Here is a 57219-nt window from a genome sequence, read left to right as displayed (position 1 = left end):
CGCCTCTTCCTGCCAGGGAAAGGCCGGGTGCGCCATGATGATCGGCATGTCCGGGAAGTCCGCGGCCACGTCGTCGATCGTCATCGGATTGGAATATTTCAGCCGCATCCCCATGCCGCCCTTCATCCCCGACCCGACACCGGTCTGCCCGGTATGGAACAGAGAGATCACGCCCTCGTCCTGGATCGCCTCGTAGATCGGGTAGAACTGCGGATCGTTGGCCCAGAAGCCCTGCATCGTCGGGTGGAACTTGAAGCCCTTCACGCCAAAGTCCCGCACCAGCCGCCGGATCTCGCGGACGCCCGCTTTACCCTTCCACGGATCGACAGAGGCGAACGGGATCAGGATGTCGCTGTTCTCGGCGCAGATCTCGGCCACTTCCTCGTTGGAATAGCGGCGGAACCCGGTGTTCCGCTCCGCGTCCACCGGAAAGATCACCGCGCCGATCTTGCGCTCGCGGAAATAGGCCGCCGTCTCGGGCACCGAGGGCAGCATCCCGTCCTTGCCGGCCGGATTCTTGAAATAATTCGCCATCCCGGCCTGGAACTCGTCGTACCCGTCGTCGCGGTGGCCGCAGCACGGTTCCTCCGCATGCGTGTGGATGTCGATGGCGATCAGGTCGTCGATGTTCATAGTGCCTCCCTGCGGAACCCCGTCATCTTTCCCAGAAGCCGGGCCAGTTCCGCGCATTCCTCTTCGTTCAGCATCGAACGTTCCGCCTCGTGAAAGGTCAGGAACTCGTCGCGATGCTTCGCCACGTAGGTCTCGCCCTCGTCGGTCAACGACAGGTGGACCGAACGGCGGTCGTCCTCCGGCACCCGGCGCTGCAAATGCCCCGCCGACACCATCTTCTGCACCAGCTTGGTCATGTGCGCCGGCTTGATCCGCAGCCAGCGGGCCAGCGTGCCCTGCCGGATATCCGGGTTCAGCCGCACCACCCAAAGCATGGTGAATTCCCCGGGCTTCAGCCCCTGCGGTCCGAGGCGGTCAAAGAACATCTCGAAGCAGTGGACCTGCGCGATGCGCAGCATGAAGCCGAGCGACTCCGCCAGCACGCCGAGTTCGATGGGCTCTTCGTCCATCAAATCGGCAGACTGGCTGTTCATTTCTTGTCCTCCGGGCGCCCCACCTTCCCGGCCTTCTTCTGCAGGAAGGCCTGCAGCCGCGCCTCCGCCTCCGGCGTGGTCGCCGCGAAGGAAGCGATGAAACTTTCCACGAACAGCCCGTCATCCGACGACATGTCCTGGATCCGCGGCAGCCCGTTGATCACCGCGTAATTAGAGAATTCGGCGTTCGTCGCGGCCTTCGCGGCCAGCTCCAGCGCCTTTTCCACCGCAGCGCCTTCCTCGACGACATATTGCACGACATTCCAGCGCTCGGCGGTATCGGCGTCGATCGACCGGCCGGTCAGCATCAGGTCCGTCATCCGCGCCACACCCATCAGCCGCGCCGTCCGGACAGAAGCGCCGCCGCCCACGTAGATTCCCCGCTGCCCCTCGGGCAGCGCGAAGAACGCAGTCGAATCCGCCACGCGAACATGGGTGGAAGAGGCCAGTTCAAGCCCGCCGCCAACCACCGCACCATGCAGGGCAGAGAACCACGGCAGCTTGCCACGCTCGATCCGCGCGAACACCTCGTGCCAGCGGCGCGAGCCATGCACGCCCTCGAACGGCGTTTTCTGGACATGTTCAGCCAGGTCGAGGCCAGCGCAGAAATGCGGGCCGACTCCATGGATCACGCCAGCCTTGGCCTGCGCGTTCGCCATGGAAATTGCACCGTCCAACTCTTCAACGAAAGCATCCGAGATCGCGTTGCGTTTTTCCGGCCGGTTCAGGCCCAGCAAGGCGACATCGCCCCGCATCTCGAAAGTCAGGTACTTCATAAGCCAGCAATCCTCCCAGCGGCGATTTCGCGAGTCACCGCAATTTCACTATCCATGGAAACTATTTCGTTGTAAACAGTTTTCCAAGAGGAGATTGGGGAGGAGCCGATGAGCGAATCACGCCTGCGGAGCGTCGAACTGTGGGATGCCGAAGTCGAGTGGGAAACACGCGACGACGGATCCATTCTGGTCTGGCAGAAGGGCAAGCTGAACCCTTACCCCGACCGCATGTCAGACCGGATCACCCATTGGGCCAAAGAGGCACCCGACCGTACCTGGATGGCAGAACGCGGCCCCGACGGTGCCTGGCAACCGGTTACCTACAAGGAACTTCTGGAACATATCCGCGCCATCGGCCAGGCGCTGCTGGACCTTGGGCTCAGCGCCGAAAAGCCACTCATTATCCTCTCCGGAAACTCCATCGCCCATGCGCTCGTGGCGCTTGCCGCGCAGCATGTCGGCGTACCCTCCGCCGCCATCGCGCCGGCCTATTCGCTGGTGTCCGACGGGTACGAAAAGCTGAAATCGGTTCGCGACCAGATCACCCCCGGCGCTGTCTTCACCCAGAACACGACCAAGTTCACCCCCGCGATGGACGATGTCTTCTCCGGCCTGCCCCGCCTCGGCGTCAGCGGCGCCGGTCTGACCATCGAATGGGACGACCTCCTCGCCACCGTCCCCACCGAAGCCGTCGACATTGCTAACGCCGCCACCGGGCCCGACACGGTGGCGAAGTTCATGTTTACCTCCGGCACGACGGGCAACCCCAAGGCGGTCATCACGACGCAAAGGATGCTCTGCTCCAACCAGGAAATCGTGGCCGACTGCTTCCGTTATTTCCGCACGGAACCGCCGGTGCTTCTGGACTGGGCGCCGTGGAACCACGTGGCCAGCGGCAACAAGGTGTTCAACATGAACATCTACAACGGCGGCAGCTATTATATCGACGGCGGCAAGCCCGTCCCCGGCGCCATCGACCTGACCATCAAGAACCTCAAGGAAATCTCGCCCACCTGGTACTTCAACGTGCCCGTCGGCTACGAGATGCTGGTCCACGCGATGAAAGAGGACGCCGACCTGCGCAAGTCCTACTTCAAGGACCTCAAGCTGATGATGTATGCCGGCGCCGCCATGGCGGAACACACCTGGGCCGATCTCGACCGTCTCGCTGTCGAGACCACGGGAGAGCGCGTGTTCCTCACCACCGGCCTCGGTTCCACCGAAACCGCGCCCTTCGCCTTTTTCTGCACCGAGCCGCAGGACAAGCCCGGCAATGTCGGCATCCCGTCGCGCGAAGTTCTGCTGAAACTCGTTCCCAACGAGGGCAAGTGGGAAGCGCGCGTCAAAAGCCCTTCGGTCACACCCGGCTACTGGCGCGATGAGAAACTGACGTCCGAGCATTTCGACGAGGAAGGCTTCTACCTGCTGGGCGACGCCCTGCGCTTCGCCGATCCCGACGACCCGTCAAAGGGCTTCTTCTTCGACGGACGCGTGGCCGAGAACTTCAAGCTCGCCACCGGCACATGGGTCTCGGTCGGCACGCTGCGCGCGAAACTCACCGATGCGCTGGAGGGGCTGGCCCGCGATGTGGTGATCGTCGGCGAAGGGCACGAAAGCCTCGGTGCCATCCTGATCCCGTTCCGGCCCGCCATCGAAAAGATCGTGCCGGGCGCCGCGGGCATGGATGACGACACCCTGTTCAATCACCCCGCCCTGCGCCGCGCCATCGCCGACAAGCTCGCCGCCTATAACGAGCATGCCACCGGCAGCTCGATGCGGGTTCCCAAGGCGGTGGTGATGACCGAGCCGCTGAATCTCGACAAGGGCGAGGTGACGGACAAGGGTTCGGTCAACCAGCGTGCAGTGCTGCGCAACCACCACGCCTTCGCACTGACGCTCTATTCAGACGACGACCACGTGATCTTCTCCGGCTACCACGCCGCTTGATACCCTGCCGGACGGCTGGCGGCACGGCGCTCCGGCAGGTGCGGGCGCCGCGCCTCCGCTACTCGGCCGGACGGTCGAGGCCGTAAAGGATGTAAAGCGGCGCGCGGCGCAGTTCCGTTACCGGGATTCCGGCCTCGGTGATGTCGTCGAGGATCTGCTTGCGCACCGACAGCAGGTTCGGACAAAGCGGCACCAGCAGGTAATCCGCGCTCTCGATCCCCGGCAGGCCGCCGTAATACCACGGCGCGCCGTGCTCCGGCCGCTGCAGGTCGCCGAACAGCCAGAACGGCGTCAGCACATCCGCCACGAACAGCACGCTGCCGCCACCGAACCCGTTCGACTCCAGATCCTCGACAATGGTTTCGAACCAGGCGATGGCTCCCGACTGCAGCTCGCAATGCGGCAATGCCTGCCCCTGGAAACTCGCCCGTGTCTCCTCGCGCTCGGCCAGCGCCGCACGATCCTCCAGCCCGGACCCCGCCACGTCCAGCGCCACGCGCCCGTCGACCATATTCGCCCGTACGATCGGGATCTTCAGGTCGTGATGCTGCGGCGTCCTCACCAGCATCGGCTGGTAATCCTCGGCCTTGGCGCCCAGATGCCGGAACGGGCTGTAGGCGAGGTTCAGCATCGATGGCAGCGCGAAAGCGCCGGCAACACAGGCCGCCACCACAAGCGCCTGGCTCAGCGGCCAGCCGAAAGGGTTGCGCAGTTCCGGCCGCGGCTCGGGCACCAGCAGCAGCACCGCCAGCAGCATCAGCCACTGCGGATCGTTGCCGAAATTCTGGTAGGTGACATAGACAAAGCCCGGCGTCAGCAGCAGCAACAGCAGGCCCAGCGTCATCTCGCCCGCCTGCCGCAGCAGGATGACCGAGAAGACCAACACCAGGATGCTGCCCAGATAGGCCGGCGCCGTGATCAGGCTGCGCAGGCTCAACCCCGGCTGCGGCCGCAGGGAAGAAGCAAAAACGGTGTGCAGGTCGTTGTAATAGGCGAACCAGAAATCCAGCGTCGCAAAGACCGACACGATCAGCGCCACCGCCAGCCCGCTGACGACCGACAGCCGCAGCGACCGGATGCCGCCGTTCAGCGCCAGCCCGACCACCACCGGGATCGCGAAGGCCGCGAAATAGGTGACCTTGCACAGTGCCAGGAACGCCATCCCAAGCCCGATGATCACCCCGTCCAGTGACTCGTTGCGGAAATCCCGCGGCGGCAGGGCCGCCAGCGCGATCACGACATAGCTCACCGCCCAGGCCCAGCGGTTGTAGTGCATCGAGATAGAGACGGATCGCTCCGTCTCGCCATGCACCAGCCCGAGAACCAGAATAAAGACAGATATTCCAAACAGATAAGCCGCCCGCCGCGGCAGCCGCGACATGCCGGTCCAGAACACCGCCGGCAGCAGGATAAAGGCCAGCAGCACCTGGCTCAGCAGGATCGACTTGCCGACGCCGATGCCGATGTTCAGGAACAGCACGATTGGCGCGAACGCCATCAGCCCGATCGGCGTCATGAAGTCGATATGCGGCCACTCCCCGCTCGCCATGCGGAAAACGATCTGCAGAAGGTGCAGAGTATCGCCCTCGTGCTTGGCGATATAGAACCCGCCCTTCGCCAGCGTCACCGTGCCCAGCACCACGATAACAGCCACCAGAAATGCGATGTAGACTGCGGGATTAGGTCTGCTCATGCCCTCGCCACGTCCATTTTTTGCCACAGTAACCTGTCAGAAGACTACGCGACAGACCAAGTCAAGTGCCTCTACCAAAAGGCCGCTTGGGAAGAATCGACCGATGGAGAGCAGTAGATGAACATGGAGTCTTCGCCGGTTCTGGCGCCGCCGGCCCCGAAAAGCCTCGAGGCAACCGGCCTGCCGACCGTGGTGATGCGTGACATCCTGCTGAAGACGATGTTCCGCCGGAACCTCGACATGGTCACCGATATGGCCAGGGTCCTGGCGCTGCCGGTGCAGGTCACGCAGGAACTCGTCGATCTCTGCCGCACGCAGAAACTTGTCGAAGCGACAGGTACGCTCCACGCCAACTCCGGTGGCGAGATGGGCTTCCAGCTATCCGATGGCGGCAAGGCCCGCGCCCTCGATGCGCTGTCCCAGTCGGAATACTACGGCGCCATGCCGGTCCCGCTCGAGGATTACGGCCAGCAGGTCAAGCGCCAGTCGATCCGCAACATCCAGATCACCCGCGATCAGCTGACCGGTTCGATGGGCCACCTGATCCTGCCCGACGACCTGCTTGATCAGCTTGGCCCCGCGGTCGGCGCCGGCCGCTCGATCCTTATGTACGGCCCGCCGGGCAACGGTAAATCCTCGATCTCGAACGGTATCCGTGACGCGCTTGGCGACAATATCTTCGTCCCACGCGCGATCTTCTACTCGGGCCAGGTCATCACCGTCTACGACCCCATCGTCCACACCGTGGCCGAGGAACTGGAAGACGACCCGACCCAGCTGCGGCGGATCTCGAACCGCTACGACCGCCGCTACGTGCTGTGCGAACGTCCTACCGTGATCACCGGCGGTGAATTGTCGCTCGACATGCTCGACCTCGTCTACAACGCCACCAGCCGCACCTATCAGGCGCCGCTGCAGCTCAAATCCACCGGCGGAGTTTTCATCGTCGACGACCTTGGCCGCCAGAAGGAACCGCCGCAGGCCCTGATCAACCGCTGGATCGTCCCGCTCGAAGAATCCAAGGACATCCTCGCCCTGCAATCGGGCGAAAAGTTCGAGGTTCCCTTCGACACGCTGGTGATCTTCTCCACCAACTTCCACCCGAACGAGATCTTCGACAAAGCGGCGCTTCGCCGGATCTTCTTCAAGATCAAGATCGACGGCCCGTCGCAGCAGGACTACCTCAAGATCTTCGCCATGGTCGCCAAGAAGCGGAAGATGCCGCTGGACGAAGGCGCGCTGGTGCACCTGATCAAGAACAAGTACCCGACGATCAACAACATCTACGCGAACTACCAGCCGATCTTCCTGATCGACCAGATGATCGCGATCTGCGAGTTCGAAGGCATCCCCTACCAGATGACCCCGGAACTGATCGACCGCGCCTGGGCGAACATGTTCGTCAAGGACGAGGTGATCGTGAAGTAAGCCCGGTCCCCGAGCGGACGTATTGGCGGAGCCTACGGGCTCCGTTTCCGTTTCTGGGGCAGCCCCACCGGGCGCCATAGGCTGTCTCAGTTCTCTCCCAGCCCACGGGTCATCGCCGCGACCAGCGCGTCGACCTCTTCCTCCAGCCGATCCGCTGGAACGCCGACAAACCGGCGCTCAAGCGACAACAGCACGACACCGTGCACGGAACTGAACAAGGTCCGGGCGCGCAGCGACAGGCCCTCCTCGTCAAGATCCGGGCGCAGCGTCTTCAGCGGCTCGAATATCTGCGAGATCAGCCGTGCATGCAGGTCGTGGTACCAATCCGGCACGACGGTCGTCTCCGCCGGGTTCTGGTTGAACACCGCCCACCAGAACACTTCGTTCTCCAGCGCAAAGCGGACATAGGCGCGGGCCAGCTTCCGCATCCCGGCGCCGGGATCGTCTGCCGTCACCTCGACCGCCGCCAGCGCCGCGCCCATACGCTCCAGCGTGCGCGCGTTCGCGGCAAAGATCGCGTGGTCGAAATCCTCGAACACGGTGTAGATCGCCGCCGCCGAACACCCCGCGGCCTTCGCGACATCGCGGGCGGACAGCTGGCCGATTCCCTGCGTCTTGATACGGTCGAGAATCGCCTCGATGATCCGGTCACGCATGGCGGCGCGCTTTGGCGACAACTTTTTTTCTTCTGTTACCAACGGTTTGTCCGATTTATGTGAACGGTGTTCACAAAATTCTTGCACGAATGGGAATCAGCGTCCACAGTAAAAAAGTGAACACTGTTCACAGATTGCTGAAAGAGGACCAGATGCTGTTGAAGAGCCTGACGACCATACTGCGCGGCCACGTCGAGGATGCGGCACAAGACGTTGTGGATGCCAACACCGTACCGCTCCTGCGCCAGCAGATCCGGGACTGCGTGGCGGCGCACGAAGCCGGCCGCCGCGCCGTCGCCACCATCGCGGCGCAATGCGCCGCCGAACGCAGAACCGAGGAACGGCTTGCCGAACGCCTCGCCGACCTCGAAACCCGCGCCCTCGCCGCGCTCGACCACGGCAGCGACGATCTCGCGCACGAGGCGGCCGCCGCGATCGCCGACATAGAAACCGAACTCGACGGCGTCCACCGGACGGTCGCCATCTATTCCCGCGAACAGTCCCGGCTGCGCGCCATGGTCGCCCAGCAAAAGGCCCGCCTCAGCGAACTTCGACGGGGCGAACGGCTGGCCGTCGCCACCATCGCCGCAAGACAGGCAAGCCGCTTCACCGCCTCTGCCGGCCGATCGACCCTGTCAGAGGCCGAGGCAACCCTGACCTGTCTCCGCGAACGTCTCGAGGCCGACGAAGCCGCGGCGGCGGCCCTCGTCGAACTCGACGCCGAAAGCAATGCCGATGCGGTCCGAGACCGCCTCGCCGACCATGGCTTCGGCACGCCGGTGCGCGTCACCGCCGACGCCGTCATCGCCCGCCTCCGGGCGCGTCAGACCGCCACGACCTGCTGACACATCCCCTGTTCAAACCAGACGGACCAAAGGACTGACCCATGAGCGACCAGACCACCAAACCCCGCGCCCAGCGCAGCAACGCCTACGAACTTTTCACTTACCTGCAATTCGCAATCGCCGCCTTCATGATGGCGGCCGGCATTTACAACCTTCAGGCCACGCTCACGGCGAAAGGCTATTATGCCATGGCGGCGATCATGCTCGTCTCGACCGCCGTCACGATCACCAATTCGGTCCGCGACCGGGAAGAGACCAAACGCCTGCACAACGCCATCGAGGAAGCCCGTACCAACCGCCTCCTCCGCGAATCCGGCGACTGAGGCCGCGCAGTTCACCGGGCATCCGGCACATGAAAGCAAACGCCGCTTCGCCCGACACGGGCGAAGCGGCGCAACTCTTGGACCAACTGTTCCGAAAAACCGTCTGGCTCTACTCCGCCGGCGTCCGTGCCGCCGGCACCCGGTCCGACAGCGGAACCTCGTGCATCAGCATTGCCACAAGGCAGGCAATGGCCGCCAGGATCGCCGCAATGTAGAAACAGGGATGCAGCGCGGCCGCGATTGCGTGGGTGACCTGGCTCTGCACCGCCGGATCCATCTGTGTAATCGCCTGCGCGGTCAGCGACCGCGGGCTGGCCCCGCCCAGCGTCTCGGCCGCGTCGCCCAGTTCGCGCGCCAGCCCATGGGCAAAGATCCCGCCGAACATCGCCGTGCCCAGCGACCCGCCGATCAGGCGGAACATGTTGGCGCTCGCCGTGCCCACGCCAACCATCCGCGCCGGCACCGAGTTCTGGATCGCCGTCACGCCGACACCCATCACCGGCCCGATGCCCAGACCCGCCGCCGTCACCGCCACCGCGATCATCCAGTTCGGGGTCTCCGGCTTCAGCGTGGCAAGGAACAGCATCGCCGCGGTCAGCAGCATGGTAGAGAACACCGGCAGCATCTTGTAGCGCCCGGTCCGCGACATCACCTGACCCGCCATCGCCGACCCTCCGATCATCCCCAGCATCATCGGGAACACGAAAAGCCCCGAGGTGGACGGCTCCAGCCCCTTCACCACCTGCATGAAGGTCGGGATGAAGGTGATGGTGCCGAACATCGCCACCCCGGTAACCGCGCCCACCGTATTCGACACCACGAAGTTGTTGATCCGGAACAGCTCCAGCGGAAGGATCGGCTCCGCCGCCCGGCGCTCCGCGAAGATGAAGGCGCCAAGCGCGACGAACACCGCCGCGACAAGGGCCATCATCATCGGGCTCGTCCAGGGGACGGGGTCGCCGCCGACACTGGCGATCGTGACGGCCAGGGAGAGAGAAACCGTCAGTAGCACCGCACCCGGATAGTCGATGGAAGGCTTCCGGTCGGCGCTATGTGATTCCAGTACGGCGGCGATTACGCCGAAGGCCAGCAAGGCCAGCGGCACGTTGGCAAGGAACATCCAGCTCCAGTGAAAATGTTGCACCACGAAGCCGCCCGCCAGCGGGCCGACAACCGTGGAAAAACCGAAGACGCCGCCCAGGTAGCCCTGATACTTGCCGCGCTCCCGCGGCGAGACGACATCGGCGACAGTGGCCATGGAAACGACGATCAGCCCGCCGCCGCCCAGCCCCTGCACGAAACGGCCGACCACCAGCACCGACAGCGTCGGGGCCATGGCGCAGATCAGCGCGCCGATCAGGAACACCACGATCCCGACCTGCAGCACCTTCTTCCGACCGAACAGATCGCCCAGCTTGCCGAAGACCGGCGCCCCGACCGTCGCGGCCAGCAGGTAGGCGGTGATGACAAGCGCGATCTGATCCAGCCCGCCGAGATCACCGACGATGATCGGCAGGGCCGTCGTCACCACCGTCTGGCCCATCGAGGCCAGCAGCAGAACACAGCACACGGCGATAAAGACCAGCCGAATTCTGGCCCTGTCGACACCAATGGAATGCGTTTCGGTCAAATCCGTCAATTGGGGGCGTCCTGAGTCTTTCGTTGCCGGATCGCAGGGCCAGCAAAACTGCGGTCGCCGGCGCGTCCGTATCGTTTCTCCCTATTTGTGCCATTGGCAATTGCATGTCAATAGCATGTATTTGTCAAAGTCTCCCTTTTCGCGTAATCTGCGCCGAACGGATGGGCCGGAGGACGGGGACATAGCCTCTCAGGACAAGCAGATCGCGGATTTTCTCGAATCCGCGGGGATCGACAGGCAGGTAAGCCAGGTCGCCTTCGAGATCGACGCGGTGCTCCAGCAATGGCGCCGCCGGGTGAACAAGCGCGAGCTTGCAACGGCCGCCCTGCGCGCCTTCGGCCTCGATGACGAGCTGGACCAGGCGCAGTTCGACGTTCTCGTCGCCATCGCGGCGCCGGCGCTGGAATTCGGCGAGGAACGCGAATCCGAAACCATGGTCTCCACCGTCGCCGCCCGGCTCAGGATCGACCCCTCGCGCGCCTCGCGCCTGGTCAGCGACCTGATCGGCAAGGGCCTCGCCCGCCGCGCCGTCAGCCAGCAGGACGCCCGCCGCACCATCGTCGAACTCACCGCCCGCGGCACCGCCATCGTCGACGCGGTGCGCCGGTTCAAATTCCTGGTAATGGGCGAATTCCTGTCCGGCTGGACCGAAGTGGAACGCCAGACCTTCGTCCCCCTGATGGCCCGCTTCGTCGCCTGGGCGGACGAGGCGCAATCCGTCGGCCCGGAGCGCTTCCCTGACGAAATCGCCGCCATCGCCGAACGGCTGGCAAGGAAATGCGCGTCGTAAACCGGATGCCGCGAGGCATCCGGTAGCCGCTCCGCTCAGCCCCCGGACACCGCCCGCCGCGCGATCTGGTCCGTCGCCAGATGCGCCGAGTCCAGCGCGCCCACCTGCCAGCCCGGCCAGTAGCTGAACCAGTCGCCCGCCATGAACACCCGGTTCCCGATCGCGTCCGCCGCCGCCATCCGGGCAAAGACATCCGGCTGCGAAAATGCCGTCTCGTTGGCCCATCCGCCCGCCTGGTACGGGATCTTCGCCCAGGCAATCGACACGCCGTTGCCGGCAAAGACCTTGTCGCGATACCCGGGATGCAGCTTTTCACCTCCCGCCAGCGCCGCCTCGATCCGCTCATCTCGCGTCAGTGCCTGAAACTCCGCGGCATCCTCGCCCCGGTTATAGGCCCCGGTCAGCACGCCCGTCGGCGAGTTGAAGCTGTAATTCGGATACCAGATCTGGCTGATCGGCCCCTTGGTCCAAGAGATCCCACCATAAATGCGGTCCTCCTCTTCCCAGAACCGCGACCGTCCCTGGAACCCGACCTTGCAGGCCGGCGTGATATAGACCTCCGACAGGATCTGCCGCGTTACCCCGTCCATGAAGTTTCCGCCCAGCCGCGCCAGCAGTGGCGCCGACAGAGTCGCAACAACGAAATCTGCGCTGTGGCTCATGCCGTCGCCGGTCCGCACCGTGGCCCCACTGTCATTCAGATCGATCGCCTGTACTGGCTGTTCCAGCACGATCAGATCGCCCACGGTCTGCCCTTCTGCGACCTCCGCCTCCAGGAAACCCTTCCAGATCATGTCCATCCCGTCGACCGGCTGCATCAGCGAGGTCTGCCAGAAATACTCCAAGTCATTGAACATCTCACTGTTCCAGAAGTCCGAGGCCATGACTTCGTCCAGCGACAGCGTCGGCCAGGGGCGACCGGGCGTCCGCACATCGCCCGGGTCCACGGAATAACCGGCGCGCACGTAGTCGCTCTTTAGTTCGGCCCCCGCGTAGACAAGCTGCGCCCCGTCATAGGTGAGCTGCCCGAAATGGGTCAGCATCTGCAGGAACGCCTCGGTGTCGCCGGCGCTCAGCGGCATGTCCAGCGCGCCCTGGTCCGCGACCTTCGCCAGCATCTCGGCCAGCGCTCCGCGCAGGTCGTTCTTCAACCGCCGCACCTGTACCGGGCGCCCGCCGTTCCAGTGGTCGTTCTGCATCAGGTTCGCCTTGTCCATGTAAAGGTAAGGCTGCAGCGCGACGCCCAGTTCGCGGCAATAATCCAGCACCCGCGTATGGTGCTGCGGGATCCGCCCCGGCCCGGCGTTCAGGTAGTTGTCGGGGTCGTCCGGCGGCACGTCACCCACCTGCTCGAACACCATTGTCGTATCCGAATTCCAGTCCCACTCGCGGAAACTGTCGCCATTGCGCAGGGTCAGGCTGCGCCCGCCCGGCCGGTCGGTCGCTTCGAGGATCGTCACCTCGCCCCCGGCCCGCGCCAGCCGCATCGCGCTGCACAGCCCTGCGATCCCGGCGCCGATGACGATAACGCTCTTGCCTTGCAGGCTGCCGCTCGGCAGCGGTGCTGTGGTATTGCCTGCGGCCAGCGCACCGCGCCCCATCAGGTCAAATGCCGCAAGGGCGGAATAGGCCGCACCGGCCCCGCCAAGCGAGGCTAGGCCCCTGATAAATCCGCGGCGGGTCAATGGACGGGAACGCAAGGCCATATCAAATCCTCCCAATGGCACTCTGGAACGAAGTAACTCAACGTAAGAATTTCGACCTAAACGGTAGTCAGGCAACGCAAACACGTCCATAGGTTTTCAGGGACAGTCCTTCTTCGCAGCATTCCCTGTAGTTCTCGCGGGGTAACACGGCGTCCTGCCCCGACGGCACGCGAATGTTCGCGGAACGCACAACCGTAAGGCAGATTGCTCGTCTGACAGAGATGTCCCGACGCCGCCGCAATAGAAGAAGACCCATCTACATATTGTCAGCGACGTCATCGTTGACCCAGATGCTGATTTAAGAGAGGCTTTGTATAGTGGGATGATAGACGTAACCAGTCTACAAACGGGGCGATTAAATGGGGCAGCCAGCACGTCAGTCCGCTGGTTGGGAGGTTACTGTACGCGGGGCAGATAACGCACTCCCGGACCAGTTGGACGATGTCGTTCAGTCAACGACAAGCTTGCGCAAGATAATCTACTACGGCGAGGCACTTCGGACGGTCTCGCCCTGCTTTGGCGAGACGCCGATGGCAGGACCGGACCGGCCGACGGTGGCCTGGCTGGAAGAGACCTATGACCGGCTGCAGGCCGACCGGCCCGACGCCACGCCCGAGGAATTCACCCTCTATTTCATGTCCGTTGTGCTCGGGCGGATCGAGGATGCCGAAGCAGCGCGCCGGGTCAGACTCGACTCGATGCGTTACATCGTAAGATCCGCCGCGGTCCTGCCACCGGATTACGCGCCCATCATCAGGGACGCCCGCAAACGCCTGAAAGAGCATGCGAGGCAGGACGAGGCTGCGCCAACGCCGGTGGCCCGCTTTGTCGAGGCCGAAAAGGAACGGCTGGCAGCATACTGGAACACCGCACCGGAGCAACCGGCGCCGGAAATCGCGGCACTCCGGCCGCCGGCAAATTCGGTGGCCCGGACAGGGGCGGGCGAGATGACCGAGTGCCCCGCCGCGCCGGAACAGCCCCGCACGCGGCATCGGGGAAAACCGATCACCCGGTACAGCCGCTCTCCGAACGCGCTCCGCGATCCGAGTTCCGGCCGCGCACCGCGTCGCCTCGCCCCGCTGCTCGGCGCGATCGGCCTTGGTTCCGGCGTCCTGCTGACCTCGTTCGGCATTCTGCAACTTCTGAGCCAATAGCCGGCGGGTCCGCCCGGAAACCTGCGATCTCGGGCCCGTCCGGCCACTCGCCTGATCTTGCGCGTTGTCTCATTGCGTTCCGACGCCGGAAATACGCAAAGCGACGCATGATTTTGCTGGAGCGGACGTGCCGCTGTAAGTACGGCAATTGCTGTCCACCTGCACCCGTCCCCACACGACGTTTGCGCTAACATGCCTGAAATCAATGACTTGACCCCCCGTCCCCATGGGGACGCCCCCTTCGCCCTTCCCGTTCCCGTCCCTCTGCCCTAGCTTCTGCCCATGGCCGTCCTGCTCCCCCTCTTCGCCGACTGGTTCGCCTCCCGCGGCTGGTCCATCCACCCCCACCAGCAGGCCATGCTGGACCGGGCAGAGGACCCCGCCCTTCTCCTCATAGCCCCCACCGGCGGCGGCAAGACCCTGGCCGGTTTCCTCCCCTCCCTCGCCGAGCTGGCCCCCGGCACCCACCAGGGCCTCCACACCCTCTACGTCTCCCCCCTCAAGGCCCTCGCCGCCGACATCAGGCGCAACCTCTCCACTCCCGTCGCCGAGATGGCCCTCCCCATCCGGATCGAGGACCGCACCGGCGACACCACCGCCACCCAGAAGAAGCGCCAGCGCGCCGACCCGCCGCACATCCTGCTGACCACCCCCGAAAGCCTCGCTCTGCTCCTCTCCTACGAAGACGCCCCCCGAATGTTCGCCGGCCTGCAGCGCGTCATCGTCGACGAGATCCACGCCCTGGCCGAGTCGAAACGAGGCGACCAGCTCATGCTCGCCCTCGCCCGCCTGCAAAGCCTTTGCCCCACCCTTCGCCGCGTCGGCCTCTCTGCCACGGTCGAGGACCCGCCCGCGCTGGCCAGGCTCCTCGCGAAACACCCCGACCCCTGCGAGATCCTCCAGGCCGATCCCGGCCCCGACGCCGACATCCGCATGCTCGAAACCGAGGAGCGCCCGCCCTGGGCAGGCGGCGGTGGCGCCTATGCCATCCCCGCCGTGCTGGAGCAGGTGAAGCAGCACAGGACCACGCTGATCTTCCACAACACCCGCGCCCAGGCAGAGATCTTCTTTCACAACCTCTGGCTCGCCAACGACGATGACCTGCCCATCGGCATCCACCACGGCTCCCTCGCCCGCGAGCAGCGCCTGAAGGTCGAGGCGGCGATGGTCGCCGGAAAGCTCCGCGCCATCGTCTGCACCGGCACGCTGGACCTCGGCATCGACTGGGGCGATGTCGATCTGATCATCCAGGTCGGCGCGCCGAAGAACGTCAAGCGACTGATCCAGCGCATCGGTCGCGCCAACCACCGCTACAACGCCCCTTCCAAGGCGCTTCTCGTGCCCGCCAACCGCTTTGAGGTGGTTGAATGCGTCGCCGCGCTGGAGGCAGCGAAGGCCCACGATCTCGACGGCGATCCGCGCGGCCCCGGTCCGCGCGACGTGCTCTGCCAGCATATCCTGATCGCCGCCTGCGCCGGTCCCTTCGACGCTGATGAGCTTTATGCCGAGGTCGTCACCGCCGGGGCCTATGCCGCCCTGACTCGCGCCGAGTTCGATGCCTGCCTCGATTTCGCCGCCACCGGCGGCTATGCGCTGCGCGCCTACGACCGCTGGCAGCGCCTGAAGCAGCGCGACGACGGCCTTTGGGAACTGCGCGACCCCCGTGCTGCGCGGCAGATCCGCATGAACCTCGGCACCATCATCGACAGCGACTTGCTGAAGGTTCGCATGCGCGGCCAGGGCGTGCCACTGGGCGAGATCGAGGAAGCTTTCGCCGCGTCCCTCACCCGCGGCGACACATTCCTGATCGGCGGCAAGATCGTGCAATACGAGGGCTTGCGCGAAACCGTGGTCGAGGTCACACGCACGCCCTACCGCAAACCAAAGATCGCCGTCTTCTCCGGCACCAAGTTCGCCACCTCCACCCAGCTCTCGCACCGCATCCTGCGCATGTTCCAGCAGGAACGTTGGCCGGAACTCCCCGCGCACACCGCCGAATGGCTGGCGCACCAGCGCTACGTGTCGAAACTGCCGGAGCCTGACCGCCTGCTGGTAGAGACCTTCCCGTGGGACGGGCGCGAACATCTCTGCGTCTACGGATTTGCCGGCCGCAACGCCATGCAGACCCTGGGCCTCCTCCTCACGCAGCGAATGGAAAAGCTGGGTCTGCACCCGATGGGCTTCGTCTCCACTGACTATGCCGTCCTGATCTGGGGGCTCGACCGCCCGACTGACCCGGCGCCGCTGCTGCAGGGTGGCGATCTGCGCGAGGCATTCGAGACCTGGCTCGCGGGCAACGCCCTGATGAAGCGCACCTTCAAGAATGTCGCCGTGATCTCCGGGCTGATCGACCGAAACACCGGCGGCCAGCGCAAAACCGGCCGGCAAGCGACCTTTTCGTCGGACATACTCTACGACACCCTGCGTCGCTACGATCCGGACCACCTGCTGATGGACATCACGCGCGAGGAAGCCCTGAAGGGTCTTGTCGATTTCGGCCGCATCGAGGAAATGCTGGCCCGCACCCACGGCCGCATCGACCACGTAGCCCTGGACAGAGTAACGCCGCTCGCCGCGCCCTTGTTCCTCGAGGTCGGCAAGGTCCCGGTGGAAGGCATGGCGACGGAACGCCTGCTAGCCGAAGAGGCGGCCCGCCTGATGCAGGAGGCTGGGCTCGACGGCAGGCAACTCGCCTGATCCGGCACCCGCCATATCTTTTCGCCTGTTCCTCCCACGCCTATTGATGGGACGCGAATGGCGCTGCTATGTAGGGCCATGGACATGGAACATTATGAGAACGCCACGCGCTTCCCGCTGGCCGGATCCACGCTCGAAGCGCGCGGTTCCGGCGCGCTCTGGTGGCCGGATGCAAAGCTTCTGGCCGTGTCCGACCTGCATCTCGGCAAGTCCGAACGCATCGCCCGGAAAGGTGGCAGCCTGCTGCCGCCGTATGAAACCGACGACACACTGGCTCGCCTCGACCTTGAAATCGACCGCCTCGACCCGCGAACCGTTGTCTGCCTCGGCGACAGCTTCGACGACGATGCATCTGTCGAGGGCCTGTCCGAAGATACGCGCCTCTGGGTCAGCCGCCTGATGGCCGGTCGTCGCTGGGTCTGGATCCAGGGCAACCACGATCCCGGCCCCGTCGACCTCGGCGGCACCCATCTGGCCGAATTGCAGAAACCGCCTCTCACCTTCCGGCACATCGCCAAGACCGGCGCTAGTGGCGAAGTTTCGGGCCACTACCACCCCAAGGCGGTCCTGAACGCGCGCGGACGGCACGTGTCCCGCCCCTGTTTCCTCTATGATGCTGACCGGGTGATCCTGCCCGCGTTCGGCACCTATACCGGCGGCCTCCGGTCCTCGATGCCCGCCCTGGCCGAACTGATGCGGCCTGAGGCGTTAGCGATCCTCACCGGCCCATTCACCGTCGAGATCCCGATGCCGGGACGCGCCCAATGAATCCGCGCTTCGCCGGATACGAGGCGAAGCTGCACGACAGCTTCGACCGGCAGGCGATGATGACGCTTCTGGGCGCGCGGCTGAGCGCCGTCTCGCCGGGAGAGGTCGAGATCACCGCCCCGGTTCTCGACACCACCCGGCAGCAGCACGGCTACGCCCATGCTGCCGTCAGCTTCGCCCTTGGCGACACCGCTGCAGGCTATGCCGCGCTTAGCCTGATGGAGGAGGAAGACGAGGTCCTGACTGTCGAGATGAAGATCAACCTCCTCTCCCCGGCCACCGGCACGTCCCTGATCGCAAAAGGAAAAGTCATCCGACCTGGCAAGCGTATCGTCGTTGTCAACGCCGAGGTCTGGGCCGAAGCCGGCGGCACCAGCAAACAGGTCGCGCTCTTGCAGGGCACGATGATCCCCGTGCGCGCCTGAAAAGAAGGCACGCGCCTTTTGGCACAGCTCGGTGCGCTGACGCACAGACTTTCTCCCTCGCCAATCGCCTGCAATCGGCCTAATGGGAAATCCATGAAGCGCATCATGCCTCTCGACGACGCTCGCCACCTGCCGCTCTGGCAGCGCCCGGTGTCGCTCCTGCTGCTGATGGCCTTCGCGATGCCCATCGCCTTCGCCACATGGTCGGCGCTACTTAACAACTTCGTCATCGAGGTCGCCGGTTTCACTGGGGTAGAGATCGGCTGGCTCCACACTGTGCGAGAAATCCCCGGCTTCCTCGCCGTCGGAGTCATCGCCCTGATCATGTTCATGCGCGAACAGGTCCTTGGCACCATTGCCCTGCTGCTGCTTGGGGTCTCCACTGCCGTCACCGCCTGGTTCCCGAGCCTCGCCGGGATCCTGACCATCACGATGCTCAGTTCGATCGGCTTCCATTACTTTGAAACGGTGAACCAGTCGCTACAGCTTCAATGGATCGAGAAAAGCCGCGCTCCGCAGATCCTCGGTTGGGTCGTCGGCGTCGGCTCTGCCGCCTCGCTGCTGGCCTACGGCCTGCTGGTCGTGACATGGAAGACCTTCGATCTTTCCTACAACTTCGTCTACCTCGTCTCCGGCGGGGCCACGGCGCTGATCGCCGTCTTCTGCATGATTGCCTACCCGCAATTCGAGGCGCCGCATCCGCAGGTCCGCAAGATGATCCTGCGCCGCCGCTACTGGCTCTATTATGCGCTGCAGTTCATGTCTGGTGCCCGACGGCAGATTTTTGTCGTCTTCGCCGCCTTCATGATGGTGGAACGCTTCGGCTTCGAAGTGCACGAGGTCACCGCTCTGTTCCTGTTCAACTTCCTCGCCAACATGCTGTTCGCCCCGCTGATGGGCAAGGCGGTGGCGGTCTGGGGCGAACGCCGCGCACTGACCTTCGAATACAGCGGACTGGCCATTATCTTCCTCGCCTATGGCGGCATCTACTATTTCGGCTGGGGCATGCTGATGGCGGCCGGCCTATATATCATTGACCACATCTTCTTCACCCTCGCTTTCGCGCTGAAGACCTACTTCCAGAAGATCGCCGATCCGGGCGACATCGCCCCCACCGCCGCCGTCGCCTTTACAATCAACCACATCGCCGCTGTTTTCCTGCCGGCGCTGCTGGGATATCTCTGGATCGTCTCGCCCGGCGGCGTCTTCGTGCTGGCCGCCGCGATGGCCGTGACTTCGTTGATGCTGGCGCTGATGATCCCCCGGCACCCTGAACCCGGTCACGAGACGGTGTTTAGCGGCGGTCTGCCCACCCCGGCGGAGTAGCCAGCCAGACGCCCCGACCTTATATAAGGAACCGGACCCCAGACAGAGGGAGAGACGCGATGTTCATGCTCAAGCAGAAAAAGATGGAGATGGTCGGCGCTGGTGACGCGCTGCCCGGTCGTCCCGACCCGATCCCGACCGCCAGGACGCATTTCGTGTTCGACCGCGACCTGAAGGCGCCGATTCCGGAAGGCATGGAACAGGCGATGTTCGGCATGGGCTGTTTCTGGGGCGTGGAACGAAAGTTCTGGCAGACCGACGGCGTCTGGATGACCGCGGCGGGATATGCAGGTGGCTTCACCCCGAACCCAACCTATGAAGAGGTCTGCACTGGTCGAACCGGACACAACGAAGTGGTTCACGTGGTCTACGATCCGTCCGTAATCTCGTACGAGGAACTGCTGAAGCTGTTCTGGGAGGGCCACGACCCGACGCAGGGCATGCGCCAGGGCAACGATATGGGCACGCAGTACCGTTCCGGCATCTACTATTACAGCGAAGCACAGCGTGAAGCGGCCGAACGTACCAAGGCCGAATTCGCCCCGCGCCTGAAAAAGGCCGGCTACGGTGACGTCACCACAGAGATCATACCGGCACCCGAGTTCTACTACGGCGAAGACTACCACCAGCAGTACCTAGCCAAAAACCCGGCCGGGTATTGCGGCCTTGGCGGGACCGGCGTGACCTGCTCCATCGGGCTGGCCGTTTGACCAACGCGCTGCCGGGCGTCAGCGACGGGGAATGGTATTCCTGCCTGACGCCCGAACTCGAGGCGCTCCGCAGTGCCGCGCGGGAGGCGGTGCATGAGCACGGCTCGATGCATCCGGTTCAGCGCGGCACCTGCGGGCCGCAACTGCGCGACGTCCTCGGTTCCATTGATGATACCGCGATGATCGAAGCGCCGTTTCACTGCGCCTACGGCATCAACCTGCATATCGGCGCAGCAGCGTACCTGAACACCGGCTGCGTGATCCTCGACACCGCCCGGGTTAAAATCGGCGCGCGCACCATGCTTGGCCCCGGCGTCCACGTCTACTGCGCCGACCACCACCACGTTCCAGCCCAGCGCCGCGAGGGGCTGGAACGCGCCCTGCCTGTCACCATAGGCGAGGATGTCTGGATCGGCGGTCGCGCCGTCATCTTGCCCGGCGTGACCGTCGGCGACGGTGCTCTGATCGCCGCCGGTGCCGTCGTCACCCGCGATGTCGCCCCTGGCGCGAAGCTCGCCGGCGTACCGGCCAGACCCATCGGTTGACACGACAGGCGCTTGACGGAGGCGCGGCCCCGCAATAGCGCAACGCAATGACCACATTCACAGCACTGACGACCCTGAGGGGCAGAGACCGCGCCGAGGCGCTTGGCGAAGCGATGGAACGGCTGGAGCCGGAACCGACAGGTGTCGGCGTCTTCGAGATAGAAGACGGCTCCGGTCTCTGGGAGGTCGGCGGCTATTTCACCGACCCGCCAGACGAGGCCGCGCTCGCCCTGCTCACGGCCGCCTTCGGTGCCGCGGAATTCGTCGTTTCCGAGCTTCCCGAAACCGACTGGGTCGCCAAGGTGCGCCGGGAACTGGCGCCGGTCGTTGCCGGCCGCTTCTTCGTCTACGGCAGCCACGATGCCGACAAGGTGCCGGAAGGTTCCATTGCTCTGCTGATCGAAGCGGCGATGGCCTTCGGCACCGGCCACCACGGCACAACGCTCGGATGCCTGCGTGCCCTCGACCGCATGGTCGAGGCGGGTGACGCGCCGGAAACTGTCCTCGACCTTGGCTGCGGCACTGCCGTCCTGGCGATGGCCGCCAAGAAGATCTGGCCCGATACCACTGTGCTCGCCTCCGACATCGACCCGGTTGCGGTAGAGGTGGCCGAGGCGAACTTTGCCGCGAACGGCATGACTGGCAGCGTCGCCTGCCACGAAGCTACCGGTCTCGATCACCCGGCGCTGCAGCAGGCCGCTGCCTACGGTCTGGTCTTCGCCAACATCCTCAAGGGTCCTCTGATCGCACTGGCACCGGATATCGCGTCGGTCACGACGCCGGGCGGAAAAGCGATTCTGTCGGGGATTCTCAATCCCCAGGCCGATGAGGTTATCGAGGTTTATGCACGCTCGGGGTTCAATCTTTTGGCACGCGAAGAGATTGTCGACTGGACAACGCTCACTCTGCAGAGGGTAACCCGGAATTAACGGAGTTTACCGGAGATTGGGGCGGCCTGCCCCATTCTTGCCACATTTCACTTCAATCTTGGCATCGCTGAGACGCAACCAAGACTGGTTAATCTGTAAATGATGTTCTTCACTGTACCAATTCTCCTGGCCACCTTCGGCGTGGTGTTCATCGTCGGGCAGCGCGCGATGGCACCTGAAATGGCCCACTCTTTCGTACAAGGTTCCTAGTATAAGCTTTTCCGCGTCTTCGGACTGAATTTCAGCTACCCTTTTCTTCGTTCTAACTGGACCGCGTCGCTTGCGACGCGGTTCTTTTCTTTTCACACGCATAAATTGTGTCGTATCGAGATTCTGCCACCGGAACATTTACTTGCAGCATCGAGCCGTTACTCTCCGGAAACAATCTATAACTTGTAATGCAACTGTTTCAAGTTATTGGGGTCACTTCGTCTCTTCCCCGCAGAATGTGGCGTAAACGGGGTAAATCGCGCTCATTGCCACATTTCTGCCGCATTCCGACCCGAAAAACTCTCTCGTTCGACGCCGCCTGATCTGCCGAACGGAATTAGAATGACAAGCCTGACGACATTACCGATGACCAATTTTACGATCCGCAAGGCCCAGTCGGTCGAAAGCTTTCGGCACGACGGGATCGAGATCGCCAGGCGGCGGCAACATCGGCGGAGCCTGCCGGTCAGACAGATCGCTCTGTTCCTGCTGGCCGTGTTCGCCTTCAAGATCTTTTTGTTTCTTCAGCTTGGTCCGGTCGCCTATGGCGGCAAGATGGCCGAGCTCTCCCAGGGCGGTACCTTTGAACGCATCGCGGCAAAGGTCATGGTTCTGGATCCGGTATCCGAGCTGCTCGTGGAAGGAGTGACTCGGTCAATTCGCTAGGGTGGGGTTGCACGTGGGGGTGCAAAGAAAGGGCCGCGTTCCGTGGGGGGAACGCGGCCCTTTTGGCGTTTAGATCGTGAGCGGTGTTAGTAGTTGGTGCGACGCGTAATTGCGTCGACATCACCGCGGCTCAGACCCAGGTCGTCGAGCTCGTGGTCCGAAAGACGGGACAGGGCATTGCGGGTCACGCGCGCATCGTTCCATGCGGCGCAGATCCCGACCATTTGGCCGAAGAAACCGGTCGGACGCACAGTGCTGCGACCGTCGACCGAGGGGCGGGCGGAGTCAAAAGATGCCATTGGGATTTATCCTTCTATTGGCGTGTCAACAGCGGCGCGGTCATTGCGTCGTCGGATGCCAGCTAGAAGCGAATTCAGTCGCGAGCAAGGGACCGAATTGCATGTCATCTATGCGATTTGCGCATGTCTTGAGCAGTTTTGAAACGCCCGATTGGCAGAAGCGAGCATCCGGCTCCGAATCTGTCGCGTTCAGACTTGGAAACGCCGCGAACAAACAGGTTTCACAACTTCCGCGCGCGCCCGTCAGTAAGTGCCAGGACAAGCGCTCTTGGCGGATGTTCGCGTTTCGTGCTAAACGATTTGCAAACAAAATCGTGAGCAGGTGACATTTATGCGCGTTTTGGGGATCGACCCCGGCCTCCGGATGATGGGCTGGGGCGTGATCGAGGCTGAAAACGGTCGAATCGCGCATGTTGCGAACGGCGTCTGCCGGTCCGAGGGCGACGACCTCGCGGTCCGCCTGCTCAGCCTATTCTCGCAGCTCACCGAAATCGTCGCACAGTACGCTCCCGCCACCGCCGCCGTCGAACAGACCTTCGTCAACAAGGACGGCGCCGGGACGCTGAAACTAGGTCAGGCGCGCGGCATCGCGATGCTGGTCCCGGCACAGGCCGGGCTGAGCATTGGCGAATACGCCCCGAACACGGTCAAGAAGACCATTGTCGGTGTCGGCCACGCCGAAAAGCAGCAGATCGACCACATGGTGCGCCTGCAGCTGTCGGGCGCCAAAATCGCGGGACCGGACGCGGCCGACGCGCTGGCGATCGCGCTCTGCCACGCCCACCACGTGCAATCCGCAGGCCGCCTGAGCGCCGCGATCCGCCGGGGCGCCGCATGATCGGGCGGCTTGCCGGCCGGCTCGACTATCGCGGCGCGGATCACGTGCTGATCGACGTGGGCGGCGTCGGGTACATCGTCCACGTTTCCGATCGCACACTCGCTGCTCTCCCCGGCCCCGGCGAAGCGGTGGCACTCTACACCGACCTACTCGTACGCGAGGACCTGTTGCAGCTCTTCGGCTTCACCTCGCTGATCGAAAAGGAATGGCACCGTCTTTTGATGTCGGTCCAGGGCATCGGCGCCAAGGCGTCGATGGCGATCCTTGGCACACTCAGCGCCGATGGCGTCAGTCGGGCGATCTCGCTCGGCGACTGGAACGCGGTCAAGGCCGCGCCCGGCGTCGGCCCCAAGATCGCCCAGCGCGTCGTGAACGAACTGAAAGACAAGGCGCCCACGGTTATGGCGATGGGCAGCGCGTTTCCCACGGAGACCGCCTCGCCCGCCGAAGTCATCGAGACTGGAAGCCCGGCATCACGCCCCGCCGCGCCCCGAACCTCCGGCACCGTAGTGGCTCAGGCCGACGCTCTGAGTGCCCTCACCAACCTCGGCTACGGGCCGGGAGAAGCCGCCAGCGCTGTCGCCGAGGCGGCTCAGACGGAAACCGAAACCTCTGCCCTGATCCGCGCGGCGCTGAAGCTGCTGGCGCCTAAGGGATGACCGCATGAGCGAGCCCGATCCGACCCTGCGCCCGGAGCGCCAGCCGGAAGATTTCGACCGCGCGCTGCGACCGCAGATGCTGGACGACTTCATCGGCCAGGCCGAAGCGCGGGCAAACCTGCGCGTGTTCATCGAAAGCGCCCGGCGGCGGAGCGAGGCGATGGACCACGCGCTGTTCCACGGCCCGCCGGGGCTGGGAAAGACCACCCTTGCTCAGATCATCGCCCGCGAGCTCGGGGTGAACTTCCGGATGACCTCCGGCCCGGTGCTGGCCAAGGCGGGCGACCTTGCTGCGATCCTGACCAATCTCGAGGCGCGCGATGTCCTCTTCATCGACGAGATCCACCGCCTGAACCCGGTAGTCGAAGAGGTGCTGTATCCGGCGCTGGAGGATTTCGAGCTGGACCTTGTGATCGGCGAGGGGCCTGCCGCGCGGACGGTGCGGATCGAGCTGCAGCCCTTCACCCTTGTCGGCGCCACTACGCGGCTAGGCCTGCTGACCACTCCGCTTCGCGACCGTTTCGGGATTCCGGTGCGGCTGCAGTTCTATTCGCCCGAGGAGCTGACCGATATCGTCGCGCGGGGGGCGCGGATGCTGGGGGTGGAGGCGGAGCCGGCGGGCGTCACCGAGATCGCCAAGCGGGCGCGGGGGACGCCGCGGATCGCGGGGCGGCTGCTGCGGCGGGTGGTGGACTTCGCCGTGGTCGAGGGGGACGGGCGGCTGACGCGGGACGTGGCCGACGGGGCGCTGACGCGGCTGGGGGTGGATCACCTGGGTCTCGACGGGGCGGACCGGCGGTACCTGGGGATGATCGCCGAGAATTACGGCGGCGGGCCGGTGGGAGTGGAAACTCTGTCGGCGGCGCTGAGCGAGAGCCGGGACGGGCTGGAGGAGGTGATCGAGCCCTACCTGCTGCAGCAGGGGCTGATCCAGAGGACGCCGCGGGGGCGGATGCTGGCGGCGAAGGCGTGGCGGCACCTGGGGCTCGACGCGCCGCGGGAGCCGGGGCAGTCGGACCTTTTCGGGAAATAGAATGGCCCTGCGGGCCATGCCTCCGGCGGGGATATTTCAGACCAGAAGAAGCGGGCGGGGTGGCGCCCGGGGAGGCGGTTCGGTAGGACTGGCCGGGTCTGGAATCGAGGCGTCCCCATGGGGACGGGGGGTCAAGCCCTTGAAAATGTTCATGTTAGCGCAAACGTCTGTCTGGGGACGGTACTGGTGACGCCGGCCGAGGTGGAAGCGCTGTTCACCCGGTCGGACGGGTCCTACCTCTGCGCGCGCTGGGGGCGGCCGATCGCGCCGATCGTCTTCGGCGTCGAGGATGCGACGCTCCAGATCCTGAAAGGCGCCTGCGAGGCGGTGGTGGCGCTGGCCGGGCACCGGATGGCCGAGACCGACCCGGAACTGGGCGCCAACCTGATGGTGTTCTTCTTCCGCGACTGGGAGGAGCTGCTGGCGGTGCCCGATCTTGGCCGGATGATCCCGGACCTGGATCCGCTGGTGGAAAGACTGGTGGCGCAGGGCGCGAACCAGTACCGCGTCTTCCGCTTCGAGCCGGATGGCGCGATCAAGGCGGCCTTCGTCTTCCTGCGGATGGACGCCGCCCTGTCGCAGGTCCCGGCGGAGGAACTGGCGCTGGCGCAGATGGCGCAGAGCATCCTGCTCTGGTCCGACACCGCCTTTGCCAGCCAGTCGCCGCTGGCCATCGCCGGAGACCGGGTGATCCTGCGCCCCGACATCGCCGGCGTGATCGCCGCCGCCTACGACCCGTCGATGCCTGCCGTGGCACAGGATCCGAGCCACGCGCTGCGTCTGTTCGCCCGGCTTTCAGCCGCCGGCTGACCCCCTGCGACGCGTTGTCGGGGGATGTTGTCCTGTCACATGCACCCCATAGGTAAGGGGTAACGAAACCGGTCCGGTGGCACCGGCTGCCGGACATCTGACGAGGAGACGACATCATGACCGACAAGAGCGATTGCCTGAAGAACCTGCAGCAGGCGCTGGAAATGGAGCTGTCCGCCGTGACGCAATACATGCTGCACGCGCTGACCGCCGATGACTGGGGCCTCGACAAGCTGGCCAGCAAGATGCGCGAGGAGATGCAGGAGGAGCTGGGCCACGCTGAATCCTTCGCCGAACGCATCGTCTTCCTTGGCGGCGACCCGCAGATGAAACCCGCCAAGGTCGCGGGCCGCGCTCAGTCGCTGAAGGACCTTTTCGCCGCCGACCTCGAAGATGAGAAGGAGGCGATCTCGTTCTACACCAGGGCCTCCCGCGACGCGATGGATGCGGGCGATATCGGCACCCAGCGCCTGTTCGAGAACAACGCGCTGGACGAGGAAGGCCACATGTCCTGGCTGGAACTGCAGCTGTCGCTGCTCGACCGGATGGGCGAGCCCGCCTATATCGCGATGCAGATCAATGACATGAACGCGGACTGACGGTTTTCGGAGACGTCTGGCGGGCGCCCGGCAGGACAGGCGCCCGCAATCCGGGCTTGCCCGGCGCGGCATATGCCGCCAGCGTGGCGCCCGTGAGTGTCACGACGACGCCGGGAGGCCCGATGCGTTACCGCCAAGACGATCCCCTGCCCGGCTGGTGCGAGCTTCGCCGCTTTGCCATCCACGCACCGGGCCCGGTCACATCGCTGCCGCTGGAACGCCAGTATCCGCGCGAGCGGCTGCTGATCACGCGCGGTCGCTGCCAGATCAGCGCCGGTACGGAAAGCATGGTCCTGCGCGCCGGGCAGTTCTGGGACGCCGACGAGGGTGTCGATGACTGGCGGGTCGCGGCGACCACCGATGACGCAGAATTCCTGCATCTCTCCGGCACCTGGGGCGACGAGATCGCCGGCTGCGGCATCTGGACCCTCGAGAACGAGCCGGAGCCAAGCGACGCGGGCGACCCGGTGCCCTATGCCAAGCACACCCGCATGGACAGCCATTACCATGACTACGACGAGTATTGGTTCATACTGGACGGCGCCGCGACGGCAGTGGTCTCGGGCACCTTTGCCGAGGTCGCAAAGGGCGATTGCGTGACCATCGGCACCGGCCATCACCACGACATGCCCGACGTGAAGCAAAAGATGCGCGGCGCGTTCTTCGAGACCACGCTGGTCCGCCGCAAGCGCCTTGGCCACCTGTGGGAACACACTCACGGCCCCGCCGAACCCGATCCGATCCGATCCGCTGCTGACATGCCCCGCGACTGCGGCAATTTCGCCTGTCTTTGCAGGTGTTAGGCGCCACCACCCCTGATCAACCGCGAAATACCGGCTATACTCAGCCACATGCCCGTGATCCGCGACGCAATCGAAACCTGCCGGCAGTCCCGCCTTTACGGCCGGGTGGCGGACCTCGTGAATTTCACGATATACGCGATGCGCCGATTTTTCGCTGACCGGCTCGACAATTCCGTGGCGGCGCTCACCTATACCAGCCTGCTGGCGCTGGTGCCGCTGCTGGTCATCGCCTTCTCGATCCTGTCGAACTTCAACGCCTTCGACTCGGCGCAGGACCGGATGGAATCGCTGATCTTCGATGCCATCGTGCCGGAAGCCGGCGCCGCGCTGAAAGAGCACCTGTCCTCCTTCACCCACAATGCCAGCGACCTGACCACCCTGGGCGTGGTCGGGCTGGCCTTTACCGCGCTGTTGCTGCTGTCGGCCATCGAGTCGACGCTGAACCAGATCTGGCGGGTGGAGCGGGTGCGGCCGCTTTTCGTGCGCTTCCTGGTGTTCTGGGCGATCCTGACGCTTGGCCCGCTGCTGATGGCGGCGAGCCTGACGCTGACTTCGGACGCGATAAAGCTGGCGGCGGAGTTCCAGCCCTCAACCTATGGTGTGTCGGAGGAATCGCCCAGCCTTGTCAGCCTGCCGGCGTTCCAGACACTGGTCCGGCTGGCGATCTATGTCTTCGGTTTTACCACGCTTTTCGTGCTGGTCCCGGCGCGGCCGGTGCGGGTGCGGCACGCGCTGATCGGCGCCGTCTTTGCCGCCATCGCCTTTGGCGTGCTGGCCTGGGGCTTCAACTCCTTCCTGTTTTCCGGCGCCACCTACAAGACGATCTACGGCACGGTCGCGGCGGTGCCGATCTTTCTGATCTGGGTCTATGCCTCGTGGATGGTGATCGTGCTGGGCGCGGTCGTGGCGGCCTCGATCCCGGACTGGCGGCGCGGCCGAAAGGCGATGCCCAATGGCGCGCGCGAGCCGGGGCGTCGGCTGGAAACCGCGGTGGCTCTGCTGGCCGCGCTGCACCGGCAGGCGCAGAAGGGCGGGACGATCACCGAGGAAACGCTGATGGCCGCGGCCCCGCCCGAGGGCCGGCGCGAGGTGTTCGAGATGCTGGGAACGGCAGGCTACCTTGTCGAGACCGAATCCGCCGGTGTCGCGCTGGTGCGCGACCTGCGGTCGACGACCCTGGCGGAGCTGGCGTCGGACCTTGGCGTGTCGCTTGGGATCGCCTCGGGGCCGGCGGAAACGCGGCCGGCGCGCACCCGCGAGACAGAGGCGGTGCGCGCGCTGCTGAGGAAGCTGCACGAGGCGGAGGCGGACATCCTTGGCACGCCGCTGACCGATGTCATCGCCGGGCTTGGCGGCGACCGGGCGCCGCGGCTGATCACGGGGACGGCGCCGGACTAGGCGCGCCCCTCGCCTGCGGCGGGAGCTTGGGTTAGAGAGGGCGGCACTGCACCGCTGAAAGGCCCGCCGATGCCGCACCGTTTCCCGATCCGCGTCTATTACGAGGACACCGACCTTGCCGGGATCGTGTACCACGCGAATTACCTGCGGTTCATCGAGCGGGCGCGGAGCGAGATGGTGGAGGCGATGGGGATCGACCAGCTGGCGATGAAGGGGGACGGCGTCGTGCTGGCGGTCCGGCATATCGACGCGGACTACCTGCGCCCGGCGCAGTTCCAGGACGATCTGGTGGTGGAGACCGCGGTTTCGTCGATCTCCGGCGCGCGGATGGTGATGGCGCAGGACGTGTACCGGGGGGCGGATCTGCTGTTCGCGGCGAAGGTGACGGTGATCGCGATGACGCTGCAGGGACGGTCCGTGCGGCTTCCGGCAGATATTCGCCGAGCCTTTGGCTGATCACGGGGCTTTGTCTTTCCTTCATAGGTTTTCTTGGCATTTCACCCGGAGATCCGGTAAACACGGGCTCAACTGAGCCCTTACCAAACACGGGCCGAACCAAGAGCAGGACCTATGGAAGCCGATTTCTCCTTTTTCGCGCTGTTCTGGCGCGCGTCTTTTGTCGTGCAACTGGTGATGATCCTATTGCTCGTGGCCTCGTTCTGGTCGTGGGCCATCATGATCCGCAAGCTCATTTCCTACCGCGCGGCGCGGCGCGAGCAGTCGCGGTTCGACGAGAGTTTCTGGTCGGGCGAGCCGCTGGATGAGCTTTACGAACAGCTCGGGCCGACGCCGGACGGGTCGTCGGAGAGGATCTTTGCCGCGGGGATGCTGGAATGGCGGCGGTCGCACCGGCAGGACGGCGGGCTGATCCGGGGGGCGCAGGCGCGCATCGACCGGTCGATGGATGTCGCGATCAACAAGGAGGCCGAGGGGCTGAACGAGGGGTTGCCGTATCTGGCCACGGTCGGGTCTACTGCGCCGTTCGTCGGGCTTTTCGGCACGGTCTGGGGCATCATGAGCGCCTTTATCGAGATCGCGGGGCAGCAGAATACCTCGCTCGCGGTCGTGGCGCCGGGCATCGCCGAGGCGCTGCTGGCCACCGGGCTGGGCCTGCTGGCCGCCATCCCGGCGGTTGTCGGGTACAACAAGCTTTCGGCGGACAGCGACGCGATCGTGGCCAATTACGAGGCCTTCGCCGACGAGTTCGCCACCATCCTCTCGCGCCAGCTGGACAGCTGAGATGGGCGCGGGTGTCATCAAGGGGTCGGGCGGCGCGGAACGGCGCGGCCGTGACCGACGCCGCCGCGGCAAGCGCCGCGCGATGAGCGAAATCAACGTCACGCCTTTCGTCGACGTCATGCTGGTGCTGCTGATCATTTTCATGGTTTCGGCCCCGCTCCTGACCGTGGGCGTACCTATCGAGCTGCCTGAAACCGCCGCAGAGGCACTGCCCGTCGATCAAGAGGAACCGCTGACGGTGACGATCACCGCCGAGGGCGAGATCATGATCCAGACCACGCCCACGGCGCCTGAGGAACTGATCGGCAAGCTTCGTGCCATCGCGGCAGAACGCACGAGCGACAAGATTTTCCTGCGCGCCGATGGTAGCATTCCCTACGCACAGGTCGCCCAGGTGATGGGCGCCCTCAACGCGGGTGGGTTCCGCAACATCGGGCTGGTGACCGAGCAGGGCGGACCGACCCTGGACGGATCGGACGGCTGACGCGCCTTGGATACCGGTACGGTCATATCCGGCGCAGGTCACGGCCTGCTCCTCGCCTGGCTGATGTTCGGCGGGCTGCTGCAGTCGGCGCCGGACGACCCGGTGTTCGATTCCGCTGACGTTTCGCTGGTTTCTGCCGAGGAATACGCCGCCCTGACCCGGCAGGCGGTTCCGACCGAGGAACAGCCGGATGCTACTGTCGACGTCCCCGCGCCGGTCGTGCCCGAGGTCGAAAGCTCGCCGCCCCCGCAGGTGCGCCCCTCCGAACCGCCCGAGGTTCAGGAAACGCCCGAGGTGGCGGAGCCCGAAACCGTCGAGGACACGCCGGTTCCGGTAGAGGAACCGCCCGCGCCCGAGGCCGAGGTCGCCGACACCCCGCCGCCGGAAATCACCCCGCCGGTGGAGGATATTCCCCTTCCCGAGCCCGCCCCCCTTGCCGAGGAAGCACAGCCGCGCGAAGCGCCGCGCGTGGCGCCGATCCCGGTGCCCGACGCCCCCGATGCGCCCGAGATCGCCGACACGCCCGCGCCGCGCGTCTCGCCCGACGCCAACACGGATGTTGTGGCAGAGGAACAGCCGGATGCCGCGCCCGAGGAGGCCACGACCGAAATCGTGACCGAGGCCGAGAAACCCACGGCGCCGGAACGTTCCCCCGTGCCGACGCAGCGCCCGATTGTTACCGCCTCGGCGCAACCCGAACCGGAACCCGAGCCGCAGCCCGAGCCGGCACCGGGAGCCCCTACCGCGCCTGAACCGCCCGCCGAGGAACCGGCGGAGGACCCCGTGCCTGAAGCCCCGGAAACCGATCCGCTGGCCGACGCCATCGCGGGAGCCGTCGATGACGCGCTGAACGAGCCAACGGAAGCCGCGCCGACCACACCTGCCGGACCGCCGATGTCGAGCAGCGAGAAGGAGGGCCTGCGCGTTGCAGTTCAGCAATGCTGGAACACCGGCTCGCTGTCCACGGAGGCGTTGCAGACCACGGTGGTCGTTTCGGTGTCGATGAACCGCGACGGGACGCCGGATACATCGAGCATCCGGATGCTGGACTCGCGCGGCGGCAGCAGCGATGCGGCGGCGCGGGCCTTCGAGGCGGCGCGGCGCGCGATCATACGCTGCGGTTCCAGAGGCTTCCCGCTGCCGGCCGAGAAATTCGACCAGTGGCGCGAGATCGAGATGACCTTCGATCCGAGCGGGATGCGGATGAAATGAGCTGTCTCGCTGCATATCGATGGGCGATGGCCGGTCCGGCATCACTGCCGACGGAAATCGGAGCGGTGAACGTAGCACTCGCTGTGCCTGCCAGTGACTGTGCGTTGCCTGGAAGGGCAGAGTGCATCGAATGCGCCCCCGTCGAAGCCACCGCGCAGCCGGAGCGAAACGGCGTCGCACTGGCGACCGAACCATACCGGAAACGCGAAGCGCTTTCCTCAAACGCAGTGCGCACTACCGTCGTTGGCACGTTCGGGGTGAACCGGGACGGCACACCGAAGGCAGGCGCGATCACGATGACAGGCTACAGGGATGGCAGGAAAGACGCCGCAGCCGACAAATTCGTGGTGGCGCGCCGTGCTATCCTGCGGTGTAGCGGTCGGGCTTATCCCTTGCCGCGCAAAAAGCACCTGGACTGGAAACACACAGAAATGACATTCAATCCTGAGAGGATGAGGATCATATGACCCGGCTCCTTTTTCTGGCCCTTTCGCTGGCGCTGGCCGGCCTGTCCGCCAAGGCGGAGGCGCAGGCGCGCGAGCCGCTGCGGATCACCATCGACGAGGGCATCATCGAGCCGCTGCCTTTCGCGATCCCGTCTTTCGTGGCGGAGAATGCCGGGGCCGAGGGGCTGGCCGCGCAGATCAGCCAGGTTGTGTCCTCCGACCTGACCGGGACGGGCCTGTTCCGCGAGATCCCGCGAGAGGCCTACATCTCCAACATCACCAGCTTCCAGAGCCCGGTGCAATACGCGGACTGGAAGGCGATCAACGCGCAGGCGCTGATCACCGGCGCCGTCAGCACCACCGCCGACGGCAAGGTCGTGGTCAAGTTCCGCCTGTTCGACGTGTTCTCGGAGAACCAGATGGGCGACGGGCTGCAGTTCGTCGCCAGCCAGGACAGCTGGCGCCGCATGGCGCACCGTGTCGCCGACACCGTCTATTCGCGGATCACCGGTGAGGGCCCCTATTTCGACAGCCGCGTCGTTTTCGTTGCCGAAAGCGGTCCGAAGGATGCCCGCCGCAAGCGGCTGGCGGTGATGGATTACGACGGCGCCAATGTCGAATACCTGACCGACAGCAGTTCCATCGTGCTGGCGCCGCGCTTTTCGCCCAATGGCGAGCGGGTGCTTTACACCTCCTACGAAACCGGCAGCCCGCGCATCCACATCCTTGACGTCAACACCGTTGCCCGGCAGGCGCTTGAGCAGGAGGCGGGCGCGATGTCGGTGGGGCCGTCCTTTACCCCCGACGGGCGCCGCGTGATCTATTCGCTGGCCCGCGGCGGCAATTCGGACCTTTGGGAGCTGGATCTGACCACCGGCGCCAAGCGCCAGCTGACCGATGCGCCGTCGATCGAGACCTCGCCCAGCGTGTCTCCGGATGGACGTTTCATCGTGTTCGAAAGCGACCGGTCCGGAACGCAGCAGCTTTACATCATGCCCGCCGGCGGCGGCGAGGCGACGCGGATCAGCGCCGGCGCCGGCCGCTATGGCGCGCCGGTCTGGTCGCCGCGCGGCGACATGATCGCCTTCGTCAAGCAGAACAACGGCCGGTTCCACATCGGCGTGATGCGCACGGACGGGTCCGAAGAGCGCCTGCTCACGGCCTCGTTCCTTGACGAAAGCCCCACCTGGTCGCCGAATGGCCGCGTGATCATGTTCACCCGCGAAAGCCAGGGCGCCGAGGGCAGTGCCTCGCTCTACTCGGTCGATATCAGCGGCCGCAACCTGCGCCGGGTGCCCACCGAGGGCGCCGCGTCGGACCCGGCATGGTCGCCGCTTCTGCAATGAGGACGGGCAGTGGCGAATTCGTTCCCAAAGCCTTAATATGATGCTAATCACGCTCGCATCGAGCAACAACGACCCACAAGAGGCCCGTTAAAATGACCCCCATCCGGATTGCCCTCGGCTCTCTCGCCCTGGTCGCCCTGGCAGCCTGTTCCAACCCCGACCGGTTCGGCGAAGGTGCCGGCGACGTGAACGGCGGTTTCGATCCGAACGCCTATGCCGATGCGACGAACCCGTCCTCGCCGGCCTATTTCAACCAGACCATCGGCGACCGGGTGCTGTTCGCGGTCGACCAGAGCACGCTGAGCGCAGAGGCGCAGTCGGTGCTGCAGGGTCAGGCGACGTGGCTGACGGACAACCCGGAATACACCGCCACCATCGAGGGCCATGCCGACGAGCAGGGCACCCGGGTCTACAACTTCAACCTCGGCGAACGGCGCGCCAACGCGGTGCGCGAATACCTCGTGTCGCGCGGCGTGGCGCCGAACCGGCTGACCACAATCAGCTACGGCAAGGAGCGCCCGATCGAGATCTGCTCGGACGAGGCGTGCTATTCCCAGAACCGCCGCTCCGTGACGGTACTGAGCGCCGGACCCATCAGCTAAACGAACGGAGGCTGCCGTGCAGGGGTGGTTGAAAGGATCGGTTCTGGCCCTGGCGCTCGCGCTGGCGCCGGTGGCGAAACCGGTGGCGGCGCAGGACAGCGCGACGCTGGCGGATATCCGGCAGGAACTGTCGGTACTCTATGTCGAGCTGCAGCGGCTCAAGCGGGAGCTGTCGACCACCGGCGCGCCGGTGGCCAGCCTCGGCGGCAGCACCGCCATCGAGCGGATGGACCGCATCGAGGAAGAGCTGCGCCGGATGACGGCGAAGACCGAGGAAATGCAGCTGCGCATCAACAGCGTGGTCGAGGACGGCACCAACCGCATTGGCGACCTGGAATTCCGGCTCTGCGAGCTGGAGGCGGATTGCGACATCGGCAGCCTTGGTGACACGCCGACCTTGGGTGGTGAGGTGCAGGGCGCAGCCGAAATGCCATCGGTCACGCCGCTGCCCGAAACGACGCTTCCCGCCGGAGCCGAGATGGCGATGGGCGAGCAGGCCGATTTCGACGCCGCCCGCGCCGTTTACGATTCCGGCGACTACCAGCAGGCGGCGGCACAGTTCCAATCATTCACCGAGACTTATCCCGGCGGCCCGCTGAACGCACAGGCGCATTATCTGCGCGGAGAGGCGCTGACCCAGCTTGGCCAGACCGCCGATGCAGGGCGCGCTTATCTCGCCAGCTTCTCGGGCAGCCCCGACGGCCCCAATGCGCCCGACGCGCTGCTCAAGCTCGCGTCATCCCTCAGCCAGCTTGGCCAGGTGGACGAAGCCTGCGTGATGCTGACCCAGATTGGCGCGCGCTTCCCGTCCTCGCCACAGGCGCAGACGGCCGTGGGACAGGCGCAGTCGCTTCGCTGCCAATGACGCCGACGCCGGAACAGGCGGTTTCGGCGCATTTCCAAATGACCTGCCCCGACGGACCGGGCCGTATTGCCGTGGCGGTGTCGGGCGGCGGCGACTCGCTGGCGCTGCTCTGCCTGATGCGCGACCGTTTCGCGGATGTCGTGGCACTGACCGTCGATCACGGCCTTCGCCCCGAAGCGGCGGAAGAGGCGCGCACCGTGGGCGACATCGCCGCCACCCTGAACGTCCCGCATGACGTGCTGCGCTGGCGGTGGGACGGCGCCGGCAACCTTTCCGAAGAGGCACGCAAGGGGCGCTACGCGGCCCTCGCCGCCTGGTGTGTGGCGAACGATGTGGCCCATTGCGCCACCGGCCACACCCGCGACGACAATGTCGAAAGCTTCTTTCTCGGACTGATGCGCGGCGCGGGCCTCGACGGGTTATGCGGCATGAGGCCCACTTTCGAAACCGATGGCGTGACCTTCCACCGCCCGCTGCTGGAGATTTCCCGCGACGCCCTGCGCACCGAACTCCGCACCCGCGGCATTGCCTGGATCGAAGACCCGACCAACGACAACACCGCCTATGACCGCGCGCGCATCCGCAAGGCGCTTGCCACGCTTGACCTGCCCGACGATCAGATCGCCCGGTCCGTCGCCAATCTCGCCGCGACTCGCCGCGACCTCGGTTTTGAACTGGAACGCCGCCTGTCCGGTTCGTGGCGGCTGGACGGCCCCGATCTCGTCGTCGAAACAACCTGCTGGGACGGCCTGACAGCGGAATTCCGCCGCCGCACACTGACCGCCGCCATCCGGTTTCTGACCGGGACCCAGCACGCCCCACGCTCTGCCTCGCTGATGCGGCTGGTACAGGCGGACTGGTCCGCCCTGCCCGGCCCGGCAACCTTGCAGGGCTGCACCTTTGCCATGGACCCGGGCGGCCTCCGCATTGGCCGTGAACTCGCGGCGGTGTCTGATCCGGTGCCCAGCCGGGAAAAATGGGACAACCGCTGGACCGCCGAAGGGCCGCATGGCGACGACGCGACGATCCGCGCCACGGGCGAAGCCGGTCTGCTGCAGCTTGATCCGGCGTGGAAGGACGGCACGATCCCGCGCCGCTCGATGCTGGCCGCTCCATCGCTCTGGCGAGGAGACAGACTCACCGCCTGTCCTTTCGCCGATCCGGCCGATTCCGGCGCGCGGGAAAGCTGGCGCTGGTCACCGCAGGACGACAGTAACCGTTTTATCGCATCAATCCGCTCCGCCTGAGCCGATTGGTGGCGCGGATTGCCGCAAGGAAGCTCCTTTTGCGTTGAAGATCGCGCCCCGATCCCTATTTTAGATCAGCAGGTCCGCGGTATCCTGCGGGCCAATCTTGGAGGACCATTTTTTGGGCAACGCCAGAAACATCGCGTTTTGGGTCGTACTGTTTCTGTTGATCCTGGCGCTATTCAACCTGTTCTCGGGCGGTCAATCCACCATGACCACCCGCTCGATCAGCTATTCCGATTTTGTCGAGCGTGTCGAGGACGGGGATATCAGCTCTGTCAGGCTGGACGGCGAACGCATCCTGTTCCGCACCAATGACGGGCAGGACTACGTCACGATCCGCCCCGACAACGCGGACATCACCGACAAGCTGCTGGACAACAACGTCACCGTGACGGCCGAACCGCAGGAGCAGTCGGGTTTCCAGACCATCCTGATGACCTTCCTGCCGTTCCTGCTGCTGATCGGCGTCTGGATCTATTTCATGAACCGGATGCAGGGCGGCGGCCGCGGCGGCGCGATGGGCTTTGGCAAGTCCCGCGCCAAGCTGCTGACGGAAAAGCACGGACGTGTCACCTTTGACGACGTCGCCGGCATCGACGAGGCCAAGGACGAACTGGAAGAGATCGTCGAATTCCTGCGCAACCCGCAGAAATTCTCGCGCCTCGGCGGCAAGATCCCGAAAGGCGCGCTGCTGGTCGGCCCCCCGGGCACTGGTAAGACGCTGCTCGCACGTGCCATCGCGGGCGAGGCTGGCGTGCCGTTCTTCACCATCTCCGGTTCCGACTTCGTCGAGATGTTCGTGGGTGTCGGTGCGAGCCGCGTGCGCGACATGTTCGAGCAGGCGAAGAAGAACGCGCCCTGCATCGTGTTCATCGACGAGATCGACGCCGTGGGCCGGTCGCGTGGCGTCGGCTATGGCGGCGGCAATGACGAGCGCGAGCAGACGCTGAACCAGCTGCTGGTCGAGATGGACGGTTTCGAGGCCAACGAAGGCATCATCATCGTCGCCGCGACCAACCGTCCCGACGTTCTGGACCCCGCGCTGCTGCGCCCCGGCCGGTTCGACCGGCAGGTGCAGGTGCCGAACCCGGACATCCGCGGCCGCGAGAAGATCCTTGGCGTGCATGCCCGCAAGGTGCCGCTGGGCCCGGATGTGGACCTGCGCATCATCGCGCGCGGCACGCCCGGCTTCTCGGGCGCCGATCTGGCGAACCTGGTGAACGAGGCGGCGCTGATGGCCGCCCGCGTCGGCCGGCGCTTCGTCACGATGGAGGATTTCGAGAACGCCAAGGACAAGGTCATGATGGGCTCGGAACGCCGGTCCATGGTCATGACCGACGACGAGAAGAAGCTGACCGCCTATCACGAGGCGGGCCACGCCATCGTCGGCCTAAACGTCCCGCAGCACGATCCGATCCACAAGGCGACGATCATCCCGCGCGGCCGTGCCCTGGGTCTGGTTCTGTCCCTGCCGGAGCGCGACCAGCTTTCGGTGACGCTGACCAAGTACAAGTCCAAGATCGCCATGGCGATGGGCGGGCGCGTGGCCGAGGAACTGATCTTCGGCAAGGAGAACGTGACCTCCGGCGCGGCGTCGGACATCCAGCAGGTGTCGAAGATCGCCCGCGCGATGGTGACGCAGTTCGGTTTCGCCGAAGAGCTGGGCTATGTCGACTACGCGAACGAGCAGCAGTCCTATCTCGGCGCCTATGGCGGCGGCACCAACCACTCTGACGACATGCAGAAGCGCATCGACGCCAAGGTGAAGGAACTGGTGGACGAAGGTTACGAAACGGCCAAGCGCATCCTCATCGAGAAGAACGAGGATCTGCAGCGGCTGGCGCAGGGCCTGCTGGAATACGAGACGCTGACCGGCGACGAGATCACCAAGGTGATCGCGGGAGAACCGCTGAACCGCGGCGATGACGACGGCGACACGCCCGACCAGGGCGGGACCGCCAGCGTCACCTCTATTCCGAAGACCAAGCCGAAGCCCAAGCCATCGGGCGACGGCGGTCTGCCGGAACCGACCTGACCTTCGGAACCCCGCGCCCCGGCGCGGGGTTTTTCTTTGCCGGGTTGCGATTGCCTGCGCGGGAATTGCTTGGCAGACTGTGCGCAGCATCCGACAAGGGAATCCCGCCATGGCCGCGCTCGTCCGTTCCGATTTTACCGCGAAGATCAGCTGGCTTGGCCGCGTACCCGACCGCGACGCCAGCCTGCGTGCCGAGGCTTTACAGGAGGTCATGGCGACGCTCGACGGGTTCGAGGGCGAGGCCCATGGCGGCGCCACCCGCCCCTGCTGCTCTCGCTTCTCGATGCTGCATCCGCGCGACACGCCGATCCGCAACGCGCGCCAGCTTTCGATCCTGTCGGCCGAGGAACTGGCCGGCATCGCCGCCGAGATCGGGCTCGACAGCCTCGACCCGGTGCTGCTTGGCGCCTCGATGGTGGTCGAGGGCATTCCGGACTTCTCGCATATTCCGCCCTCGTCGCGGCTGCAGCTGCCGTCCGGCGCGACACTGACGGTGGATCTGGAGAACGGTCCCTGCATCTTCCCGGCGCAGGAGATCGAGAAGGTGCATCCCGGTCACGGCAAGGGCTTCAAGCCCGCCGCCGAGAACCGCCGCGGCCTGACCGCCTGGGTTGAGCGCGAGGGCATGGTGAAGGTCGGTGACGAGGTCGCCCTGTTCATCCCGACGCAGCCGATCTGGGCGCCGCTGCAGGCGACGGTTCCGGAAGCCGCCGAATAACCGCGCGCCGATCCGCCCCTTCTTCTGGTCTGAAATATCCCGGGGAGCGCGAGGGGCAGAGCCCCTCGCACCTCAAGTAAAGGTTCGCGCCGCAGGCGCACCGCTGAACGATCGTTCAGTAAAAGCTCTGAGGATCGATATCGATCGCCAGCCGCAGGTTGGTCGGCAGCTTTACCTGCCCCACCCATTGCGCCAGCGCCGCCTGCAAGGGTGCTGTCTTGGCCGCCTTCACCAAGAGCCGCACGCGGTGCCGGCCCCGGATCCGCGCGATGGGCGCGGGCGCGGGCCCGTAGACCTGCGCGCCGATGCGGCGCAGGGGGGCGTCGTTCCGCGCCAGCACGCCGCCGATGTCGAAGACCTGCTGCACGTCGGGTGAGGACAGCACGATCCCCGCCATGCGGCCATAGGGCGGTACGCCCGCCGCCTTGCGCTCGGCGGCCTCGGCGCGCCAGAAGCCTTCCTCGTCGCCGGCAAGGATCGCCCGGATCACCGGATGCTCCGGCTGATAGGTCTGTAACAGCGCGGCCCCCGGTTTTTCCGCCCGCCCCGCGCGTCCGGCGACCTGCCGCATCAACTGAAACGTCCGCTCGGCGGCGCGCAGGTCGGAACCCTGCAGTCCCAGATCCGCGTCGATCACGCCCACCAGGGTCAGCAGCGGGAAGTTGTGCCCCTTCGCCACCAGCTGCGTGCCAATGACGATATCGGCGCCGCCGGACGCGATTTCTTCCACCTTCGCCTTGAGCGCCCGGGCAGAACCGAAGAGGTCCGAGGACAGGACCGCGATCCGTGCCTGCGGGAACAGCGCCGCCGCTTCTTCCTGCAGCCGCTCCACGCCCGGGCCGACCGGCGCCAGCCGGTCCTCCGCGCCGCAGGAGGGGCAGACAGTCGGCATCGGTTTCGTCTCGCCGCACTGGTGGCAGACCAGCCGCTTCAGGAACCGGTGCTCCACCATCCGCGCGTCGCAGTGATCGCAGCCGATCTGGTGGCCGCAGGCGCGGCAGATCGTGACCGGCGCATAGCCGCGGCGGTTCAGGAACAGGAGCGCCTGTTCGCCAAGGGCGATCCGCGCCTCGACCTCGCGCTGCAAGGTCGGAGAGATCCAGCGGCTACCGGGCAGATCCTCGTTCCGCATGTCGATGGCGGACATTTCCGGCAATTCCGCCTCACCGAAGCGGGATGTCAGTTCGAGCCTTGCATATTTGCCGATTTCGGCATTGGCCCAGCTTTCCAGCGACGGCGTCGCCGAGGCGAGGATCACCTGCGCGGAACAGATCGACGCACGCAGCACTGCCATGTCGCGCGCGTTGTACAGCACCCCGTCTTCCTGTTTGTAGGAGGTGTCGTGCTCTTCGTCGATCACGATCAGCCCGAGGTCGCGATAGGGCAGAAACAGAGCCGAGCGCGCGCCGACGACAAGCTGCGCGCCGCCCTCGCCCACCATCTTCCACGCCCGCCGCCGCTCGGTCATGGTGACACCCGAATGCCATTCCGCCGGCATCGCGCCGAACCGTGCCTCGACCCGCCGCAGGAATTCCGCCGTCAGAGCGATCTCCGGCAAGAGCACCAGCGCCTGCCGCCCCTTGCGCAGGCATTCGGCCACCGCCTCGAGATACACCTCGGTCTTGCCCGATCCGGTGACGCCTTTCAGCAGCGTGGACCCATAGTCCCCCGACCGTATCGCGCCCCGAAGCACCTCTGACGCCGCTGCCTGGTCCTCGGTCAGCTCCTTCCCCGGCAGGTCCGGGTCGAGCCGAGGATAGGGCAGGTCGCGCGGGCTGTCCTCTTCCGCGACCGCCCCCTGCTTCACCAGCCCCTTGATGACCGAAGAGGTCACCCCCGCCGTTTCCGCCAGCTCGCCGAGGGTGAAGGACAGCCCGCCATAGTCGCGCAGCACCTCCAGCACCCGGCGCCTTGCGTCGGTCATCCGTTCCGGTTCGGAATGCCCGAGCCGGTAGACCTTGCGCATCGACGGCGGATCACCGAGGCCCGGCGAGCGTGTCGCCAGCCGCAGCATCGCCGGCATCGGCGTCAGCGTGTAATCCGCCGCCCGGCCAAGGAACTGCCGCATCTCCTCCTGCATCGGAGCCGCGTCCAGCACCCGGTTCATCGGCCGGATCTTGTTGATGTCGAAATCGCCGCGCCCCGGGCCCCAGACCACGCCGAGAACCCGGCGTGGCCCCAGCGGCACGTCGACGAAGGCGCCGAGGAAACAGCCGCCTTCGGGCGCCTTGTAGTCCAGCAGCCGGTCCAGCGGCTGTGTCGTCAGCACCGCGACCAGCGCGCCTTCTTCATAGAAGGAGGGCGCCGTCACCAGCCTATGCCTGCGCGCGGCGCAGGGCTGCGGTGGCCAGTCCCATCGCGATCAGCGCCCCGCCGCCGGCGCGGGTGATCCATGCGATCACGCGCGGCCGCCGGATCAGGTCTCTCAGGTGCGAGGCGAGGAAGGCGTAGGAGAACACGTTGATGATCGCCAGCCCCACGAAGGTCGCCACGAGGATCGCGAACTGTGGCAGGAGCGGCCGCGTCGGATCGGCGAACTGCGGCACGAAGGCGATGAAGAAGGCGATGCTCTTGGGGTTCAGTGCCGTCACCGTCACCGCGTGCCCGAAGACATGGCTGCGCGACAGAACCTCGGTGTCCGGCGTGATCAGCACCGCGCCATCGGCGCTGCGGATCAGTTTCACGCCAAGGAACACCAGATAGGCCGCGCCGACCCATTTCAGCACCGTGAACAGCGTTGCCGACGCCATCACCAGCGCGCCGAGGCCCGCCAGCGAGGCACTCATCGCGATGAAGTCGCCCAGGGCAACGCCCAGCGCCGTGGACGTGGCCACCTTGCGCCCGTGCCCGATGGCGTAGCTCAGCACCAGCAGGACTGTCGGCCCCGGAATCAGCAGGAGCGCCGTTGAAGCCGCCACGAAGGCGAGCCAGATCGTGAAGTCCATTATCCTACCCTCCGGCCTTCGCCATTCTACCTTTCATGTCGAACCTGCTTGGGCTAACACTCGCCCAACTTCAAGTGCCAGCCAATGGAAGGGCAGAGATGAAATTCTTCGTCGATACCGCCGATGTGGATGCGATCCGGGAACTGCACGAGCTGGGCATGGTCGACGGGGTCACCACGAACCCCTCGCTGATCATGAAATCCGGCCGCGACATCAAGGAAGTGACCAAGGAAATCTGCGACATGGTCGACGGGCCGGTGTCCGCCGAGACGGTGGCGCTGGATGCCGAGGGCATGATCAAGGAAGGCCACGAGCTGAAGAAGATCGCCGACAACATCGCGATCAAGGTTCCGCTGACCTGGGACGGGCTGAAAGCCTGCAAGGCGCTGTCGGACGAGGGCCATATGGTCAACGTCACGCTCTGCTTCTCGGCGAACCAGGCGCTGCTAGCCGCAAAGGCGGGCGCCACGTTCATCTCGCCCTTCATCGGGCGGCTTGACGACATCAACCTCGACGGCATGGACCTGATCGCGGATATCCGCGAGATCTATGACAATTACGGGTTCGAGACCCAGATCCTTGCCGCCTCTATCCGCACGGTGAACCACATGACCGAGGCCGCCAAGATCGGCGCCGATGTCGCCACCGCACCGCCCGACGTGATCAAGAAGATGTCGGCCCATCCGCTGACCGACAAGGGGCTGGAAGCGTTCCTGAAGGACTGGGAAAAGACCGGGCAGAAGATCATCTGATCCGGCGCCGGCAAGGTCTTGCGAGGGCGGGGTTTCCCCGCCCTTTTCGTTTGTCGCCGGCCGTTGCGCGATGTTATCCTGACCGCGCCAGAAAAGGTGAGGCCGGTGCGGTTAGCCCGGCCTCCGCTGCGGCGGGTCCTGGCCTTCGCTTCCGCGTCGAGTCCCTTGGCCTTCAGCTTCGGTGCAATGGTGCGCCGGAGAAGCGAAAGGCTATGGAATGCAACAGATATCCCTTATCACCCTTGGCATCGGGGACATGGCGCGGTCGACGCGCTTCTATGCGGAAGGCTTCGGCTGGACACCGGTCTTTGAGACGCCCGAGATCACCTTCTACCAGATGAACGGGCTGGTCTTTTCCACCTTCCTGCGCGCTGCATTGGAGGAGGACATGAACCAGACCGGCCTGCGCCCCGGCGGCGCCTATGCGATGGCGCATAATGTCGGCTCGGAGGGCGCGGTGACGGCGCTTATGGAGCGCCTGATCACCTTTGGCGGCAGCCTGCTGCGCGCGGCGGATGCGCCGGAGCATGGCGGTTTCCGGGGGTATGTCGCCGACCCAGACGGGCACCCGTGGGAAATCGCCTGGAACCCGGCCTGGCCGATAGACGGGGCCGGGCACGTGACCTTCGGGCTCTGACCTTACTCCTTGGCGGAGGGCGCCGAATGCCCTCCGTCACCCTGTGTCCCCCCTGCCACCCGGGCCGCTGTTCCTCCCGTTTACCGGACATTTCACTGGACGGATTCCCCTGCGATTGGGCACAACGGGCGTAACAAAATTGACTGGCGTCCGATGCAGGCGCCGCGAGCAGATAGACGAGGCAGGCATGGCAAGCGAACCCGCTGTTATCACGGACGATTTACGCACCAAGATCATTTCCGAACCGGAACTCATCCTCGAAGACCGCGACCTGATGCGCGCGCTGATCGACGCGAATGAAAAGGTCATGGGCGGCAATATCGTCGACCTGCGCGGCATCGCGATGGAACGGCTGGAGGCACGGCTGGATCGTCTCGAAGAGACCCACCGCCACGTGATCGCTGCCGCTTACGAGAACCTTGCCGGCACGAACATGATCCACCGCGCCGTGCTGAAGATGCTGGACCCGGTGGAGTTCGACAATTTCCTGTCCAACCTCGGCACCGAGATCCGCGAGATCCTGCGCGTCGACGCGCTGCGGTTGGTGCTGGAATCCGCCGTCGCGGGCGAAGACCCGGCGACGCGCGATCTGGGCGAGGTGCTTTACGTTGCCGAACCCGGTTTCGTCGAAACCTACCTGACCCAGGGCCGCAACGTACCCGTGCGCCAGGTCACGCTGCGCCAGGTGCAGCCCAAGGATGACACCATCTACGGCGACCGGTTCGACTGGATCCGGTCCGAGGCCTGCCTGAAACTGGATCTCGGCAAGGGCCGTCTGCCCGGCATGCTGGTCTTCGGCGCCGAGGACCCGCACCAGTTCAAGCCCACGCAGGGCACCGACCTTCTGACATTCTTCGCGGGCGTATTCGAACGCGCGATGCGCCGCTGGCTGGCGTGACCGCGCCCCGGGTCGCAGGGGACGGGCTGGCCCTGACGCCGGGGCTGGCCAACGCGCTGGCCGAATGGCTCAGCCACCTCAAGGCGCTGGACGGCGCAGCAGAGCTGACACTGCAGGCCTACCGGCGCGACGTGGCGGGCTTTCTCGGCTTTCTTTCGCAACATCACGGTGGCGGCCAGGGCCGCGGCGCGCTGGCCGATGTCAGCGTCTCCGACATGCGTTCCTGGATGGCCTACGAGCGCGGGCGTGGCCTTTCGGCCCGCTCGCTGGCGCGGGCGCTCTCCGGTGTGAAGGGATTCACCAAATGGGTGGCGGAGCGCGATGGCTTCGATGCCACCGCGACTCTCTCTGCCCGATCCCCGAAATACCGCCGCAAGCTGCCGCGCCCGCTGACCGAGGACGCCGCGCGCGACATGATCTCGACCGTCGAACTGCAGGCCACGAAGGACTGGGTCGCCACGCGCGACATGGCCATCGTCACCCTTCTCTATGGCTGCGGCCTGCGGATCTCGGAAGGGCTGGGCCTGACGGGGGCCGAATATCCCCTGCCGGAGGTCCTGCGAATAAAGGGCAAGGGCGGCAAGGAACGTCTGGTGCCGGTGCTTCCCGCCGCGCGGCAAGCCGTCGCCGCCTATGTGCGCGCCTGCCCGTGGCCGGTGGAGTCCGATCAGCCTCTGTTCCGCGGGGTCCGCGGCGGTCCGGTGAACCCGCGCCTGATCCGCAAGGCGATGGAACAGGCCCGGATGCAGCTTGGGCTGCCTGCTTCCGCCACGCCTCACGCCCTGCGCCACAGCTTCGCGACCCACCTCCTCGCTGCCGGTGGCGACCTGCGCGCGATCCAGGAACTTCTTGGCCACGCCTCGCTGTCGACGACCCAGGCCTATACGGCGGTCGATCAGGCGCGCCTGATGGAAGTTTACGAAAAGGCCCATCCCAAGGCCTGACCCCGCTTGCCGGAACACAGCGTGCATGCAATAGCCTTGCGCATGGTTCCCGTTCTCGAAACCGAGCGCCTGACTCTCCGCGGCCACCGCCTCGACGATTTCGAGAGCAGCGCCGCGTTATGGGCCGACCCGGAGGTCGTGCGCTACATCACCGGCAAACCCCTGCCTCGCGACACGTCCTGGCACCGCCTCCTTCGCTATGTCGGTCACTGGGACCTGCTCGGCTATGGATACTGGGTTGTCGAGGATCGTGACGGACGTTTCATCGGCGAAGTCGGCCTGGCCGACTACCACCGCAATCTCGATATCGACGTCGCGGGAATCCCGGAGGCCGGCTGGGTCCTGGCCACGCACGCCCATGGCAAGGGCTATGCGACCGAGGCCATGACCCGCGTCCTGCAGTGGGCCGACGAACGCTTTGCCCGCACCTTTGCCATGTTCGATCCGGCGCATGAAAAATCGATGCATGTCGCGGCCAAACTCGGGTACGGCGACCGGACCGAGGCGAAATACAACGGCGAGCCCGCGGTGGTGCTCTGGCGCGACCGCCCGGACGGCTGAGACAAAACGCGCGCCCGTGCCCGGCTTTCCTTTCGCGCGGCACAGGCGTATCCCGGGATAAATCCATTCGTTCCGTCCGGTCCTTCCGACCATGCAGCCGAAAATCGCGACCACCCTCAGGGCGTATACGCCCAAGCTGTTCCTTGGCGACGTGGTCGCCGGGGTCACGGTCGCCATGGTTGCGCTGCCGCTGAGCCTTGCCATCGCCATCGCATCGGGCGCCGAACCCGCGCAGGGGCTGATCACCGCGATCGTCGCCGGCTTCCTGATCTCGTTCTTCGGCGGCAGCCGGGTGCAGATCGGCGGACCCACCGGCGCCTTCATCGTCGTGGTCTACGACGTCATCGCGACCCACGGATATGACGGGCTGGTGCTGGCCACGCTGATGGCGGGAGTGATCCTCGTGATCGCCGGCTACCTGCGCGTCGGCAAGCTGATCCAGCATGTGCCGGAGGCGGTGATTTCCGGCTTCACCATCGGTATCGCGGTGATCATCGCCACAAGTCAGCTGCAGGATTTCTTTGGCCTGCAGGCGCAGGATGTCCCGGCGGAGTTCTTTGGCAAGGTCACGACGCTGGCTGCCGCCGCCCCGACCTGGTCGTGGCAGGCCACCCTGATCGGCGCCGGGACGCTGGTCGGCATCCTCGCCCTGCGCCGCGCGCCGCCGCTGGTGCCGGGGCTGATCCTCGCCGTCGCCGCGACCTCCGCTGCCGTGGCGCTCCTGTCCCTGCCCGTCGACACGATATTCAGCCGTTTCGGCGCCCTGCCCGACCGTCTGCCGGTGCCCTCGCTACCCGCCATGTCGGGGGAGCGTTTCACCCAGCTTCTGCCTTCGGCCTTTGTCATTGCTTTCCTTGCAGGCGTGGAATCGCTGCTGTCCGCCATGGTCGCCGACCGGATGATCGAGGACCGGCACCGCCCCTCTGCCGAACTTTTTGCGCAAGGGGTGGCCAATATCGGCTCTGCCTTCTTTGGCGGCCTTCCCGCCACCGGCGCCATCGCCCGCACCGCCACAAACGTCCGCGCCGGCGGCCGCACGCCCGTGGCTGGCATGGTCCACGCCCTGACCGTGCTGGCGGTGATGATGCTGGCCGCGCCGCTCGCCGGTTACCTCGCCATGCCGGCGCTGGCCGGGCTGCTTCTGATCACCGCCTGGAACATGTCCGAGCCGCACCGGTGGAAACAGCATCTGTCGCTGCCGCGCGCCGATCAGGGCGTACTGCTGGTGACGCTGGTCCTGACCGTCGTCACCGACCTTACTATCGCCATCGCCGTGGGCGTGGCGCTGGGTCTCGCCGTCCGCCTGTCGCGCCGGGACGTGCCCGTCGCGCGCTGGCGCGTGCCCCGCCCCTGGCCCGGCGGCACGGAAGCGACAGACGAACGCGAAGATCCGCGGCCTTGAATTCCAATCTTTCGGATGGAGGCCCGAACCTGTAAGGCTGCCCCATGACCGCGCGGATACAGGCGACTTTCGTTCATCTTCTCACTGCGACCGGGGCCGTCTTTGCCATGCTGGCGATGCTGGCGGCCGTCGACGAGAAATGGGGGCTGATGTACCTGTGGCTGGTCGTCGCCTTCGCCGTGGATGGGATCGACGGGCCGCTGGCCCGGAAATACGACGTCAAGACCAACGCGCCGCAATATGACGGCGTGCTGATGGACCTGATCATCGATTATCTCACTTATGTGTTCATCCCGGCCTACGCGCTGTTCAAGTCGCATCTTCTGCCGGGCTGGACCGGGTGGCTGGCGATCATCCTGATAACCTTCGCCTCCGTCGTCTATTTCGCCGATACACGGATGAAGACGAAGGACAATTCCTTCGCCGGCTTTCCGGGCTGCTGGAACATGGTGGTGATCGTCATGTTCGCGCTGCAGCCGAACTTCTACGCCATCCTCGGCATCGTGGTGGTGCTGGCCATAGCGATGTTCACGCCGTTGAAATTTGTGCACCCGGTGCGCACCGACCGCTGGCGCACGGTGTCGCTGCCGATGGCGCTTGCCTGGACGTTCTTTGCCGGCTGGGCCGCCTGGGTGGATTTCGACCCGAACAGCTGGGCGCATTGGGGGCTGGTGGTCACGTCGCTTTATCTGGTCTTCGCCGGCATCCTTCAGCAGCTGATCCCGCAGCGGAAAGCCTGAAGCATTTCGACATTAGCCTGAATCGTTATTCGCTGCCTTTCGGCTTCGCCTCGAACGCAAGAACCGATGCGGTTCTTCAGCGGGGTGTCGAAACACGTCAAATCAACAGAGACGCGGCGCCTTCCAGTTTCAGCAGCGCCACCTTGGTCTCGATGCCTCCGCGCCCGGAATAGCCGCCGAGCCCGTTCGAGCCCAGCACCCGGTGGCAGGGGATCAGGATCGGGATCGTGTTGGCGCCGCAGGCCTGCCCGATTGCCTGCGCCGGCGCATCCAGCAGTTTCGCAAGGTCGCCGTAGGTCCGGGTTTCGCCGAAGGGAATGGCCAGCATCGCCTCCTGCGCGCGGGCGTTCAGGCCGGTGAGCTTGGATCTCAACGGCACGCTGAACCCGGTCCGCCCGCCTTCGAAATACTCGATCAGTTCGTCCAGAGCCTGCGCCGCTACCGGGTCAGACCCGGTTCCAGCCTCCACGCGGCCCCATCCCGCCTGCGTCACCGCCCCGTCCTCTGTCTCGATCCAGAACGGGCCGACGGGCGTGTCGAGTCCGGCTCTCACAATTGCTTCGCCACGAACCAGCTGGTGCCGCAGGGCGTCCGGAAGCCGCCGCGCCAGTCGCCGTCGCCCTTGTCCATCATCGGCTGGATCTCCTCGGCGCCGATCTCCAGCGCCTTGGCATGCGCCGCATCCGGGTCTTCCATGTAGACATGCAGGGTGGCGGGAGGTCCCTCGGCGCCGCCCATCATCAGCACCGAGTCGCCGATCCGGCATTCCGCATGCATGATCCGGTCGCCATCCTCGATCACGCGCAGCCGCTTGGCGCCGAACACCTCTTCGCAGAACGACAGAACCGCCTCCGGATCGGGTACGATCAGGTAGGGGGAAAGGCTGGTATAGCCGTCGGGTTTGTATGCCATGCGCGAAGGTTTAGCCTCCGCTCGGCACCGGTCAAGCGCAGGATACCGCTACGGCCAGCAAACGCCGATCCCCTGCTTCTTCTGGTCAGAAATATCCTCGGGGGTCGTCCATCGTGCGCCATCGGTGCAAGCACGATGGACGACCGGGGGCAGACAGCCCCCAGCGTATTCAGCCGGCACCAAGGCCAGAGTTACTCGGCGGCCTCGCCGATCTTGTCCTGCGTCCGTAGCTCGAAATCCGAGGCGTCGTGGCGCTCCAGCAGCTGCCCGGACGGCTCGCCCGCGGTGCGGTTCACCATGCGGCCGCGCTTGACGGCGGGGCGGGCGTGGATGCGCTCGGCCCATTCGACCACGTTCTTGTAGGATTTCACGTCCAGGAACTCGGCCGCGTTGTACTGCCAGCCCATCACCAGCCCGCCGTACCAGGGCCAGATCGCCATGTCGGCGATGGTGTACTCGCCGCCCGCCATGTAGTCGTGATCGGCCAGGTGCCGGTCCAGAACGTCGAGCTGGCGCTTGACCTCCATTGCGAAGCGGTCGATGGGGTACCGCCATTTCTCGGGCGCATAGGCGTAGAAGTGGCCAAAGCCGCCGCCGAGGTAGGGGGCAGACCCCATCTGCCAGAACAGCCAGGACAGCATCTCTGCCCGGTCCTTCGGATCCGACACCTGGAAGGCGCCGAACTTCTCGGACAGGTACATCAGGATCGCGCCGGATTCGAAGACGCGGGTCGGCGGGTTGGTGGAATGGTCCATCAGCGCCGGAATCTTGGAGTTCGGGTTCACGTCGACGAAGCCCGAGCCGAACTGGTCGCCATTGCCGATGCGGATCAGCCAGGCGTCATATTCCGCTTCCTTGATCCCCGCCTCGAGCAGCTCTTCCAGCAGCACCGTCACCTTCACCCCGTTCGGCGTGCCCATCGAGTAGAGCTGCAGTGGGTGCTTGCCGACCGGCAGTTCCTTGTCATGGGTTGGTCCGGCGATGGGGCGGTTGGTGCTGGCGAAGGTCCCGCCGTTCTCGCGGTCCCAGGTCCAGACCTTCGGCGGTACGTAAGTGTCGTCGTCGCTCATGTCATGCGTCCTCTGTCTCTTCCCAACGAAGACATAGTCCATGCACGCGGGAAACCCAAACGCAGTATGCCTCTGCATGAGCGCACAAACCCGAGGCTTAGAAGGCACAATCGCCGACCTGCCGATCATGCGCGTGGCCTGCAGGTTCGTTGTGCAGCGGGGCGTGACCGTGGGTGGGCCGCAGCTAGGCAACCAGAGCTTTGTCGACATCTGCCGCACGCCCGGCCAGCACCCTCGGCCATGTCGGTGATTGCCAAATCTCGCAGCCAATCCTAGTGTTTGCCGGGAACTCACCGGGGGGGAGGAACCTGCAGGAAATGGCGCGCAGACGGGGGAAAATACCCCTGCCGAGCCTCCGCAGTCAGCCGATATGACCGAAACGCCGAAACCCTCCACACTCGCCGACATGCTTGTCGCCATCATGGCGACGGTGATGTGCGTCGCCTGCATCCTGTGGAACGTCGAGGCGCCGACGCGGATGGGCGTGGCGATCCTGACCCAGCAATACATGGCGCTGCAGCTTGGCCTTGCGATCACCATCGCGTTCCTGCGGTACGACTGGCGCGGGCAGGAAAAGCCACGCGTGGGCTGGATCGACGGCATCGTCGCCGGCATCGCCTTCGTCACGCTCATGTACACGGCGTGGGATTTCAACTGGCTCCTGCAGGAACAGTTCTACCGCCCGTGGCAGATCACCGTCATCGGCACCGTCGTTACGATCACCGTGATGGAAGGCATCCGCCGCCGCGCCGGCTGGATGCTTTTCGCCATCGTCGCGGTGTTCCTGATTTACGCGCTTTTCGCCGACAAGGTCCCCGGACGCCTGATCGGCAAGGAGCTGTCGCCCGTCCGGCTCGTCCAGTACGTGGGCTTCGATCCTTCTGCCGTCTTTTCCTCTCCGCTGGCGGTCGGCACCATCATCGTCCTGCTCTTCGTCTTCTTCGGCCAGCTTCTGTTCGCGGCGGGCGGTGGTGCCTTTTTCACCGATCTGGCCATGGCCGCGACAGGCGGTACCCGTGGCGGTTCTGCCAAGATCTCTGTCGTCGGTTCCGCGCTTTTCGGCTCGATCTCCGGCAGTGCCGTCTCCAACGTTGTCACCACCGGCGTCTTCACCATTCCGCTGATGCGCCGAGGCGGCTATTCCGCCCGCGATGCCGGTGCGGTCGAGGCGGTCGCGTCCACCGGCGGCCAGCTGACACCCCCGATCATGGGCGCCGCCGCCTTCCTGATGGCGGAGTTTCTTGAGATCCCTTACGTCACCGTCGCCGGTGCCGCGCTGATCCCCGCGATCCTCTATTATTTCGGCGTCTTCCTGCAGGTCGACCTGATCGCCGGGCGCGACAATATCTCTGCCCACGAGGACGACACGCTCACCACCCGCCAGGTCCTGAAGGAAGGCTGGCACTTCGCCATTCCCTTCGCCGTCCTCCTCGCCGCGCTGTTCTGGTTCCGCTACGATCCGGAGGATTCCGCGCTCATGGCCTCGGTCGCCATCGTCGCGGTCGGCTTCCTGCGTCCCTATCGCGGCGAGCGCCTGACCCTGCCGAAGCTGAGGGACGTGTTCGTCGGTACGGGTACCTCGATGGTCGACCTGATCCTGATCGTCGCCGCCGCGGGGTTCGTGATCGGCGTGCTGAATGTCACAGGCCTGGGTTTCGCGCTGACGCTGGTGCTGGTCGATGCGGTGGGTTCGAACATCGTTCTTCTGCTCCTCGTCTCGGCAATCATCTGCATCATTCTCGGCATGGGCATGCCGACCTCGGGCGTGTACGTGCTGCTCGCCGCCCTCGTCGCACCGTCACTGGTGGAGGCGGGGATCAACCAGATCGCCGCTCACCTTTTCATCCTCTATTTCGGCATGATGTCGATGATCACGCCGCCGGTGGCGCTGGCCGCTTTCGCCGCCGCCACGATCTCGAAGGCGGGCGCGCTGGAAACCGGCCTTGCCTCGATGCGCACCGGTTGGGCCGCGTTTATCCTCCCCTTCGCCTTTGTCGCCACCCCGGCCCTGCTGCTTACCGGCAGCTGGGGCGACACCGCGCTCGCCACCGTGCAGACCGCCATCGGCATCGCCGCCGTCACTGCCGCGATCATCGGCTTCTGGGCGCGACGCCTGAACTTCGTGCTCCGCGCCCTGCTGCTCCTGCTGGGCGCGCTCAGCCTGCCGATCACCTATCTGCCCATCGACGGCACCCTGCGCATCGCGGCCGGGATCGCCACCGTCGCGCTGCTGGCTGCCATCCGACTGCTCAAGCCCCGGGGCGAAACCGCCCCGGACCAATCCATCAACGGGAGGACACCATGATCCAATTCAAGACAACACTCGGCGCCGGGCTACTTGCCCTATCCGCCACTGCCGGACAGGCGCAGGTCGTGACTATCGCCAGCGGCGCGCAGGGGACGCTTGCCTACAATACCGGTCAGGCCGCCGCCAAGGTCGCCAATGACGCCGGCATCACGGCCCGCACCCAGCCTCTGGTTGGCTATATGCCGCTTCTGGAATCCGGCGAGGTCGATTTCGGTTTCTTCAACGGTGTGGAGGTGGAATATGCGCTCGACGGCACCGGCAACTATGACCGTGCCCACCCCAACATCCGCCTTGTCGGCACGATGTTCCCGCTGGTCACCGGCATCATGGCGCCCTGCGACCTCGGGCTGGAAACCGTGGCCGATCTCAAGGAAAAGGCCGCCGACCTGCGGATCGCGTCCGAATACACATCGTCCACCATCATCCCCTTCTACATCATGGGCGGCCTTGCCAATGCCGGCCTGACCTATGATGACTTCCAGAAGGTTCCTGTCGCCTCCTTCGCCGCCGGCATCGACGCGCTTGGCGACGAACTGGTGGACGTGGCGCTGGTCTCGCTCAACGCCGGTGCCGGTCAGCAGGCGGCGGTCAAGCTGCAGGACCGCGGCGGCCTGTGCTATGTCTCACTCGACAATTCCGACGAGGGGCTGAAGGCGTTCAAGGACTTCCTGCCGGCCGGTGACATCGTCGCCCGCAGCCAGAGCGACAGCATCAACGGGCTTGGCAACTACGACGCCAATCTGATGTCGATCCCGTGGATGATGGTGACCAATGCCGATGTCGACGAGGAGCTGGTCTACAACCTCACCAAGGCGCTGGCCGAGAACAAGGAAGCGCTGGCCGCCTCCTTCGGCGCGTTCAACAACTTCGATGCCGCCACGATGGCGCCGCCGAACGCCGTTACCTACCATCCCGGCGCGCTGCGCTATTTCGAGGAAGCGGGGATATCCGCGGGCGAATGAGCCATTCCGGCCGGGTCCCGCAAGGACCCGGCCATTTCACAGGAGACAGACCGAGATGATGACAGAGCTGACCGCCGCCGACGGGCACAAGCTGGATTGCTGGATTGAAGAACCCGAAGACGCGCCCAAGGGCGGGATCGTAATCCTGCAGGAAATCTTCGGCGTCACCGATCAGTTGAAAGGCGTAGCAAAGGCTTACGCCGCGCTTGGCTATGTTGTCGCGATCCCGGCGCTGTTCGACCGGCAGAAGAAGGGCGCCGTCATCCCATTCGACAAGGGCGCCGAAGGCCGCGACCTGATGCTCGCCTCCGACACGGAGAAGGTCATGCTCGATGCTGGCGCAGCCGTCGCGGCACTGGCGGACCGGGGTCTGAAGGTCGGCGTCATCGGATTTTGCTGGGGCGGCGGGCTGGCACTGCGCACAGCACAGAAGCTGGACGTGGCGGCGGCGGTTTCCTTCTACGGTACACGGTTGCAGCAGTACCTCGACAGCCCGGCCAAGGCGCCGGTGCAGTTTCACTGCGGCACCCAGGACGATCACACCCCCGCCGACGTGATGGAAGAGGTGAAAGCCTATCTGCCCGAGGTTGAAGTCTACTGGTACGAGGCCGGGCACGCCTTTGCCAACGACGCGCGCGCCAGCTACGTGCAGGACGCCGCCGAAACCGCCCACGCGCGCGCGCAGGAATTCCTGAGCACGCACCTCGCCTAACAACCGACCGGCCGATCCGCTTTGGTGATCCGGAAGCAGATTCCCCGGCAGTAACAAACCCCGCCCGCATGGGCTTGCACCGGCCAGCCCAGTTACTATAACCGCGACGATTTGCGCGACTCCTTCCGGCGTCGCGCGGCGTGCCATGTCCCGGGGGTCCGATGCCGAAAAGAACCGATATCCAGTCGATCATGATCATCGGTGCCGGTCCCATCATCATCGGCCAGGCCTGCGAGTTCGACTATTCCGGCGCACAGGCCTGCAAGGCCCTGCGCGAGGAAGGCTACCGCGTCATCCTGGTGAACTCGAACCCGGCGACGATCATGACCGACCCGGGGCTTGCCGACGCCACTTATATCGAGCCGATCACGCCCGAGATCGTCGCAAAGATCATCGAAAAGGAACGCCCCGACGCGCTGTTGCCGACGATGGGCGGCCAGACCGGCCTGAACACCTCGCTGGCGCTGGAAGAGATGGGCGTGCTGGAGAAGTACGGCGTCGAGATGATCGGCGCAAAGCGCGAGGCCATCGAGATGGCCGAGGACCGCAAGCTGTTCCGCGAAGCGATGGACCGGATCGGGCTGGAAAACCCCAAGGCCACCATCGTTGCCGCGCCGAAGAAGGATAACGGCAAGTTCGACATCGCCGCCGGCATGAAGGACGCGCTCGAAGCGCTGGAACATATCGGCCTGCCCGCGATCATCCGCCCCGCCTTTACGCTTGGCGGCACCGGCGGCGGCGTCGCCTATAACCGCGAGGATTACGAGCTATACTGCCGCTCCGGCATGGAAGCCTCTCCCGTGGCGCAGATCCTCGTCGACGAATCCCTTCTTGGCTGGAAGGAATTCGAGATGGAGGTGGTGCGCGACAAGGCCGACAACGCGATTATCGTCTGCTCCATCGAGAACGTGGACCCCATGGGTGTCCATACCGGCGACTCGATCACCGTCGCCCCCGCCCTGACGCTGACGGACAAGGAATACCAGATCATGCGCAACGGCTCGATCGCCGTGCTGCGCGAGATCGGCGTGGAAACCGGTGGGTCCAACGTGCAATGGGCGGTGAACCCCGAAGACGGCCGGATGGTCGTGATCGAGATGAACCCGCGGGTTTCGCGGTCGTCCGCGCTGGCATCGAAGGCCACCGGATTTCCCATCGCCAAGATCGCAGCGAAACTGGCGGTGGGCTACACGCTGGACGAACTCGATAACGACATCACCAAGGTCACGCCCGCCAGCTTCGAGCCGACCATCGACTACGTCGTCACCAAGATCCCGCGCTTTGCCTTCGAGAAGTTCCCCGGCTCCAAGCCGGAACTCACCACCGCGATGAAATCGGTAGGCGAGGCCATGGCCATCGGCCGCACTATCCACGAGTCGCTGCAAAAGGCGCTGGCATCCCTCGAAACCGGCCTGACCGGGTTTGACGAGATCACCATCCCCGGTGCCGATGGCACCCCGGACGAGGCCGCCATCATCAAGGCGCTGTCTGCCCAGACGCCTGACCGCCTGCGCATGATCGCGCAGGCCATGCGCCACGGCCTCAGCGACGACACCATCCAGCACGTCACCAGTTTCGACCCCTGGTTCCTGTCGCGCATCCGCGAGATCGTCGAGGCCGAGGAAGAGGTCCGTTCCAACGGCCTGCCCACCAACCCGACCGGCCTGCGCAAGCTCAAGATGATGGGCTTCACCGATGCCCGTCTTGCCGCCCTGACTGGCCGGACCGAGGCAAGCATCCGCGCCGACCGCATCAGTGCCGGTGTCACCGCCGTCTTCAAGCGCATCGACACCTGCGCCGCCGAGTTTGAGGCGCAGACGCCTTACATGTACTCGACCTACGAAACGCCCGTGATGGGCGAGGTCGAGGACGAGGCGCGCCCGACCGGTGCGAAGAAGGTTGTCATTCTCGGCGGCGGCCCGAACCGGATCGGTCAGGGCATCGAGTTCGACTACTGCTGCTGCCACGCCTGTTTCGCGCTTTCCAGTACCGGCTACGAGACGATCATGGTCAACTGCAATCCAGAGACTGTGTCGACCGACTATGACACATCCGACAGGTTGTACTTTGAACCCCTCACCTTCGAGCATGTGATGGAGATCCTGCGCGTAGAGCAGGAGGCAGGCACCCTGCATGGAGTGATCGTACAATTTGGCGGACAAACGCCGCTGAAACTGGCCAATGCCTTGCACGATGCGGGCATTCCGATTCTTGGTACCACGCCCGATGCCATCGACCTGGCCGAAGATCGCGAGCGATTCCAGACACTTGTTAACAAGCTAAGCTTGAAGCAACCGAACAATGCCATTGCTTCGACCGAGGCGGAGGCCCTTGCCGCCGCGGAGCGCATTGGCTTCCCGCTGGTGATCCGCCCGAGCTACGTTCTTGGCGGCCGCGCGATGGAAATCGTCCGCGACATGGCGCATCTCGAACGCTACATCGACGAAGCCGTTGTGGTATCCGGCGACAGCCCGGTCCTGCTCGACAGCTATCTTTCCGGCGCGACCGAGGTGGATGTCGACTGCCTTTCCGACGGCAGCACCGTCCACATCGCCGGTATCATGCAGCATATCGAGGAGGCCGGCGTCCATTCCGGCGACTCGGCCTGCTCGCTGCCGCCGCATACCCTGCCGAAGGACATCGTCGCCGAGATCGAGAAGCAGACCGAGGCGCTGGCCCGTGCCCTGAACGTCGTCGGCCTCATGAACGTGCAGTTCGCAGTGAAGGATGGCGACGTCTACCTGATCGAGGTGAACCCCCGCGCCTCGCGCACCGTGCCCTTCGTCGCCAAGGCGACGGACAGCGCCATCGCCTCTATCGCCGCCCGGCTGATGGCCGGCGAACCGCTTTCTGCCTTCCCGACGCGCGAGCCCTACCCGCCCGGCACCGGCCCCGACGATCCGCTGCCGCTGGCCGACCCGCTGACGCTTGCCGACCCGAACATGCCGTGGTTCTCGGTCAAGGAAGCTGTCATGCCATTCGCCCGTTTCCCCGGCGTCGACACACTGCTCGGCCCGGAGATGCGGTCTACCGGCGAGGTCATGGGATGGGACCGCTCCTTCCCCCGCGCCTTCCTCAAGGCCCAGCTCGGCGCCGGGACCATCCTGCCGACCGAAGGCACCGCCTTTCTGTCGATCAAAGACGCCGACAAGACGCCCGAGTTGATCGAGACCGCGCAGATCCTGACCGATCTGGGCTTCCGTATCCTCGCGACCCGCGGCACGGCGTCCTTCCTGCAGGAACAGGGCATCGAGACCGAGATCGTGCTGAAGGCCTATGAAGGCCGCCCGAACGTCGTCGACGTGATGAAGGACGGCGGCGTCGCGCTGGTTATGAATACTACGGAAGGCGCGCAGGCTATCGAGGACAGCCGTTCAATGCGGAACGTCGCGCTGATGGAT

General features: G+C 65.2%; 55 protein-coding genes (2 of these 55 cut by a window edge). 42 read left to right on the top strand and 13 right to left on the bottom strand.

Annotated features, from left to right (window positions below; all coding sequences use genetic code 11):
• The 3 genes in view from HCO70_RS01895 to HCO70_RS01885 are tightly spaced (each overlapping or abutting the next) and all read right to left on the bottom strand, a layout consistent with a single transcriptional unit that may run on beyond the window.
• Positions 1-633: the 5' portion of an amidohydrolase family protein gene (locus HCO70_RS01895; RefSeq protein WP_172292545.1), read on the bottom strand. It extends 243 nt beyond the left edge of the window; the window shows 633 of its 876 coding nt (coding positions 1-633); the start codon lies at positions 631-633; the stop codon falls past the left edge of the window.
• On the bottom strand, positions 630-1106 hold the full coding sequence (locus tag HCO70_RS01890) for a MarR family winged helix-turn-helix transcriptional regulator (protein WP_172292543.1): 477 nt from the start codon (positions 1104-1106) through the stop codon (positions 630-632). Before HCO70_RS01890 ends, HCO70_RS01895 begins: the two co-directional genes overlap by 4 nt.
• A complete protein-coding gene (locus tag HCO70_RS01885; RefSeq protein WP_172292541.1) occupies positions 1103-1882 on the bottom strand; it encodes a crotonase/enoyl-CoA hydratase family protein in 780 nt (259 codons plus the stop codon). The genes HCO70_RS01890 and HCO70_RS01885 overlap by 4 nt, the downstream gene beginning before the upstream one ends.
• Positions 1883-1990: 108 nt before the next feature.
• On the opposite strand from HCO70_RS01885, the gene HCO70_RS01880 reads away from it, so the two are divergent.
• Positions 1991-3829, top strand: a complete 1839-nt coding sequence (locus HCO70_RS01880) for a feruloyl-CoA synthase (RefSeq protein WP_172292539.1) — start codon at positions 1991-1993, stop codon at positions 3827-3829.
• Positions 3830-3887: 58 nt separating this feature from the next.
• On the opposite strand, the gene HCO70_RS01875 is transcribed toward HCO70_RS01880, so the two are convergent.
• Positions 3888-5522: a hypothetical protein gene (locus HCO70_RS01875; RefSeq protein WP_172292537.1), complete on the bottom strand. Its 1635-nt coding sequence runs from the start codon at positions 5520-5522 to the stop codon at positions 3888-3890.
• A 117-nt stretch (positions 5523-5639) separates the two neighbouring features.
• On the opposite strand from HCO70_RS01875, the gene HCO70_RS01870 reads away from it, so the two are divergent.
• The gene (locus HCO70_RS01870) at positions 5640-6950 is read left to right on the top strand and encodes an ATPase (protein ID WP_172292535.1); all 1311 of its coding nucleotides are present in this window, start codon (positions 5640-5642) and stop codon (positions 6948-6950) included.
• An 86-nt stretch (positions 6951-7036) separates the two neighbouring features.
• On the opposite strand, the gene HCO70_RS01865 is transcribed toward HCO70_RS01870, so the two are convergent.
• Positions 7037-7606: a TetR-like C-terminal domain-containing protein gene (locus HCO70_RS01865; protein WP_172292533.1), complete on the bottom strand. Its 570-nt coding sequence runs from the start codon at positions 7604-7606 to the stop codon at positions 7037-7039.
• 116 nt (positions 7607-7722) lie between these two features.
• Between HCO70_RS01865 and HCO70_RS01860 the strand changes: the two genes are divergently transcribed.
• Both HCO70_RS01860 and HCO70_RS01855 read left to right on the top strand, forming a co-directional pair.
• A complete protein-coding gene (locus HCO70_RS01860; RefSeq protein ID WP_216665231.1) occupies positions 7723-8451 on the top strand; it encodes a PspA/IM30 family protein in 729 nt (242 codons plus the stop codon).
• 41 nt (positions 8452-8492) lie between these two features.
• Positions 8493-8774, top strand: a complete 282-nt coding sequence (locus HCO70_RS01855) for a YiaA/YiaB family inner membrane protein (RefSeq protein WP_172292529.1) — start codon at positions 8493-8495, stop codon at positions 8772-8774.
• 109 nt (positions 8775-8883) lie between these two features.
• Here the strand turns inward: HCO70_RS01855 and HCO70_RS01850 are convergent, their stop codons facing one another.
• Positions 8884-10413, bottom strand: coding sequence for an MDR family MFS transporter (locus HCO70_RS01850; protein ID WP_253913087.1), 1530 nt, complete (start codon positions 10411-10413; stop codon positions 8884-8886).
• Positions 10414-10528: 115 nt separating this feature from the next.
• On the opposite strand from HCO70_RS01850, the gene HCO70_RS01845 reads away from it, so the two are divergent.
• Positions 10529-11203 carry a MarR family winged helix-turn-helix transcriptional regulator gene (locus HCO70_RS01845; protein ID WP_172292527.1) on the top strand — a complete coding sequence of 225 codons (675 nt, stop codon included), beginning with the start codon at positions 10529-10531 and terminating at the stop codon, positions 11201-11203.
• A 35-nt stretch (positions 11204-11238) separates the two neighbouring features.
• Here the strand turns inward: HCO70_RS01845 and HCO70_RS01840 are convergent, their stop codons facing one another.
• A complete protein-coding gene (locus HCO70_RS01840) occupies positions 11239-12909 on the bottom strand; it encodes an FAD-dependent oxidoreductase (protein WP_172292525.1) in 1671 nt (556 codons plus the stop codon).
• A 464-nt stretch (positions 12910-13373) separates the two neighbouring features.
• Here HCO70_RS01840 and HCO70_RS01835 point away from each other — a divergent pair, with 464 nt between their 5' ends.
• From HCO70_RS01835 to HCO70_RS01795, 9 genes are all read left to right on the top strand, one after another.
• Positions 13374-14063, top strand: a complete 690-nt coding sequence (locus tag HCO70_RS01835) for a hypothetical protein (RefSeq protein ID WP_172292523.1) — start codon at positions 13374-13376, stop codon at positions 14061-14063.
• A gap of 282 nt (positions 14064-14345) precedes the next feature.
• Entirely contained in the window at positions 14346-16760 is a 2415-nt protein-coding gene (locus tag HCO70_RS01830) for a ligase-associated DNA damage response DEXH box helicase (protein WP_172292521.1), read from the top strand.
• 78 nt (positions 16761-16838) lie between these two features.
• Entirely contained in the window at positions 16839-17528 is a 690-nt protein-coding gene (gene pdeM, locus HCO70_RS01825; protein WP_253913086.1) for a ligase-associated DNA damage response endonuclease PdeM, read from the top strand.
• Complete coding sequence (locus HCO70_RS01820) at positions 17525-17953, top strand: PaaI family thioesterase (protein ID WP_172292517.1); 429 nt, start codon at positions 17525-17527, stop codon at positions 17951-17953. Before pdeM ends, HCO70_RS01820 begins: the two co-directional genes overlap by 4 nt.
• A gap of 93 nt (positions 17954-18046) precedes the next feature.
• Positions 18047-19279 (top strand): MFS transporter, encoded by a 1233-nt coding sequence (locus tag HCO70_RS01815; RefSeq protein ID WP_172292515.1) that lies wholly within the window; start codon positions 18047-18049, stop codon positions 19277-19279.
• A 59-nt stretch (positions 19280-19338) separates the two neighbouring features.
• The gene (gene msrA / locus HCO70_RS01810) at positions 19339-19989 is read left to right on the top strand and encodes a peptide-methionine (S)-S-oxide reductase MsrA (protein ID WP_172292513.1); all 651 of its coding nucleotides are present in this window, start codon (positions 19339-19341) and stop codon (positions 19987-19989) included.
• Positions 19986-20534, top strand: a complete 549-nt coding sequence (locus HCO70_RS01805) for a sugar O-acetyltransferase (protein WP_253913085.1) — start codon at positions 19986-19988, stop codon at positions 20532-20534. The genes msrA and HCO70_RS01805 overlap by 4 nt, the downstream gene beginning before the upstream one ends.
• A 47-nt stretch (positions 20535-20581) precedes the next feature.
• Positions 20582-21463, top strand: coding sequence for a 50S ribosomal protein L11 methyltransferase (locus HCO70_RS01800; protein ID WP_172292511.1), 882 nt, complete (start codon positions 20582-20584; stop codon positions 21461-21463).
• Between the two features lie 576 nt (positions 21464-22039).
• Complete coding sequence (locus HCO70_RS01795) at positions 22040-22339, top strand: hypothetical protein (RefSeq protein WP_216665230.1); 300 nt, start codon at positions 22040-22042, stop codon at positions 22337-22339.
• 86 nt (positions 22340-22425) lie between these two features.
• On the opposite strand, the gene HCO70_RS01790 is transcribed toward HCO70_RS01795, so the two are convergent.
• A complete protein-coding gene (locus HCO70_RS01790; protein ID WP_172292507.1) occupies positions 22426-22638 on the bottom strand; it encodes a DUF1127 domain-containing protein in 213 nt (70 codons plus the stop codon).
• Positions 22639-22969: 331 nt separating this feature from the next.
• Here HCO70_RS01790 and ruvC point away from each other — a divergent pair, with 331 nt between their 5' ends.
• From ruvC to HCO70_RS01705, 17 genes are all read left to right on the top strand, one after another.
• On the top strand, positions 22970-23476 hold the full coding sequence (gene ruvC, locus HCO70_RS01785) for a crossover junction endodeoxyribonuclease RuvC (protein ID WP_172292505.1): 507 nt from the start codon (positions 22970-22972) through the stop codon (positions 23474-23476).
• The gene (gene ruvA / locus HCO70_RS01780; protein ID WP_172292503.1) at positions 23473-24135 is read left to right on the top strand and encodes a Holliday junction branch migration protein RuvA; all 663 of its coding nucleotides are present in this window, start codon (positions 23473-23475) and stop codon (positions 24133-24135) included. Before ruvC ends, ruvA begins: the two co-directional genes overlap by 4 nt.
• A 4-nt stretch (positions 24136-24139) precedes the next feature.
• Positions 24140-25168 (top strand): Holliday junction branch migration DNA helicase RuvB, encoded by a 1029-nt coding sequence (gene ruvB, locus HCO70_RS01775; protein WP_172292501.1) that lies wholly within the window; start codon positions 24140-24142, stop codon positions 25166-25168.
• 186 nt (positions 25169-25354) lie between these two features.
• Positions 25355-25978: a hypothetical protein gene (locus HCO70_RS01770; protein WP_172292499.1), complete on the top strand. Its 624-nt coding sequence runs from the start codon at positions 25355-25357 to the stop codon at positions 25976-25978.
• Between the two features lie 116 nt (positions 25979-26094).
• Positions 26095-26577 carry a bacterioferritin gene (locus HCO70_RS01765; protein WP_172292497.1) on the top strand — a complete coding sequence of 161 codons (483 nt, stop codon included), beginning with the start codon at positions 26095-26097 and terminating at the stop codon, positions 26575-26577.
• A gap of 122 nt (positions 26578-26699) precedes the next feature.
• Positions 26700-27380 carry a cupin domain-containing protein gene (locus HCO70_RS01760; protein ID WP_216665229.1) on the top strand — a complete coding sequence of 227 codons (681 nt, stop codon included), beginning with the start codon at positions 26700-26702 and terminating at the stop codon, positions 27378-27380.
• Positions 27381-27428: 48 nt separating this feature from the next.
• Entirely contained in the window at positions 27429-28778 is a 1350-nt protein-coding gene (locus HCO70_RS01755; protein ID WP_216665228.1) for a YihY family inner membrane protein, read from the top strand.
• 69 nt (positions 28779-28847) lie between these two features.
• Entirely contained in the window at positions 28848-29234 is a 387-nt protein-coding gene (locus tag HCO70_RS01750) for a YbgC/FadM family acyl-CoA thioesterase (RefSeq protein WP_172292494.1), read from the top strand.
• Between the two features lie 114 nt (positions 29235-29348).
• A complete protein-coding gene (tolQ, locus tag HCO70_RS01745) occupies positions 29349-30017 on the top strand; it encodes a protein TolQ (RefSeq protein WP_172292492.1) in 669 nt (222 codons plus the stop codon).
• A gap of 1 nt (position 30018) precedes the next feature.
• Positions 30019-30501: a protein TolR gene (tolR, locus tag HCO70_RS01740; protein ID WP_172292490.1), complete on the top strand. Its 483-nt coding sequence runs from the start codon at positions 30019-30021 to the stop codon at positions 30499-30501.
• Positions 30502-30507: 6 nt separating this feature from the next.
• Positions 30508-31713 carry a hypothetical protein gene (locus tag HCO70_RS01735; protein ID WP_172292488.1) on the top strand — a complete coding sequence of 402 codons (1206 nt, stop codon included), beginning with the start codon at positions 30508-30510 and terminating at the stop codon, positions 31711-31713.
• A 463-nt stretch (positions 31714-32176) separates the two neighbouring features.
• Positions 32177-33505, top strand: a complete 1329-nt coding sequence (gene tolB, locus HCO70_RS01730; RefSeq protein WP_172292487.1) for a Tol-Pal system beta propeller repeat protein TolB — start codon at positions 32177-32179, stop codon at positions 33503-33505.
• Between the two features lie 92 nt (positions 33506-33597).
• The gene (pal, locus tag HCO70_RS01725; RefSeq protein WP_172292485.1) at positions 33598-34107 is read left to right on the top strand and encodes a peptidoglycan-associated lipoprotein Pal; all 510 of its coding nucleotides are present in this window, start codon (positions 33598-33600) and stop codon (positions 34105-34107) included.
• Between the two features lie 16 nt (positions 34108-34123).
• Positions 34124-34972, top strand: a complete 849-nt coding sequence (ybgF, locus tag HCO70_RS01720; RefSeq protein WP_371742139.1) for a tol-pal system protein YbgF — start codon at positions 34124-34126, stop codon at positions 34970-34972.
• Positions 34969-36219, top strand: a complete 1251-nt coding sequence (gene tilS, locus HCO70_RS01715; protein ID WP_216665227.1) for a tRNA lysidine(34) synthetase TilS — start codon at positions 34969-34971, stop codon at positions 36217-36219. Before ybgF ends, tilS begins: the two co-directional genes overlap by 4 nt.
• A gap of 121 nt (positions 36220-36340) precedes the next feature.
• Positions 36341-38257 (top strand): ATP-dependent zinc metalloprotease FtsH, encoded by a 1917-nt coding sequence (gene ftsH / locus HCO70_RS01710; RefSeq protein ID WP_172292481.1) that lies wholly within the window; start codon positions 36341-36343, stop codon positions 38255-38257.
• Positions 38258-38366: 109 nt separating this feature from the next.
• A complete protein-coding gene (locus HCO70_RS01705) occupies positions 38367-38975 on the top strand; it encodes an MOSC domain-containing protein (RefSeq protein ID WP_172292479.1) in 609 nt (202 codons plus the stop codon).
• Between the two features lie 115 nt (positions 38976-39090).
• On the opposite strand, the gene HCO70_RS01700 is transcribed toward HCO70_RS01705, so the two are convergent.
• Both HCO70_RS01700 and HCO70_RS01695 read right to left on the bottom strand, forming a co-directional pair.
• Positions 39091-41286 carry a primosomal protein N' gene (locus HCO70_RS01700; protein WP_172292478.1) on the bottom strand — a complete coding sequence of 732 codons (2196 nt, stop codon included), beginning with the start codon at positions 41284-41286 and terminating at the stop codon, positions 39091-39093.
• 4 nt (positions 41287-41290) lie between these two features.
• Entirely contained in the window at positions 41291-41920 is a 630-nt protein-coding gene (locus HCO70_RS01695; protein ID WP_172292476.1) for a LysE family translocator, read from the bottom strand.
• 98 nt (positions 41921-42018) lie between these two features.
• Between HCO70_RS01695 and fsa the strand changes: the two genes are divergently transcribed.
• The 7 genes from fsa (at position 42019) to HCO70_RS01660 (ending at position 47854) form a co-directional block, all read left to right on the top strand.
• Entirely contained in the window at positions 42019-42672 is a 654-nt protein-coding gene (fsa, locus tag HCO70_RS01690; RefSeq protein WP_172292474.1) for a fructose-6-phosphate aldolase, read from the top strand.
• Between the two features lie 217 nt (positions 42673-42889).
• Positions 42890-43309 carry a VOC family protein gene (locus tag HCO70_RS01685; RefSeq protein WP_172292473.1) on the top strand — a complete coding sequence of 140 codons (420 nt, stop codon included), beginning with the start codon at positions 42890-42892 and terminating at the stop codon, positions 43307-43309.
• 187 nt (positions 43310-43496) lie between these two features.
• On the top strand, positions 43497-44207 hold the full coding sequence (locus HCO70_RS01680; RefSeq protein WP_172292471.1) for a DUF484 family protein: 711 nt from the start codon (positions 43497-43499) through the stop codon (positions 44205-44207).
• A complete protein-coding gene (locus tag HCO70_RS01675) occupies positions 44204-45151 on the top strand; it encodes a tyrosine recombinase XerC (RefSeq protein WP_371742138.1) in 948 nt (315 codons plus the stop codon). The genes HCO70_RS01680 and HCO70_RS01675 overlap by 4 nt, the downstream gene beginning before the upstream one ends.
• 42 nt (positions 45152-45193) lie before the next feature.
• Positions 45194-45712 (top strand): GNAT family N-acetyltransferase, encoded by a 519-nt coding sequence (locus HCO70_RS01670; protein WP_172296058.1) that lies wholly within the window; start codon positions 45194-45196, stop codon positions 45710-45712.
• A gap of 91 nt (positions 45713-45803) precedes the next feature.
• Entirely contained in the window at positions 45804-47114 is a 1311-nt protein-coding gene (locus HCO70_RS01665) for a SulP family inorganic anion transporter (RefSeq protein WP_172292469.1), read from the top strand.
• Between the two features lie 44 nt (positions 47115-47158).
• Positions 47159-47854 (top strand): phosphatidylcholine/phosphatidylserine synthase, encoded by a 696-nt coding sequence (locus tag HCO70_RS01660; RefSeq protein ID WP_172292467.1) that lies wholly within the window; start codon positions 47159-47161, stop codon positions 47852-47854.
• A 97-nt stretch (positions 47855-47951) separates the two neighbouring features.
• On the opposite strand, the gene HCO70_RS01655 is transcribed toward HCO70_RS01660, so the two are convergent.
• The 3 genes from HCO70_RS01655 to yghU form a co-directional block, all read right to left on the bottom strand.
• Positions 47952-48407, bottom strand: a complete 456-nt coding sequence (locus HCO70_RS01655; protein ID WP_371742136.1) for a methylated-DNA--[protein]-cysteine S-methyltransferase — start codon at positions 48405-48407, stop codon at positions 47952-47954.
• Positions 48404-48766, bottom strand: a complete 363-nt coding sequence (locus tag HCO70_RS24725) for a glyoxalase/bleomycin resistance/extradiol dioxygenase family protein (RefSeq protein ID WP_253913084.1) — start codon at positions 48764-48766, stop codon at positions 48404-48406. Before HCO70_RS24725 ends, HCO70_RS01655 begins: the two co-directional genes overlap by 4 nt.
• Positions 48767-48957: 191 nt before the next feature.
• Positions 48958-49836: a glutathione-dependent disulfide-bond oxidoreductase gene (yghU, locus tag HCO70_RS01650; RefSeq protein ID WP_172292464.1), complete on the bottom strand. Its 879-nt coding sequence runs from the start codon at positions 49834-49836 to the stop codon at positions 48958-48960.
• A gap of 406 nt (positions 49837-50242) precedes the next feature.
• Between yghU and HCO70_RS01645 the strand changes: the two genes are divergently transcribed.
• The 4 genes from HCO70_RS01645 to carB all read left to right on the top strand — a co-directional run.
• Complete coding sequence (locus HCO70_RS01645) at positions 50243-52141, top strand: TRAP transporter fused permease subunit (protein ID WP_216665226.1); 1899 nt, start codon at positions 50243-50245, stop codon at positions 52139-52141.
• Positions 52138-53106 (top strand): TAXI family TRAP transporter solute-binding subunit, encoded by a 969-nt coding sequence (locus tag HCO70_RS01640; protein WP_172292460.1) that lies wholly within the window; start codon positions 52138-52140, stop codon positions 53104-53106. The genes HCO70_RS01645 and HCO70_RS01640 overlap by 4 nt, the downstream gene beginning before the upstream one ends.
• A gap of 55 nt (positions 53107-53161) precedes the next feature.
• Positions 53162-53818 (top strand): dienelactone hydrolase family protein, encoded by a 657-nt coding sequence (locus tag HCO70_RS01635; protein ID WP_172292458.1) that lies wholly within the window; start codon positions 53162-53164, stop codon positions 53816-53818.
• A gap of 161 nt (positions 53819-53979) precedes the next feature.
• On the top strand, positions 53980-57219 hold the 5' portion of the coding sequence (carB, locus tag HCO70_RS01630; RefSeq protein ID WP_172292456.1) for a carbamoyl-phosphate synthase large subunit. Its footprint extends 102 nt past the window's final position; 3240 of the gene's 3342 nt are visible here — the first part of the coding sequence; its start codon is at positions 53980-53982; the stop codon falls past the right edge of the window.

Source organism: Pseudoruegeria sp. HB172150, assembly GCF_013184805.1.
In the GTDB taxonomy this organism is placed as follows: domain Bacteria; phylum Pseudomonadota; class Alphaproteobacteria; order Rhodobacterales; family Rhodobacteraceae; genus Psychromarinibacter.
This window is presented reverse-complemented; position numbering and strand designations above follow the sequence as displayed.

Excerpts from the sequence above, each read along its gene's own strand:
- HCO70_RS01890 (WP_172292543.1), bottom strand. The coding sequence starts at position 1,106 with ATGAACAGCCAGTCTGCCGATTTGATGGACGAAGAGCCCATCGAACTC.
- HCO70_RS01885 (WP_172292541.1), bottom strand. The coding sequence starts at position 1,882 with ATGAAGTACCTGACTTTCGAGATGCGGGGCGATGTCGCCTTGCTGGGC.
- HCO70_RS01880 (WP_172292539.1), top strand. The coding sequence starts at position 1,991 with ATGAGCGAATCACGCCTGCGGAGCGTCGAACTGTGGGATGCCGAAGTC.
- HCO70_RS01875 (WP_172292537.1), bottom strand. The coding sequence starts at position 5,522 with ATGAGCAGACCTAATCCCGCAGTCTACATCGCATTTCTGGTGGCTGTT.
- HCO70_RS01870 (WP_172292535.1), top strand. The coding sequence starts at position 5,640 with ATGAACATGGAGTCTTCGCCGGTTCTGGCGCCGCCGGCCCCGAAAAGC.
- HCO70_RS01865 (WP_172292533.1), bottom strand. The coding sequence starts at position 7,606 with ATGCGTGACCGGATCATCGAGGCGATTCTCGACCGTATCAAGACGCAG.
- HCO70_RS01855 (WP_172292529.1), top strand. The coding sequence starts at position 8,493 with ATGAGCGACCAGACCACCAAACCCCGCGCCCAGCGCAGCAACGCCTAC.
- HCO70_RS01845 (WP_172292527.1), top strand. The coding sequence starts at position 10,529 with ATGTATTTGTCAAAGTCTCCCTTTTCGCGTAATCTGCGCCGAACGGAT.
- HCO70_RS01840 (WP_172292525.1), bottom strand. The coding sequence starts at position 12,909 with ATGGCCTTGCGTTCCCGTCCATTGACCCGCCGCGGATTTATCAGGGGC.
- HCO70_RS01830 (WP_172292521.1), top strand. The coding sequence starts at position 14,346 with ATGGCCGTCCTGCTCCCCCTCTTCGCCGACTGGTTCGCCTCCCGCGGC.
- pdeM (WP_253913086.1), top strand. The coding sequence starts at position 16,839 with ATGGACATGGAACATTATGAGAACGCCACGCGCTTCCCGCTGGCCGGA.
- HCO70_RS01820 (WP_172292517.1), top strand. The coding sequence starts at position 17,525 with ATGAATCCGCGCTTCGCCGGATACGAGGCGAAGCTGCACGACAGCTTC.
- HCO70_RS01815 (WP_172292515.1), top strand. The coding sequence starts at position 18,047 with ATGAAGCGCATCATGCCTCTCGACGACGCTCGCCACCTGCCGCTCTGG.
- msrA (WP_172292513.1), top strand. The coding sequence starts at position 19,339 with ATGTTCATGCTCAAGCAGAAAAAGATGGAGATGGTCGGCGCTGGTGAC.
- HCO70_RS01800 (WP_172292511.1), top strand. The coding sequence starts at position 20,582 with ATGACCACATTCACAGCACTGACGACCCTGAGGGGCAGAGACCGCGCC.
- HCO70_RS01795 (WP_216665230.1), top strand. The coding sequence starts at position 22,040 with ATGACCAATTTTACGATCCGCAAGGCCCAGTCGGTCGAAAGCTTTCGG.
- HCO70_RS01790 (WP_172292507.1), bottom strand. The coding sequence starts at position 22,638 with ATGGCATCTTTTGACTCCGCCCGCCCCTCGGTCGACGGTCGCAGCACT.
- ruvC (WP_172292505.1), top strand. The coding sequence starts at position 22,970 with ATGCGCGTTTTGGGGATCGACCCCGGCCTCCGGATGATGGGCTGGGGC.
- ruvA (WP_172292503.1), top strand. The coding sequence starts at position 23,473 with ATGATCGGGCGGCTTGCCGGCCGGCTCGACTATCGCGGCGCGGATCAC.
- ruvB (WP_172292501.1), top strand. The coding sequence starts at position 24,140 with ATGAGCGAGCCCGATCCGACCCTGCGCCCGGAGCGCCAGCCGGAAGAT.
- HCO70_RS01765 (WP_172292497.1), top strand. The coding sequence starts at position 26,095 with ATGACCGACAAGAGCGATTGCCTGAAGAACCTGCAGCAGGCGCTGGAA.
- HCO70_RS01760 (WP_216665229.1), top strand. The coding sequence starts at position 26,700 with ATGCGTTACCGCCAAGACGATCCCCTGCCCGGCTGGTGCGAGCTTCGC.
- HCO70_RS01755 (WP_216665228.1), top strand. The coding sequence starts at position 27,429 with ATGCCCGTGATCCGCGACGCAATCGAAACCTGCCGGCAGTCCCGCCTT.
- HCO70_RS01750 (WP_172292494.1), top strand. The coding sequence starts at position 28,848 with ATGCCGCACCGTTTCCCGATCCGCGTCTATTACGAGGACACCGACCTT.
- tolQ (WP_172292492.1), top strand. The coding sequence starts at position 29,349 with ATGGAAGCCGATTTCTCCTTTTTCGCGCTGTTCTGGCGCGCGTCTTTT.
- tolR (WP_172292490.1), top strand. The coding sequence starts at position 30,019 with ATGGGCGCGGGTGTCATCAAGGGGTCGGGCGGCGCGGAACGGCGCGGC.
- tolB (WP_172292487.1), top strand. The coding sequence starts at position 32,177 with ATGACCCGGCTCCTTTTTCTGGCCCTTTCGCTGGCGCTGGCCGGCCTG.
- pal (WP_172292485.1), top strand. The coding sequence starts at position 33,598 with ATGACCCCCATCCGGATTGCCCTCGGCTCTCTCGCCCTGGTCGCCCTG.
- tilS (WP_216665227.1), top strand. The coding sequence starts at position 34,969 with ATGACGCCGACGCCGGAACAGGCGGTTTCGGCGCATTTCCAAATGACC.
- HCO70_RS01705 (WP_172292479.1), top strand. The coding sequence starts at position 38,367 with ATGGCCGCGCTCGTCCGTTCCGATTTTACCGCGAAGATCAGCTGGCTT.
- HCO70_RS01695 (WP_172292476.1), bottom strand. The coding sequence starts at position 41,920 with ATGGACTTCACGATCTGGCTCGCCTTCGTGGCGGCTTCAACGGCGCTC.
- fsa (WP_172292474.1), top strand. The coding sequence starts at position 42,019 with ATGAAATTCTTCGTCGATACCGCCGATGTGGATGCGATCCGGGAACTG.
- HCO70_RS01685 (WP_172292473.1), top strand. The coding sequence starts at position 42,890 with ATGCAACAGATATCCCTTATCACCCTTGGCATCGGGGACATGGCGCGG.
- HCO70_RS01680 (WP_172292471.1), top strand. The coding sequence starts at position 43,497 with ATGGCAAGCGAACCCGCTGTTATCACGGACGATTTACGCACCAAGATC.
- HCO70_RS01670 (WP_172296058.1), top strand. The coding sequence starts at position 45,194 with ATGGTTCCCGTTCTCGAAACCGAGCGCCTGACTCTCCGCGGCCACCGC.
- HCO70_RS01665 (WP_172292469.1), top strand. The coding sequence starts at position 45,804 with ATGCAGCCGAAAATCGCGACCACCCTCAGGGCGTATACGCCCAAGCTG.
- HCO70_RS01660 (WP_172292467.1), top strand. The coding sequence starts at position 47,159 with ATGACCGCGCGGATACAGGCGACTTTCGTTCATCTTCTCACTGCGACC.
- HCO70_RS24725 (WP_253913084.1), bottom strand. The coding sequence starts at position 48,766 with ATGGCATACAAACCCGACGGCTATACCAGCCTTTCCCCCTACCTGATC.
- yghU (WP_172292464.1), bottom strand. The coding sequence starts at position 49,836 with ATGAGCGACGACGACACTTACGTACCGCCGAAGGTCTGGACCTGGGAC.
- HCO70_RS01645 (WP_216665226.1), top strand. The coding sequence starts at position 50,243 with ATGCTTGTCGCCATCATGGCGACGGTGATGTGCGTCGCCTGCATCCTG.
- HCO70_RS01640 (WP_172292460.1), top strand. The coding sequence starts at position 52,138 with ATGATCCAATTCAAGACAACACTCGGCGCCGGGCTACTTGCCCTATCC.
- HCO70_RS01635 (WP_172292458.1), top strand. The coding sequence starts at position 53,162 with ATGATGACAGAGCTGACCGCCGCCGACGGGCACAAGCTGGATTGCTGG.